The sequence below is a fragment of the Sinomonas mesophila genome, from assembly GCF_001999765.1.
GTDB lineage: Bacteria > Actinomycetota > Actinomycetes > Actinomycetales > Micrococcaceae > Sinomonas > Sinomonas mesophila.
In genome coordinates this window covers 1-46036 of the sequence record NZ_MTIC01000032.1, presented here as the reverse complement: position 1 = coordinate 46036, position 46036 = coordinate 1, and the positions used below count along the sequence as shown (strand labels likewise).

Here is a 46036-nt window from a genome sequence, read left to right as displayed (position 1 = left end):
CTCCGATGCCGGGGCGCTGGCGGCCACGTTGCCGCAGGCACTCAGGGCCAGGATCGCGGCCAGACCCACTGCAGCGGTGTGAACCTTGTTGATCTTCTTCACGGTGCTTCCCTTCGAATGGCTTCAGCACATGACGTGTGACGGGTATCGTGTGATGGCGCCGCACCATCGGACGGGTACCTCAGCAGCCGTCTCCGTCGAGGGCTCGCATGAGGAAACCAAGCCTGAGAGCTCAACGAGAACCCAGACCTGCCGCGAGAGTTGATGTGATGTGCATCGCGTCGCGCTGTGTCTGATGCAATAGAACCCTTTGAGCGGGCTGGTTGTCAACAATCCACGTTTAATACCGTTGACAATCTACAATTATGGTCCTAGAGTCCAACTCTCAGCTGGCCACGTCAGGAACCGAGAAAGCCATGACATCTAGGACGTCACTCTCCTCGAGGAGCAAGGGCGTGCGGAGTCCGAGCAGAAGCAGGTTTGAAAGGGATTCTCTCGGAGTCCGGGAGATCCCGTCCGACGTGTATTGGGGCATTCACACCCTTCGTGCGCTCGAGGGCTTCCCGATCACCTGCACCCAGATCTCCTCACACCCAGAGCTGGTCACAGCTCTCGCACAGATCAAGCGGGCATCCTCGCTGGCGCGCTTCGACCCTGGCCTGATGGACGAGGCGAAGAAGACGGCGATCGTGCAGGCATGCAGGGAAATCGAACAGGGCAGGCTGCTGGACCAGTTCGTCGTAGACGTCCTCCAGTGTGGTGCCGCCGCATCGGCGAATGCCAACGCGAATGAGGTCATCGCCAACCGCGCCCTCGAAATCCTGGGGCACGATCGAGGCGCGTACTCGGTCATTCACCCCCACCACGACCTCGACACGGGACTGTCTGCGAAGGACGTCCATTCGACCGCCATCAGGCTCGCGGCCATCCGACGCACGGACGAACTCCTTTCGGCCATGGCGGACCTCCGACAGGGATTGGCGAGCAAGGCCCTGGAGGCGAAAGAATGCCGCATCCGCGGAGCCCTCGGCGACCTCTGCAGGATCCGGCCCGCCACCACGTGCGACGGGGGCACCGCCTCCCACCCGGGCTGGGCAGCGGCGTACCACGCCCACCTCCAGCGCATCACGGGACTGCCGCTCACGGCAGAGGATGACCCCGCGGAGAAGACATCTGACTGCGGCGGGCTCGTGCTCCTCTCGGGCGCAATCACGCACGCAGCAGCCGGGCTTTCGAGCATTGTTGCGGGCCTCGTCGAACCCGCCGTGGCCGAGGTGGTGGACCAAGTGGCCTTCGAGGTCCTGGGCAACGACCTGACCATCAGGTTGGCGGCCGAGGCCGGACGGCGGACTGCCTTCGAGCCCGTCATCGCCGAGGCCCTGTTCAGGAGCCTGAGCCGCCTCACGTCCGCCTGCATGGCAGTCGCCGAACAGACGCCCTCCCCCGCACTCAAGACCGTGCCACTTCTGACAAGGAACTGACGATGCCCTCTCTCGCTCAGGCGTACATCGCCCACTCGGCGGAATCCCCGCTCCAGCCCGGCGTCATCGAGCGCCGCGATCCCGGGCCATTCGAGGTGCGGATCGGCATCCGATTCACGGGAATCTGCCATTCCGACATCCACACCGCCCGAGGTGACTGGTCGAGCGTCCGGTATCCCGTCGTCGTCGGCCACGAGATCGCCGGAACCGTGGAAGCCGTCGGAACACAGGTCACGCGTTACGCCGTCGGCGACCGGGTCGGCGTCGGCTGTTTTGTGGACTCCTGCCGCGAATGCGACAACTGCCTCGCCGGTGAAGAGCAGTACTGCCTCGAGGGATCGACCAGCACCTACAATTCGGTGGGCCGCGACGGGCTCCCCACCGCGGGTGGCTACAGCACGAGCATCGTCGTGGACGAGAAGTATGTCCTGCGGATCCCAGACGGGCTCTCGCTGGAGTCAGCAGCGCCCCTCCTGTGCGCAGGAATCACGATGTATTCACCCCTCGTGCAATGGGGGGCGGGGCCGGGGCGCCGGGTTGCCATCATCGGCATGGGCGGGCTCGGCCACATGGGCGTCAAGATCGCGGCCGCACTCGGCGCAGAGGTCTCGGTCCTCAGCCAGACCCTCAGAAAGGGGGAGGACGCGCGCCGGCTGGGCGCCAGCCATTACTACGCCACGTCAGATCCCTCGACCTTCGAGGTCCTCAAAGGCCGCTTCGACCTGATCATCAACACCGTCTCCGCCCCTCTCGACCTCGACGACTACCTCTCCCTCCTCGCCTTGGACGGGACCCTGGTCCTCGTCGGGCTGCCCACGGAGCCTCTGCAGCAGCGCGCATGGTCCTTGGCCGGCATGCGGAGGAACCTTGCCGGCTCGAAAATGGGCGGCATCCGGAAGACGCAGGAAATGCTCGACTTCTGCGCCGCTGAGGGCTTCGGCGCGGAGGTGGAAGTCATCGCGGCCCACCAGATCAACGAGGCGTTCGAGAGGGTCCTGGCCAGCGACGTGCGCTACCGGTTCGTCATCGACGCGAACACCTACTGACGGAACCTCCCGAGGCTGTCGGGATCCGGCCAGGGGACTCAGACGTAGCGCGTCGGCGCCACGCCCGAACGGGCCATCGCGGCCGAATCCTCGTCGCGGCGGGCTCGGAACCGAGCGTCGGACTGGGCGCCGTCCCGCACGCGTCCCACGAGCAGCTTCCCCAGCCTCCGCAGTCCCCGCCGAAGGGCCGAGAAGTCCGGCAGGCCCAGAAGGTCCCCGGCCACGTCGGGCACGACGGTCGCCGGCACGAGCGGCCGTATCGAGGCATTGGCCCGGCTGCCCACGGTCGCCTCCTCGAGCCCAAAGCGGGGAGACGACGGCGCGGGACTGGCCGGCGTCGTCCGCGGACCGACGCCCGTGCCGGCCTCGAGAAGGAGGTGCGGGTCGCGGAGGGCTCGGCGCGATGCCGGCCGGGCCGGGTGCGGGGCCCGTTCGTCGGCGGGATGGATCGTGTGCTCGGTGCGGGTGGTGGTTGCCATGTCCACGAGTCTGCGCCGCCCCAGAGCCCCCCCGAAACGATTCGGTGTGCGCCGAATCCTCGCCGCCGGCCGCCGTCGTCCCTACGCTGAATCCATGTTCATCACGCTCACGAGCGAGGACCTCACGCGGGTCCGGTTCGAGGCCTCGCCGCTGTGGGAGACGGTCACGAGCCTGCGCGCGCTCCAGTCCGGGACCCCGATGCACCGGCCGTGGATCACCGAGGCCCGCCGCCGGATCACGGCGAGCGGGGAGCCGCTCGCGCGCGAGCACCTGCGCATCCTCACGACCCTCGTCGCACCCCAGGGCTTCATCGCGGACTCGCTCACGCCCACGCCCGAGCGGCAGGATTCGTTCACGGAGGCGCTCGACGCGGTCGCGGCCGTCCCGGGCGAGCTGTGGCTGCGGGACTTCGACTGCCTCGAGCGGCGCAAGCCCTCGGGGCACGTGCTCGCAACCCTCGAGGAGCTGCGCGCCGACGTCGACGCCGCCGTCCCCCGCATCGTCGCGGCTCTGCGCTGGTACTGGGCGACCGCCGTCGAGCCCTACTGGCCGCGGCTGCGCTCGGTGCTGCTCGCGGACATCGACTCGCGGCTGGAGGAGCTCGCGCACCACGGCATCCAGGAGGTTTTCAAGACGCTCCACCCGAGCGTGCGGCCCACCGCGACGGGCCTCGAGATCATGCGCGACTGCGAGGCGACCGACCTGCCCAAGCCCGGCCGCGGGCTGATCCTCGTGCCCAACGCCTTCGTGTGGCCCAGTACGCTCGTGCTCAACATCGCGCCGTTCGTCCCGACCCTCACCTACGCGCCGCGCGGCGTCGGCCGGCTGTGGGAGGCGACGCGCGAGACCCGCGAGTCCCCCGTCTCGCGCCTGCTCGGCCGCACGCGCGCGCAGATCCTCGCCCAGCTGGACGTGCCGATGACGACGACGCAGCTCGCCTGTGCGCTCGACCTCGCCGCCGGGACGGTCAGCGAGCACCTCAAGGTTCTCTCCGAGTCGGGGCTCGCAGAGGCCCTGCGCTCGGGCCGCGAGGTGTTCTACCAGCGGGGCCGGGTCGGGGAGGAGCTCCTGGCCCGCGCCTGACGCGGGGTCACCTCCCTGCGATGCAGGGTCACCTCCCTGCGATGCAGGGTCAATGAACTGACATTGACCCCGCAACGTTGAGAGGTGACCCCGCAACCTTGAGAGGTGACCCCGGATCTTGCCGTTGCCTTTTGCACAGAAGCCGACCCGCCACCGTCGTGCTTAAGCACAGTGATGTGACGTGCGCAACGATGGATGATGGTGTCATGACTACCACCGCCAGCAACCCGAGCACTCGCGACGAGCCCGGCTACCGCGTCCTCAACCCCGCGACCGGCGAGATTGTCGAGACCTTCCCCACCGCGACCGACGCCGAGATCGAGTCCGCGCTCGCCGCCGCCCAGGCCGCCTTCGAGTCGTGGCGCGAGACGCCGATCGAGACGCGAGCCAAGGTCGTCGCACGCATCGGGGAGCTCTTCACCGAGCGCGCCGACGAACTCGCGGCGATCATCACCGAGGAGATGGGCAAGCCGCTCGGCCAGGCCAAGGACGAGGCGGCGTTCTGCACCGACATCTTCGCCTACTTCGCCACGGAGGGTCCGGCCCTCGCCGCGGACCAGGAGATCAAGACCTTCGCCGGAGGGCGGGCGTTCGTCCAGAAGCTCCCCATCGGCCCGCTCCTGGGCATCATGCCGTGGAACTACCCGTACTACCAGGTGGCGAGGTTCGCCGCGCCGAACCTCATGCTCGGCAACACGATCCTCCTCAAGCACGCCGAGTCGTGCCCGAAGTCTGCCCTTGCGATCCAGCGGATCATGGACGACGCGGGCCTGCCCCAGGGCGCGTACGTCAACGTCTTCGCCTCGCACGCGCAGATCGCCGATATCATCGCCGACCCGCGCCTCCAGGGCGTCTCCCTCACCGGCTCCGAGCGCGCCGGCGCGATCATCGGCGAGCTCGCCGGCAAGAACCTCAAGAAGGCCGTCCTCGAGCTCGGCGGATCGGACCCCTTCGTGGTCCTCGACGCCGCTGACCCGAAGGCCCTCGCCGACACCGCGTGGGACACGCGCATGGAGAACACCGGCCAGGCGTGCAACTCCAACAAGCGCATGATCGTCATGGAGGACGTCTTCGACGACTTCGTCGCGCAGCTCACGGCCCGCGCGGCCGCGCTCACGCCGGGCAACCCGGCCGACGACGCCGAGAACACCTTCGCTCCACTGTCCTCCCGGGCGGCCGCCGAGGGCATCGCCGCCCAGGTCCAGGACGCCGTCGAGAAGGGCGCCACCCTGCACGCGGGCGGAGAGCTCGCCGACGGCGATGCCGCGTACTTCTCCCCCGCCGTGCTCACCGGCGTGACCCCGGAGATGCGCGCGTACCACGAGGAGCTCTTCGGGCCGGTCGCCGTGGTCTACAAGGTCGGCAGCGACGAGGAGGCGCTGCGCCTCGCCAACGACACCCCGTACGGCCTCGGCGGTTGCGTCTTCTCAACCGACACGGCCAGGGCCGAGCGGGTCGCCCAGCGCCTCGAGGTCGGCATGGCGAACGTCAACCTGCCGTCCGCCGAGGGCGCGGAGGTGCCCTTCGGCGGCGTCAAGCGCTCGGGCTTCGGCCGCGAGCTCGGCCCGCTCGGCATGGACGAGTTCGTCAACAAGCGGATGTACTTCGTCGCGGACTGACGCCCGCTCGCAACGCTGCATCGCGACACGCTGGTATCAAGCCCGCACAACGGCGTGTTGCGATGCGGCGTTGTGGTCTGCCCGGCTCAGCCGCCGGCGGCGCGGGCGGCCTCGATGCCCTCGCGGGCCCAGGCCTGCTGGGCGGGCGTGCCGTAGCGCTCGGCGTACTGCTCAGCGAGCTGGAACTCGACGAGGGCCTGGTGGTGCTCCCCCGCCGCGGCGAGTCGCTGGCCGAGGTTCCCGTGGAGTTCTGCGCACCAGCGCCGGGCCCGGACGCTGTGCGCGCCGGCGGCGTATTCGACCCCGGAGCGGGTCCAGGACTCGGCGTGGGCCTCGTCGGCGAGGGCGAGCATGTGGAACGCGTCGGCGGCGAGGAACTCCTCGCCGAGGTGCTCGCCGAGCTCCGCGGCCTGCTCGAAAAGCGGCACGGCCATCTCGCGGTGCCCCGCAGAGATCAGGAGCCGGCCGCGCTCGAGGAGCACCCGGACGGCGATGGTGGGGTCCGGCGTGGCGTCGATGCTGTCCAGGAGCGCGTCCGCCTCCTCGATCCGGCCCTGGAGCCCGATCGCGCGGCCGAGCTGGGTCGCGAGTTCGGCGCGCTCGGCGGCGTCGTAGGCCGGGTCGTCGAGGGCCGCGCGGAACGCGGCCTCCGAGGCCGCGGGATGCTCGAAGTCCCAGAGGGAGTCGAGGGCGGACTGGTCCAGCAACGGGCCTCCTCGGGGCGGACGGCCGCGGACAGGCGCGGACTGACGGGGACGTTCGGTGGGACGAGGCCAATCTAGCAAGGCACCGAGGCCTCGGCTCACCGCGCGAGACGGCTCCAGCCGAGCGCCTCGCGCTGGGCCCTCGGCAGGGACGCGACGACGAGGTCGTAGGAGTCCTCGACGAGGTCCCGCACGTCGCCGTCCGTCAGCTCGCCGTCGAGCCGCACGTCGCTCCAGTGCTTCTTGTTCATGTGGTACGCGCCGGTGATCTCGGGGTGTGCGGCGCGCAGCTGCACGATGAGCGCGGGCTCGCCCTTGAGCGCGACGGTGAGGGGAACGGCGTCGAGCACCGAGAGGGCGAACATCTTGCCGGGCCGCTCCGCGCCGCCGGCGGGCGCGCGGACTTTGAACACCGAGGCGTCGGGACCGAACGGGAAGTCCTCGTAGGCCCCGGGGAAGCCGAGGCACAGGGAGCGCAGGCCGGCGGCGTCCATCAGGCGCCCGTCGTGCTGGTGGTGCGGATCTCGCGCTGCGGGCAGGCATCCATGACGACGTCGAGCCCGGCCGCCTTGGCCCGCTCGGCGGCCGCCTCGTCGATGACGCCGAGCTGCAGCCACACGGCCTTCGCCCCGACCTCGATCGCCTGGTCCACGACGGCGCCGACGTGCTGGGAGTTGACGAAGCAGTCGACGACGTCGATGGGGTGCAGCTCGGCGGGGATGTCCGCGAGCCGCGCGTAGCCGGTCTCGCCGTGGACGTCCTCAGCGCGGAGATTGACCGGGATGATGCGGTGGCCAAGCCGGTCGCGGAGGAACTCGGCGACGCCGTACGCCGCCCGCCACTCATTCCGGCTCAGCCCGACGACGGCCCACGTGCCGGGCGTCGAGATGAGGTTCTCGATGAGTTCGGGGTCGTTGACGTGCGCCATGGGGCCACTCTACGCCGGGCGTGCGGGGCGCCCGACGTGCCCGACGGCACCGGGGGCACGGTGTCTAGCGGCCTGAGCCCTTGCCCTCGGCCCGCGCGCCCGGGACCTCGCCGCGCGAGACACGGGCCAGCTCGCGCAGCTCCGTGATGGAATCCTCGGCCGCGGCCCCGCCCTGCCCGGATGCGGCGTCGGCGTCCGTCTCCCCGGGGTCGCCAGCACCCGAGCCGTCCTCCGGGGCTGCGTCCGCGGCTCCTGCGAACGTGTCGGGGGTCGTCGGCTCCGGGGCCCTGCCGCCGTCCGGCGCGCCGGAGACCGTGTCCGGCGCCGCGGCGCGCGGGTCGGCCGCGGCATCCTCCGCGTGCCCGCGTCCCAAGGCCGCCGCTCCGCCGAGGATGCCCTGCTGCTCCGCCTTGCCGGACGAGGCCTTCGTGGGCTGCGCCCGCTTCGCCCCGCCCGTCGCGGAGACGCCGGGCAGCCACGGCGGGGCGACGGCGTCGTCCGCTGCCCCGTCGGCGGCGCCACCGAGGGGCTCGACGGCGGGCGACGGCGTGCCCTCGGCTTGGGCGGCGGGAGGCTCGGCCACGACGGCCGGGGCGTCGGGAACGATCCAGCCGAACGGGTCCCCGCCCAGGGCGGCGACGCCGGTGGCGCCGAGCCCCATGGCGGCCACGACCACCGCGCTGATCATTGCGCCGCGGTGGCGCTTGACGGTGCGGGGGCGCATCGGCTGGACGACGGCGGCGGGCCGGGCGTGCGGGATGGCGGGCACGGTCGTCGACGCGTCGGCGAGCAGAGCGGCGAGCTCCCCGGTGGGCGCGGGCGCCGTTGCCGGGCGCAGCGCGCGGATTCCCTCGAGCGCGCGGGCGAGCGCGTCGTCGTGCGCGAGGCCCGCCTCCGCGAGAACCTCGCCAACGACGCCCTGGGGCTGCTGAGCGCTCATCGAACCCATTCCTCCTCCGACACATGATCACGGAGGGCCTTGAGGGCCCTGCGCTGCAGCTGCTTGACCGCGCCGGGACTCTTCCCGAGCACGTCAGCCACCTCTTCGATGCTCAGCTCCGCGACAATGCGGAGCATGATCACTTCCCGCTGATCGCCCCTGAGCCGGCCGATCAGCAGCTCGGCGTCCGTCTGCCCCGCGGCGACGAGGGCCTCGTGCTCGGCCGAGGAGACCCTGCGGTCGTCCTCCTCCGGGTCGTAGTCCACGGTCCGCGGCCTGCGCTCGGTGCGCCGGTAGTAGTCAACGGCGCGCGCATGCGCGACGGAGAATACGAAGGTGCGCAGCCCGGCGATTCCCCCCGTGACTCCGTCGAGGCGGGGCAGCACGCTCAGGAAGACGTCCTGGGCGAGCGCCTCGGGGTCGTCGACCCCGCGCCCCTTGAAGTATCCGAGCACCGCCGGGGCGAGGGCACGGTACACGAGGGTGAACAGCTCATGCTGCGTCCGGGCGCCGGGCCCGAGGTCTGATTCACTCAGTTCTTCCACGGTTTCCCCCATGGTCCTGCTGCTCTCGGCGAGGCCACCGGCGTTTCTGACCTGCCGCAGTCACAGTGTGCTCATCACAGCATATGAGAGAAGCCGGGCTGGAACATGATGGGGGACAGATTCCAGCCCGGCTTGCACTCTGGTAATCGTCCGGGGACGGCCCAGGGTTACGCGGTCCCAAGATTTTTTTCGGGCCGGCGATTCGGGCCAGCGATTCGGCTAGTCGATGAGGTCGCGGACCACGATCGTCTGGTCCCGGTCGGGGCCCACACCGATCGCCGAGAAGCGCGTCCCGGAGAGCTTCTCGAGGCTCTCGACGTAGTGCCGCGCGTTCGCCGGCAGGTCGTCGAGGCTCTTCGCCCCAGAGATGTCCTCGGTCCAGCCGTCGAAGTACTCGAAGATCGGCTTCGCGTGGTGGAACTCGGTCTGGGTCATGGGCATCTCGTCGTGCCGGACGCCGTCGACGTCGTACGCGACGCACACGGGGATCCGCTCGATGCCCGTGAGGACGTCGAGCTTGGTCACGAAGTAGTCCGTGAAGCCGTTCACGCGCGAGGCGTGGCGCGCCAGCACGGCGTCGTACCAGCCGCAGCGGCGCGGGCGGCCCGTGTTGACGCCGAACTCGCCGCCGGTCTTCTGCAGGTATTCGCCCATCTCGTCGAAGAGCTCGGTCGGGAAGGGGCCGGCGCCGACGCGGGTCGTGTAGGCCTTGATGATGCCGATCGAGCGCGAGATGCGGGTCGGGCCGATGCCCGAGCCCACCGAGGCGCCGCCCGCCGTCGGGTTCGACGACGTCACGAACGGGTACGTGCCGTGGTCGACGTCGAGGAAGGTGGCCTGGCCGCCCTCCATGAGCACGACCTTGCCCTCGTCGAGGGCCTGGTTGAGCACGTACGTCGAGTCGATGACGAGCGGGCGGAGCCGCTCGGCGAACGAGAGGAAGTACTGGACGATCTCCTCCTCGATGACCGCGCGGCGGTTGTACACCTTGACGAGGAGCTCGTTCTTCTGGCGCAGCGAGCCCTCCACCTTCTGGCGCAGGATCGACTCGTCGAAGACGTCCTGGACGCGGATGCCGAGGCGCGCGACCTTGTCCATGTAGGCGGGGCCGATGCCGCGGCCGGTCGTGCCGATGGCGCGCTTGCCGAGGAAGCGCTCGGTGACCTTGTCGAGGGTCTGGTGGAACGGCGCGACGAGGTGCGCGTTCGCCGAGACGCGCAGGCGGGACGTGTCGGCCCCGCGGGCCTCGAGCCCGTCGATCTCCTCGAAGAGCGCCTCGAGGTTCACGACGCAGCCGTTGCCGATGATCGGGACCGCGTTGGGGCTCAGGATGCCCGCGGGGAGGAGCTTGAGCTCGTACTTCTGGCCGCCGACGACGACGGTGTGCCCCGCGTTGTTGCCGCCGTTGGGCTTGACCACATAGTCCACGCGGCCGCCGAGCAGGTCTGTCGCCTTGCCTTTGCCCTCATCGCCCCACTGGGCTCCGACGATCACGATTGCTGGCACTGGGTCCCTCCCGGACTCCGCCGCGGCCGGATGGCCGGCGGCCTACATGGGAACGCCCCGGGTCTCGCCGCGACGACAGCGCTGCAAGAAAGGCCGGGGCTCTTGCCACCCAAGTCTACCGAAGCGGCACGCCGAGCCGCGAAAATGGGCGCAGGGACGCGTGAGGAGGCTCTCGATGGTCGGCGGAGGCCAGGCGGAGCGTGCAGGGGACGACACCGTACGTGCGGCCCGCTCGCCCGGAGGCCGGTTCCTCGCCCGCGGCGGATTCGTGTTCGTGGGGCTGCTCCACCTGATCGTGGCCTACCTCGCACTCCGCGTGGCCCTGGGCGGCCGGGCGGCGCTGGGCGGCGCCCAGCACGCTGACCAGAGCGGCGCCGTGGGCGCGATCGCGTCGGCGCCGGGCGGGCTCCTCGTCCTGTGGGCTGGGGCCGTGTGCTGCGCGGCGCTCGCGCTGTGGTGGGTCAGCGAGGCCATCCTCGATGCGCGCCGTCCCTCGAGCGGGACGTGGGACGTGCTCATGTCCGCGGGGAAGGCGACGCTGTTCCTCGCCGTCGGCGGCCTCTTCCTCTCCTACGCGCTCGGCGCGGGGCCCGACTCGCGCGAGAAGGCGCAGGAGATCACCGCGACGATCCTCGCGGCACCGGGCGGGCAGCTCGTGCTCTTCGCGATCGGCACCGTCCTCGTGGGCGCGGGCGTGTACTACGTGTGGCGCGGCGTGACGCGGGAGTTCCTCGGGCAAGAGGTGCATGCCCACGGCCGGGCCCGCAGGCCCGTGGCCGCCGTGGGCGTGTTCGGCTACGCGGCCAAGGGCGTCGCCCTCGCGATCGTGGGGATCCTGGTCGCCGTGGCAACGGCCCGGCATGACCCGTCCGAGTCGACGGGGCTCGACGGCGCCCTTCGCGGCCTCGCGGCCCAACCCTACGGGGCGTGGCTCCTCGGTGCGGTGGCTCTGGGCCTGGCCTGCTTCGGCATCTACTCGATGGCCAGAGCCAAATACGGCACCATCTGACCCCTTCCCTCTCGGGTACATATCTCGACGGCGGATTCTGTCTGTCAAGTGCAATCTGGTGGGGTCAGGCGGCGTCGGGCAGGAGGAGCTCGGTGAGTGCCTGGGCGGGGGTGCGGAGTCCGAGGGTGGGCCGGGGCCTCTTGTTGAGGAGGTCCTGGACCCGGCGGAGGTCTTCGGCGGTGTGGCCTGAGAGGTTGCTGCCCTTTTCGAACCAGAAGCGCAGGAGCCGGTTGGTGTTCTCGTTGGACCCGCGCTGCCAGGGCGAGTGGGGGTCGGCGAAGTAGACCGGGGCCTGGAGCTCGAGCATGATCCGGGCGTAGTCGGCCATCTCGCTGCCCCGGTCCCAGGTGATCGAGCGGCGCAGGTGCGCGGGCAGCTGGCCCATGGCCTCGATCATGGCGTCGGCGACGACGTCGGCGGTGTGCCGGCCGCCGGGCAGGTGCAGCAGGATCACGAAGCGGGTGCTCCGCTCGACCAGGGTTCCGATCGCGCTTGCCCCGTCGCCGCCGATGATCAGGTCCCCTTCCCAGTGCCCGGGCACGGCCCGGTCCTCGACGGTGGGCGGGCGCTGGCTGATGGTCAGGGCCTCCCCATAGGGGCGGTTGCGGTCTGCGGCCCTGCCCCGGGAGACCCGGTCGCGGCGCTTCAGGCTCAGGCGCTGGTGGAGGTCCTGGCGCAGGACGCCGCGGGACTGGACATAGAGGGCCTGGTAGACGGTCTCGTGGCTGACCTGCATGGTCCTATCATCCGGGTTGTCCTGCCTCAGGACCTGGGAGATCAGCTGCGGGCTCCAGCCCTGGTCGAGGTGCTCCTCGACAGCGGCGGCCAGCCGCGGGCAGGCGGCGAGCTTGCCCGGCCGGGGCCGGCGGCGCCGCTCGGCGGCGAGGAACTCGGCCGTGACGGCATCGTAGACACCATCGGCACGCCGGTTGCGCCCGATCTCGCGGCACAGCACCTGGGGCGAGCGTCCCAGCCGCCCGGCGATCCACCTCTGGGTCCGGCCCTCTTCCAGGAACGCCTGGATCAGGCAGCGCTCGTAGAACGAGACCCTGCCCGACCCGGTGCCGCCGCCGGGCGGCGCCGCGGCCTCCGGCTCGGGGGCCGGGATCGGCACGGTCGGCGGCAGCACGGGCAGGCCCCCACCGGGGCCGTGGAGCATCCTCACGCCGCCGATCCTCTTCCAGCGCTCGTACGCCGCGTGGCGCGACACTCCGACAGCTCTGGCCGAGGCCGTGAACGACCTCCCCGAGTTCAGGAACCCGTCGAACCGTTCCCAGACCTCATCCCCAATCCGCGGACGCCCGCCCACCAGCCCCACCCCACCCAATCCCCAAAAGATTGCACTTGATGGATTGAGCATGGCGACGCCCTTTCGGGCTTCCGGGTACATATCTCGACGCTCTTTTCGGCTTCCGGGTACGAGGCGCGGAGCCCTGGGCGGCCTTGGTGAGCCGGCGTAGGGCGCACGACGGCGGGCGGCGAGTGCCGCCGTCGTGCGCCACGAGCGCCTCGCCCAACATTGCGGCGGGATTGCGGCGGGATTGCGGCCGGGACACTCAGATCACTATTGAGGAAGGCACTCTGGGCCTAAGGGCCCCCGCGTCACGAGCCGCATACGTTTCGGCAGCAGTTCGCCCCGAGCCCAGTCAACCTCCCTCCGGCCGCTCCACAATGAGCTGACCTACACGGTTCGTCCTGAGAGCGAGAAGTGCGATGCACCGGTCACGTGCCTTCCGAGCAGCGATGTCAGCAGCGGTGTGCGCGGCAGGCCTTCTCGTTGCCTGCGGCCCGCCCGCTTCAGCACCCCCGGCCAGCCCGGACCAAATCTCCGCGCCCCCGACCACGCCGGCCCCGGCGGCTGCTTCCCCTGAAGCGCGGGCGGCCTGGACGAGCTACACCACGGCCGACGGCGACCTGACCTTCGACCTGCCCCGAACCTGGACGATCAAGGACCCGGCCGGAGAGCTGCCCGAGGGCGGCGGGGTCTTCGTGGAGGTCTCGAACGAGGCAGGCAAGCCGATGGCAACGCTGCGCACCAACATGGCGACTGGCTCGACCTGCACCGAGCGCTACCCGTACTCGGTGCTGCACTCCCAGCCGCTAGCGGCCCTGGCGCAGGGCGGAGAGACCCCGCGCTTCGTCTTCGAGACACGAGGCGACCCCTCCGCCGCCGAGCCGAGCCACACCACCGTCGCCGGCTACGGCATCGTGACCGCGCAGGAACCCACCGGCGACACGGCCTGCCCCCTCTTCCACTTCTTCCGGTGGCCTCCCAGCGCGGCCATGTTCGGGGCGTTCTACAACCCGGAGAGCAACGCAACCCCGGGCGATCCCTCGGCGCCCTACCTCGAGAAGGCCAAGCTGTACGCCGGCACGCAGGAATTCCAGGACATCCTGCGGATGATCACCTCGCTCCGGCCTGCCGGATAAGTCAGGGCTTGGGCGCGTCGGGCACTGCCTCAGCGTTCGAGCAGGTCTTTGAGGTTCCTGAGGACGAGCTGCCAGGTCTTCTCCGACTCCGCGGCCTCGTCCTCGCTACCGTTGTTGCCCTGGGTGATCGTCACCCGGCTGCGGCCGCCGTCGTCCTCGATCCGGTACTCGACCGTGTGGTAGTTCTCCGAGATGTCCGGCTTGCCGCTCAGCGGGCTGTAGTGCGTGATCCGCAGCAGCCCCGGCGGCTCGGATGCGAGGATCTCCCCGTGGTCCCTGTACTGCCTGCCCTTCCATTCGCCGCTGAACATGATCGGGCTGCCCACCTCCCACGTGGACTCGGCGTCGGTGCCGAGGAAATAGTCCTTGATCTGCTCTGGGCTGGTCAGCGCCTCCCAGACCCGCTCGCGGCTCGCCTCGATGGTCGTGGACGCAACGGCGTCCCTCGCGAAGTTGTTCATGGCAACCTCCCTTGGGCCCCAACGTACGCGCGCCGTCACGGAATCGTAAGGCGTGCACGACCCTGAGCCCGGCGCACGCGGGCACGATGGGTACGTGAGAGCTGTGAAGGATCTGGAGAGGGGCCGGCCCGGGACGAGCATCGCGATTGTGGGAGGGTCTGGCCTGTACCGCATCGATGGACGCGCGGAGGAGGTCGAGGTCCGAACCCCCTACGGCCCAACGTCGGGACCGATCTCCCTCGTCGCCGTTCGGGGCACCACGATCGCGTTTCTTCCGCGCCACGGCCGAGGCCACACGGTGGCCCCCCAGGCCGTCAACTACCGCGCCAATCTCTGGGCGCTCAAACACCTCGGCGTGTCCGCGGTGTTCGCGTCCGCCGCGTGCGGGGCCCTCGTCCCCGAGCTCGCGCCCGGGACGTTCGTGATCCCGGATCAGTTCATCGACCGGACGTGGGGTCGCAGGGACACGTTCTTCGACGGGCAGGGCCCGGGCGCCGCAGCCGGGGTCCAGCACCTCACTGCCGCTGATCCGTATTGTCCGACGCTGAGGGGAATCCTCTCGGACGCCGTGGACGAGGCCCGCATGCCCTGTGTCGCGTCGGCGACGATGGCGGTCATCAACGGCCCTCGTTTCTCGACCAGGGCCGAGTCTCGGTGGTTCGCTCAGGCCGGCGCCCACGTGGTCGGAATGACCCAGTACCCCGAGGCGGTTCTCGCCGCAGAGCTGGGGCTCGGCTACGCGACCCTCGCGTTCGTGACCGACTCCGATGCCGGCGTCGACGCCGCCGAGGCGGTGACTGCGGACGTGGTGTGGGACCGTCTCGCCGCGGCGGGCAAGGTCTTCGAGCGCGTCCTCACGGCCGCAGCGGAGCGCGTCCCAGCCGATTACGAGCCCAGGGCGCTCCTTCCCAAGGAAGCCGTCCACATCCTCATGGCCGCCAGCGTGCCGTCCGCGAACGTCCCGGCGGGGGTTGGAGGATGAGGCTCCTCGTCACTGGCGGCGCCGGATTCATCGGCTCGGCGGTCGTGCGCACTGCGCTCACGGCAGGCTGGGATGTCCGCGTGCTCGACGCGGCGGCCCGCCGGGAGGGGGCTGGCCCAACGGTCGACGGTGCAGACTATGTGCGCGGAGACGTCGCCACGCCGGAGGTGCTCGACGCGGTCCTGCCAGGCGCCGACGTCGTCTGCCATCTCGCAGCGAAGGTTGGCCTTGAGCAGGGCATCGCGGACGCGCCGTCGTACGCGAGCGCCAATGTCCTCGCCACTGCCGAGCTTGTGTCGGCGCTCGCCCGCCACCGGGTGCGGGGGCTCGTCCTGGCCTCGTCGATGGTCGTCTACGGCGACGGGTCGTACGTCCACCCCGGGTCGGGGCGGAGCGTTCGCCCCGCGCCGCGACGGGAGGCCGATCTCGCCGCGGGGCTTTTCGACCCCCGCGACCCGGACGACGGCGCCATCCTCCTCCCGGCGCGCACCTCCGAAGACGCTCCCACGGATCCGCGCAGCGTCTACGCACTGAGCAAGCTCGCGCAGGAACATCTCGCCGCGGCGTGGGCGCGCGGGACGGAGGGAACCGCCATCGCGCTCAGGTACCACAACGTGTACGGCCCGGGCATGCCGCGGAACACTCCCTATGCGGGGGTGGCTGCCCTGTTCGCGTCGGCCGTGGCGCGGGGCGAGGCGCCGCAGGTGTTCGAGGACGGCCGGCAGCGGCGGAGCTTCGTGCACGTTGAAGACGTCGCAGCGGCAACAGTGCTGGCGGCCGGAGCTGTCGCCGGGAAGGCCGGGGACAGCTCGAGTTCAGGGTCCTTCCGCACCTTTAACGTCGGCGGGCCCTCGGTGCAGACCATCCTCGACGTGGCCGAAGCCCTCGCCTGCCGGCCCGGCGCCCTGGCTCCGGTCGTCACCGGCCGATATCGTCCCGGGGACGTCCGCCACATCGTCGCCAGCTCGGCCGCGATCGCCGCCGAGCTCGGCTGGCGTCCGCACATCGCCTTCGACGATGGGATGCGCGGCCTCGCCGCGGGCCTCTGAGATCTGGGGACCGGCGTCGCCCGTCCCCTGGTCACCGCCGGCCTCGGCCGGGAAGGCGAGGGTGAAGCGGCAGCCGCCGTCGCAGTTCTCCACCGTGACGTGACCGTCATGGGCCCGGAGGATGCCCGCGACGACGCTGAGCCCCACGCCTGCACCGGCGTAGAGCGATGTGCCCGCCCCAGTCGTCGCTGATTTGCCCCGCGAGGCCGACTTGCGCCAGCCCGGGGTGAAGAGGTGTGGCAGGTCTTCGTCCGGAATGCCTCCGCAGGAGTCCTGGACCCACACACGGCTTTCCCCGAAGCCGACCGTGACCACGCCTCCCTCGACGCTGTACATGATGGCGTTGAGCACCACGTTCCGCAGGGCCCTGCTTACCGTCCGCGCATCGGCCAGGACCCGCGACCCCGACGACTCGCCGCCGGCCAGGGCGATTCCCCGCTGCGCCGCGAGCGGTGCGAGCTCGGCCATGACGTCGCTCGCGAGATCGTAGAGCTCGAGCGGTTCCGCCCGCAGCGTCAGGGTCCCGGCTTCGAGCGTTGACAGCTCGAGGAGGTCGTTGACCAGGAGGGCCATGTGGTCGGTCTCGGCGATCATGCGCCGGTGGTAGTCGGCGGCGTCGGTGGCCACGCCGTCCTCGAGGGCCTCCGCCATGGCCCGCACGGCCGCAAGCGGGGTCCGCAGGTCGTGGGAGATCCACGCGACGAGCTCGCGCCGGGCCGATTCTATGGCCGCCTCGCGGGCCCGCGACTCCTCGAGCCTGCGGCTCGTCCGGGCGAGTTCGTCCGCGAGGGCAGCGAGTTCGGCGCTTCCGACGGGACTCGCAGCCTGTGGCCCTCCTTCGGCGAGGACTTCGCCGCGGCCGATCCTTGCGGCGTCGGCGATGAGCCTCGACGTCGAGCGCGAGAGGCGAAGGCCGAGGAAAAGCGACATCGCGGTCGCCACGGCGCCCGCCGCGGAGAGGATCACCCACAGCGCCAGGAGGTCGCTTTCGGCGATCGCCATCGCCTCCAAGGCATTGACGATTCCGGCGACGAACACTGCGACCGTCGCCGCGACGACGATGACGAGCTGGATCCAGAAGGGCGCCCGCCGGGCGAGCCGCTGGAGCCCGATGCTCAGTGCGGTGATCCCGAGCGCCCAGACGAGCAGCCAGCCGAGGATGCCGAGGAGGGCCTGTGCCTGCATCAGGGGCGCCCTTCGAGTCCGTCGAAACGGTATCCCACACCCCACACGGTCGCGAGGAGTCGTGGATGCCTGGGATCCGCCTCGATCTTCTCGCGGAGCCTGCGGACGTGGACAGTCACGGTCGAGAGATCCCCGAAGGACCAGCCCCACACGGCCTTGATGAGCTCCTCGCGGCTGAATGCCTGGCCCGGATGCCGCAGGAAGAACGCGAGCAGATCGAACTCCCGGAGGGTGAGCGCGAGCGGCCGGCCCCGCAGCGTCGCTGTACGCGATCCGGGGTCAAGCCAGATCCCGCCGCCCTCAACGGACGGTTCGGGGTCGAAGTCCTTGAGGCTCCTCCGCAGCACGGACTCGACCCGGAGGACGAGCTCGCGCGGGGAAAAGGGCTTCGTGATGTAGTCGTCGGCGCCGGCCTCGAGCCCCGTGATCCGGTCCTCCTCGGTGCCCAAGGCGGTGAGCATGATGAGAGGGACATCCGTCGTGGCCCGCAGCCGTCGGCACACCTCGGCGCCGTCGAGGCCCGGGATCATGCGGTCCATGAGGATGAGGTCGGGCTCGCGCGTCGCGGCAAGATGGATCGCGGTGAAGGCGTCGTGGGCGACATCCACCTGGAATCCGGCCTGCACGAGGTACCCCCGCACGACGTCGCTCAAGGTCAGCTCGTCTTCGACGACGAGAACCCTCCGGTTGCCCAACGCCGGCGCCGGCGTGCGGAGTCGGTCTGCGCTCACCCTCGCAGAATAGGCCCTTCCCCGGGCCACGGCGCCTGGCTGGAGCCGTCTGCGGGCATCGTTCCGCGTTCCGTAAGGTTATCCGGGCGCACAGGGCGGACTTCGGTCCTAGCGTCATGGGTGTGGACTCGATCCGTGCCGATGTCGTCTTCCCGTGCTTGGACGAACGGGAGGCGCTTCCGTGGGTCCTGGGGCGTGTCCCCGCGGGATGGCGGGCGATCGTGGTCGACAACGGCTCGTCCGATGGGTCCGGGGAGGTCGCCGCGGAACTCGGCGCGACAGTTGTCGTCGAACCGCGCCGCGGTTTCGGCGCCGCGGTCCACGCGGGACTCGAGCGGGCCTCCGCCCCATTCGCCGCGGTGTGCGACGCGGACGGCTCCCTTGATCCGGCCGACCTCCCTCGCCTTCTGAGCGCGCTCGAGGACGGCGAGGCCGACCTCGTGCTCGGGGCCCGCCGGCCTGATCGCGGAGCGTGGCCCGTGCACGCGCGGCTCGCGAACGCGGCCTTGGCCGCTGTGGTGCGATCCGCGGCGCTGAGGCACGGATCCCGCGTGCCGCTGACCGACCTGGGCCCCTTGCGGGTGGCCCGCACCGACGCGCTCCGGGGCCTCGGTCTGCGCGATCGGCGCAGCGGCTACCCCCTCGAAATGGTGCTCAGGGCCGCCGAGGCGGGCTGGCTCATCGCCGAGGTCCCGGTCCGCTATGTGCCCCGCGTGGGCCGCTCCAAGGTCACGGGAACCGTGCGGGGCACCGTGACCGCCGTCCGAGACATGGCTGCGCTCCTCGCCGAACGCCGCCCGCGGCTCGGAAGGCCAGCGGACGACGGCGCGCCGCGGGCTGCCGCATCCGGGCTGACCATCGCCGTGGTCGCCAAAGAATGTGTCCCCGGACGCGTCAAGACCCGCCTGTGCCCGCCGTTCTCGCCCGAGGACGCCGCGCTCGTGGCGGCGTCGAGCCTCGAGGCGACCCTCGACGTCGTCCGCTCCCTGCAGGCCCGCCGCCGCGTCCTGTTCTTCGACGGAGATCCGCGCGCCGCCGCCTCCCGTTCTTCGACGGAGTTCGACGTCCTCGCCCAGCCCTCCGGCGGCCTCGACTCCCGGCTCGCCGCCCTCTGCGACGCCATCGACGGGCCCCTCCTCATCCTCGGCATGGACACGCCCCAGCTCACGCGGGCGCACCTTGCCCCGCTCTTCGACGAGTGGCAGGGGCGGGACGCATGGTTCGGCCCCGCGGACGACGGCGGCTTCTGGGCTCTCGCCCTCGCCCGCCCCGACGGTCGGCTCATCCGCGGTGTACCCATGTCCCGGCCCGACACCGGCCGGCGGCAGTTCAACCGCCTCCGCCGCGCGGGCCTCACCGTCGGAGAGCTCCCGACGCTGCGCGACGTCGACACGGCCACGGACGCCGAAGCCGTCGCCGCGGCCATCCCAGAGACCGACTTCGCGGCCGCCGTCGGCCGCGCTCTCAATGCGATGCCCCGCAGTGTGCCTGACCCGACGGAGGCATCATCGTGACCGTCACTGCGGCTCAGGCTGGCACTGCCGCCTCGTCGTTCGGGCGCGGCGGCAGCTCCCCGTACGCGCGGGCCCTGCGTCGCGGCCGCGGAACCCTCCACCTCGTGACGGACGGGCCCGGGCAGGGCACGGTCCAGGCCCGGTTCGACGTCGGCGCGTGGTTCCGCGTCACGGCGGGGGAGCGCTCGCTCGTGGCCGAGCTGCGGGGGCCCGTTCTGGACATCGGGTGCGGGCCCGGGCGGCTCGTGGCCACCGCACGTGCCCTCGGGCTCGACGCCGTGGGGATCGACGTCGATCCGGAGGCCGTGCGACTCACCCGGAAAGGCGGCGGCGAGGCCATCCACTGCTCCGTGTTCGACGCCGCGGCCTCGCTCCGCGCGAGCGGCCGCCCCGGCGAGGGATGGGGAAGCGCGCTCCTGTTCGACGGCAACATCGGGATCGGCGGCGAGCCCATGAGCCTGCTCCACAGGATCCGGGATCTCACAGCGCCGGGCGGACGGGCGTGGGTCGAGACCGCGGCGCAGCCGTGGACAAATCGGCGCTTCACGGCGCGCCTGCGCGATGCCTGGGGTCGCGAAAGCCGCGACTTCCCCTGGGCGTCAGTCGGGTGGGAGGTGCTGCCGGCCCTCGCCGACGCGTGCGGCTGGGACACCCTCGCCACGCGTGCCCTCGAGGGGCGCGTGTTCTGCCAGCTCAGGCGCCGCTGAGCGCCGCGTCAACGGGTCCTGCGGTGCGGCGTCCGCCGACCCCAGCTGCCGGCCCGCGCGGCCGCCGTGACCAGAGGCATCCACACGCCGTCGTGGAGGAGGACGGCGGCGGCCAGCCACGCTCCGAGTCCCAGGAGCTGCGGCGTGGTCAGCATGCCGGCCAGGAGGACGATGCCCACCCCTGTCAGGGCGGCCCCGACGGCGACGACGGCGATTCTCATCCCCGCCCTCCTGTGATCACGCGCAGCTCGGCGAGCCATTTGGTCTGGAGGACGCCGGGACGGCCCGGTGCGATGAGCCGCGCCGGGAAGCCGTGGTCGAGGCTCAGCGGCTCGCCTTCCAGGCGGAGGGCGACGAGCGTGAGCGGGTCCCACGCGAAGTGCTGGGGCAGGATGCTCATGCGGTAGTTCCCCGATCGCTCGAGGCTCTCGACGACGACGTCCCCCGCGCTGGCCCCGGCCGCCTCGAGGAGGGCGGTGAGGGGCACTCCGCCCCATCTGGCGTCCTGGACCCAGCCTTCGACGCAGGCGATGGGGAGCGAGTGCTCGGCCTGCGGCAGGGCGGCGAGGTCGGCGAGGCCGAACTCCGAGACCCGATCGCCGACGACGACGCGCAGCCGCCACTCCGGCGCGCCCGCTGGCACGGCGACCCCCGCCGCTTCCGCCGTGCGGTTCACCGCGAGGCCCTGCGTTCCGCGGCCGGGCCGTCGCGGAGTGAACACCGCAAGGTCCCGCACGGCCGGGACGTTCTGGCTCGCCGTGCCCACGAAGGCGGCCACGGCGCCGGCGGCGACAAGGGCCAGGACTCGCCGGCGCGATCGGCCGGCGTCGTGGGTGTCCTCGGGGGCGGGCCCGGCTGGGTCTGCGGTGCCCGCGGGCCGGCTCCGCCGCCAGTGCGCCGCGATCCTGGGGTACTTGACCGCGACGTGGATGAGGAGCGAGCCCAGGATCACCCACGCGAGGGCGAGGTGCGTCTCACGGAACGGGAACGGCCACGGGTACCACTCGAAGGTGTTGATGACCCCAGTCGCGACCTCGACGAGCGAGGCCGAGACGAGAACCGCAATGCTCGCCCGCTCGAGCGCATGCAGGATCGACGTGACCGGAGGCCATCGCAGGAGTTCCGGGTATACGGCCCACAGCTTCCCCAGCAGGAGCGGAATGCTGACCGTTCCCGCGACGATGTGCACCGTCTGCGTCAGGCCGTAGAGCCAGACCGGACGGGAGAACGTGACGCCGGCCCACGTCGAAGGGTCCTGGAGCAGATGCGAGTAGAAGCCCGTCACGAGGCACAGCGCGAACGTCAGAGCGAGCCACCGGCCGATCACGACCGAGAGCCTCGTTCCGCGGGCCGGGGAGTGCACCGCGTCAAGGAGCCTTGCTGACACGGCCGCGGCGATCCGACCGCCGGCTCGGCTGCTATCCCGATCCATGGTTCTAGGACAGCACCGTCGGTGTCCGGACCGGCTGCCCAGACCTTACGGAATGGGAACGGGCCGGGCTGGACAGGCCACGAGGGGTCCGCCGTGGGGCACAGTGGAACCGTGGCTTCCCCTGCGCTCGGGCGCGCCCTGCGACGGGCATTGGCTGCGCGCGCGCTCCGTCCCGGCGCCCTCGCCGTCGGGCTCGCTCTGGCTCTCGCGGTCTTCGCCGCCGCCGTCGCGTGGACGGTCGTCGAGCGCGACGGCGGGCGGGCGCACGTCCTCGCCGGAACGGCCGCGTGCTGGGCGGCCGCGGCGGGTGCCTGGCTCGTGCTCCGCCTCGCCGAACGGCGGGGGGCCTCGAAGCGCTGGGTGACTCTCGCCGTCGTCCTGGGCCTTCTCGGAGCCGGGGCCGCAGCCCTCGCTGCACCGCCGTCGACGAGCAACGACTCCGCCCGCTACGCCTGGGACGGCATCGTGCAGAAGGCCGGAATCTCGCCGTATCGGGACGTCCCGGCCGCTGACGCACTCGCGGACCTGCGTCCCTCCTGGCTGTTCGCAGCCGAGTGCGACGCTGGCTCGCCCCACTTTCCCACCGGCGACGTCGTGACCACCTCGGTGCCGAGCGGAACCCCGCTGTGCACAGCGATCAACCGCCCCCACGTCCCCACGGCGTATCCGCCGGTGGCGGAGGTGTACTTCCTGCTGGTCCGGCTCCCGCTGCCCTCGAGCGCGGCGTGGCTCGCCTTCCAGACGGCGGGGCTGGCCCTCGCCGTCGTCGTTGCCCTCATGCACCTTCAGGCGATGCGGCACGAAGGGAGGCCCCTGTCGTGGGCGGCGCTCTGGGCGTGGAACCCGCTCGTGCTGCTCGAGGCCGTCAACAACGCGCACGTCGACGTGCTCTCGGCCGCCCTCCTCCTCGGAGCCAGCATCCTGCTCGGAACCAGCATCCTGTCGGTGCGGAGGGCAGTCGCGTCAGGCGTGCTTTTCGGTCTCGCGGTGGCGACCAAGCTTATCCCCGTTGCTGCCCTGCCCGGCATGCTGCGCAACAGACCGTGGCATGTCATCGCGGGGGCCAGCCTTGCCGTCCTCGTCGCCTATGTCCCCTACGTTGCGGTGTCCGGGCCGGCCGTCATCGGATACCTGCCCGGCTATCTGTCGGAGGAAGGGTACACCTCCGGCGACGCGACCCGCTTTGCCCTCCCCGGGACGGTGCTGCCACCGCCCGCGGCGCTCGTCGTCGGCCTCGCCGCGGTCCTCGCCGTGTGGGTCTGGGTGTGGGTGCGCCGGAACACCATGTCGCCCGCCGCCGCGCAGACGATCGCCGTCGGCTGGACGCTCATCATCACGTGCCCGAGCTATGCGTGGTACTCACTCATGCTCATCCCGCTCGCGGTGCTGGGCCGCCGGCAGGAGTTCCTCATCGTGCCGCTCGCTCTCCAGGCGGTGACGGCAATAGCGGGAACGGATGCCGGTCCCGCAGTGAGCCGCGTCGCCATGGCAGTCGCTGCGGCCGTGATCCTGGCCACGGCAGTCCGTCGACGCCGCACCCGTCAGCTCGTTGAGCGCCTTGGGCCAGCTTCGTCGTAGCGAATCCGCGATTCCTCGATGCTCGGGTAGTTGGCGATGGCCCAGCTCGCCAGGGCCAGGGACGGCTCGATGAGGGTTTGGCCCACCTCCGTGAGCTCGTACTCCACCCGCGGGGGCACCTCTGCGTGGACGGTCCGTTCGATGAGCCCGTCCCGTTCGAGCTGCCGCAGCGTGAGGGTGAGCATCCGCTGGGAGATGCCCGGTATGTGGTGCTGCAGCTCGGTGAAGCGGAGCTTGCCGTCCATGAGCGTGCCGATCACGAGCAGTGACCACTTGTCGCCGATGCGGTCAAGGACTTCACGGATGGCCTTGCCATGGCTGTCATTGCCCTTGCACGAGCCTTCGTACGCGCTCTTCGGCGCCTCGGCCCTCAGCTCGGCGGTGCCCATGGATTGCTCCCGTCCTGATCCCGTCGTGATCCCGGTGTGCGCCACGCACACGGAGGTGCCTTTTGTAGACCTCTCCAAGATGACGCATCATGGCGTTACTTACTCATCGTAACAGTGCACACGATTTGTCTGTTACCTGTCGAAGGAGAAGCTGCCATGCTCGTCGCACTGTGGATCATCAATGGGCTCCTCGCCCTCGCCTTCCTCGCAGCCGGCGCCCTCAAGACGGTCCGGCCCAAGGAAGCCCTGGCCGGCGCGGGCATGCCCTGGGTCGAGGACTTCGGGTCCCGCACGATCAACCTCATCGGTCTCGCCGAAGTCCTCGCGGCGGTCGGACTCGTGCTTCCCCTGCTGCTGGGCGTTGCGCCGGTCCTGACGCCGCTGGCAGCGCTCGGCCTGCTCATCGTGATGATCGGCGCCGCCGTCGTCCACCTCCGCCGCCGGGAGAAGGCGGTCGTGCCCATGGTCCTTGCCGCCCTGGCCGCAGCCAGCACGTTCATCGGCTTCGCCGTCGTCCTCGGTTGATCCGGCGGATCGGGGATCGCGGTCGCGGCATTGAAGGCGCGTGCACAATGCCCGTGCGCTTCGTGCTCTGGCCCACCAAGGGGGCCACCGGTCAGCGGCTCTGCCCCTGCAAGCGAGCCAAGGGAAGGTGCTTCGCCTACAGCCGCTATGGAGATCGCTAGCGGGTTCTTGCCGAACGGTGTGAGGATGCCACCTGCCTCCGCGTGTCAGAACGGTGGTGGTTCTTGCCCGGGTGTGCTGGGCGGTGGGCTCTTGGATGGGCTGCCGAGTGGGCCGTAGGGAGGTCTTTCGGGCGGGCGGGGCGGGCCTGGTGACGTGATGTGGGTGCGGCCGAGGGGTGAGGTCCAGACGATCGTCCCGTCGCCCCGGGGCTGGCTCGCCGTCCAGTAGCCCAAGGTCTTGATCCGATGGTGCTCGGAGCAGAGGAGGGCGAGGTTGGTGGTGTCGGTAGTGCCGCCGCGGGACCATTCGTGGGTGTGGTCGGCTTCGGTGTGCGGGTGGGTGCGGTCGCAGGCGGGGAAGCGGCATCCGGTGTCCCGGGCGGCGAGGAAGCGCCGCAGCGCCGGGGGCGGGGTGTAGCGAGTGCGTCCGAGGGCGAGTGGGGCCCCGGTCTGCGGGTCGGTGAGGATCCGCAGCCAGGTGTCGGCCTGGGCGGCCAGGCGGCGCGCGGTGGCCGCGTCGATCGGTCCGTAGCCGAGGATCTCGCCGGGGGCGTCGCCGAAGGCCAGGCCCGCCGCGGCGAGTTCGGCGGCGGCGTCATGGGCAGGGCCGTCGGACGGGACGTCGGCATGGCTCTCGGCAGGGCCGTCGCCAGGGCCGTCGGCCGGGCACGCTACGGATTCGTCGTCCGGTTCCGAGTCCGCCCCCGCGTCCCTGGCCAAGCGCGGCCCACCGGCCCGGCGATCAGCTGGGGCCGGGAGCAGCTGGGGGACGAGTGTCGTGGCGGGGACGGTCACGACGATCTCCATGCGGACTCCGCCGCGGGCGGGGGAGCCGCCGGCCGGGGCGCCGCCGGTTGGGGCGAGGAGGATGTCGGTGAGGGCGTCGGCACGGCGCTGGGCTGTGGTGCGGGGGTCCTCCGGGGATGCCTGGGCTCGAGCGGCGGCCTGGAGGCGGGCGTCGATGGCGGCGCCGGCCTCGAGCGGGAGGTAGGCGTAGAGGTGGCACATGCCGTCGTCGCCGGGCTCGAGGTCGACCCGGCGCTGCTCCCGGGCCTGCCGTGCCCTGGTCGTGAGGGTCTGGGCGCTGTGCTCCTCGGCCATGCGCCGCAGCGCCCTCGAGAGGGCCGGCACGGACGGACGCTCCGGGCCTTGGGCTGCGTGCTGGGCCGGATCGCTGGCCGGGGCGGCCACCGCGACGGCGCGCTCGAGAAACTCCTCCACAGCGTCGGAAGGGATGGGGGCGGCGGCGCGAAGGATGGTCTGCGCGCGGGGCCGGTCGAGCCGGCCCTCCTGCAGCGCGGCCAGCACCGGCCTGGCCTCGGGCGCCGTCAGAGCCAGCGACTCGGCAACGAGCGCCCTCGCCGCCCTCGGGGGCAGGGAGCGTTCGGCGGCGATCTCGGCCGCCGTGAGCGACTGGGCCCGGGAGCGCTCGAGCACATCGGGCGCGTCCGCCCCAAGGAGGCTCGCGACCCCGCGGACCATGAGGACCCGCAGCGCGTGCAGCTCGGCCTCGGCGGCGTCGACGCCGGCCAGGCCCGCCATCAGTGCTTCGATGGAACGCTGTCGGTTGCGGTCGGCGACCGCGACGGGGTGGAGGATCACGGGGCCCCCGGCGTCGTCCTCGTCGGCCTCCCAGTCTCTGCACTCGTAGTCGGCGCGGCCCGGATCGGCGGCGGGGTCGTCGAGATAGGCGGGATAGTCCCTGCCGTCCCACGCCTCCGCTTCGTCGGGGAACAGCTCTGGATCCTCAAACCACGGCCCTGGGTCCTCGAATGCCAGCCCCGGATTCCCGAGCCATTGCTCGGGCTCCCCGATCGGCAGCGGGACGGGCCCGGGCGGCACGGACGACGGCTGCAACCCGCCGTCGTCCGCCACCCCCCGGAGCTCCTCCATGACCCCACTCCATCACAGGGCTCCGACAATTCTCGCCGCGGTTGCCGCGCGGTCGCCGCGCGGGACCCGCTCGCCGCGGCTGCGACGATGTGCACGCACCTGGCAAACTCTCGCCGCCGCCTGGCGACGGGGCCGCAGGGCGGCTGAGCGTCGCGGGCCGCCTCCACGCTCCGACGCGTGCATCACCGCCGTCCCCCCTGTCCTCTGGACGGCGCTGAGCCCTAGGCTGAGGGATGTCCACGATGGCCTCTTCCCTCCCAGACCTCAGCACCGTGGCCGAACTCGCCGCCCAGCTCCGGGTGGACTCCGTTCGCTCCAGCACGAGTGCGGGGTCCGGGCACCCGACCTCCTCCATGTCCGCGGCAGACCTGCTCGCCGTCCTGATCAGCAGGCACCTGCGCTATGCCTGGGACAACCCGGACGATCCGCGGAATGACCACCTCATCTTCTCGAAGGGGCACGCCTCTCCCCTGGCCTACTCGGCGTTCCGGGCCGTCGGGGCCATCCCCGAGGACGAGCTCCTCCACGGCTACCGCCGGTTCGGCCAGCGCCTCGAAGGGCATCCCACGCCCGCCGTGCCGTGGGTCGACGTCGCCACCGGCTCGCTCGGCCAAGGACTGCCCGACGGCGTCGGGGTCGCCTTGGCGGGCAAGTACCTCGACCGCCTCCCCTACCGCGTGTGGGTCCTCTGCGGCGACAGCGAGTTCGCCGAGGGCTCGATCTGGGAGGCGCTCGACAAGGCCTCCCACTACCGGCTCTCGAACCTCGTGGCGATCGTCGACGTCAACCGCCTCGGACAGCGCGGCGAGACCGAGCTGGGATGGGACACCGGGGCGTATGCGCGCCGGGTGGAAGCCTTCGGGACGCGCGCGTTGGTCATCGACGGCCACGATCTCTCGGCGATCGACGGGGCATTCGCCGCCGCCGCGGACCCGTCGGACGGCCGTCCCACGGTGGTCATCGCGAGGACCGTGAAGGGGAAGGGGTTCTCCGAGGTCGAGGACAAGCCGGACTGGCACGGCAAGCCGTTCCCCGAGGACATGGCCGAGCGGGCGGTCAAGGAGCTCGGCGGCCCGCGAGACCTCCGCGTCCGGGGCATCGCCCCAGAGGACGACGGCGAGCTGCCGCGGCGCGAGGAGGCGACGGCCCCGGAGCTGCCCGAGCACGAACCAGGCGAGAAGGTGGCCACGAGGAAGGCGTACGGCGAGGCGCTCGCCGCGCTGGGAGCTGCCGATCCCGCCGTCGTCGCCCTCGACGGCGAGGTGAGCAACTCGACGTACGCCAGCTCGTTCGCGGAGGCGCATCCCGACAGATTCTTCGAGATGTTCATCGCGGAGCAGCAGCTCATCGGGGCGGCAACGGGCCTCTCCGTCCGGGGATACAAGCCCTTCGCCTCGACGTTCGCGGCCTTCCTCACCCGCGCCCACGACTTCATCCGCATGGCCGCCGTCTCCCGGGCCGACCTGCGCCTCGTGGGCTCACACGCCGGAGTCGAGATCGGCGCCGACGGACCCTCGCAGATGGGCCTCGAAGACCTCGCCATGCTCCGCGCGGTCCACGGCTCCACGGTCCTGTACCCGAGCGACGCGACGAGCACCGCGGCCCTCGTCGAACAGATGGCCCGCACCTCCGGCATCAGCTACCTGCGCACGACGCGCGGCGCCTACCCGGTGCTGTACCGCTCGGGCGAGGATTTCCCCGTCGGAGGGTCGAAGACGCTCCGGGCGAGCGAGGACGACGACGTCGTCCTGATCGGCGCGGGCGTCACCGTCCATGCGTGCCTCGCCGCCGCGGACGAGCTTGAGGCCGAGGGCATCCACGCCCGCGTCATCGACTGCTATTCGATCAAGCCGATCGACGAGTCCACCCTCCGGGCGGCAGCCGGCGCGACCCGGGGGCGCCTGGTCATCGCGGAGGACCACCACCCCGAAGGTGGGCTCGGGTCGGCCGTGGTCGACTGCCTCCTCGCCCGCGGCCGGACCAGCTTCGACGTGCGGCGCCTCGCGGTGTCGGCGATGCCCGGCTCTGGCTCAGGAGAGGAGCTCCTCGCCTGGGCCGGCCTGGACGCGGCGTCGATCGCCGAGGCCGCCCGCGGCCTGGTCCGCGGAGGCTAGCGAATCAGGCGCGCTGCCGCGGAGGGTCTCGGGTACGCATCTGGACGCGGAAATCGGATTTCGGGTCCACGGACAGCGCGCGTCGCTGTACCCGAAATCCGCATTTGGCGACGAGATACGTACCCGAAACGGGGGCTAGGACGCCCCCAGCACGCGGTCCAGGAGCACGCGGTCCAGGAAGGCGTTGCGGAACGTCCCCTCCGGGTCCCGCTTGGCGGCGAGGTCGCCGAAGTCCCGCAGGCGCGGGTACACGGCGGCGAGCTGCCCGGCGTCGGCGGCGAAGAGCTTGCCCCAGTGCGGGCGGGCCCCGAACGGGGCCAGGGCCGCCTCGAGCCGGGGCAGCACCGCCTCGACCTCGGGCTGGCGCGGCTTCCACGTGAAGTGCAGCGCGACACTGTCCTGCCGATACGACGGGCTGAGCCAGAACTCGTCGCCGGCCGCGGTGCGCACCTCGGAGACGAACAGCAGCGGCAGGAGCGTCGGAGACAGGCGCCGCAGCTCCCGGAGCGCGTCGGCCGCGTACCGGCGCGGCAGCAGATACTCCGTCTGCAGCTCGTCCCCCTTGCTGGGCGTGAACTCGTGCCGGAAGTGCGGGAGCCGCTCCAGCCAGGGGCCGGGGACGTCGAGCTGCTCGGTGCAGTTCTCGGCGGACATCCCGGGCAGCGGGTGCCGCGAGCGCGTGGCGGGAACGGCGCCGTGGAAGGACGACGGCGGGGCCTCGCCCCCGCGGGCCGGCCCGGCGCCGTCGTGCGCGTCTGCACTGTCGACGCGAACCTTGCGCCACACCTGCGGGATCGTGTCCCCGGCGTAGTCGGTGAAGAGCGAGACGCTGTAGCCGTCCCCGGCGACCTCGTCGAAGGATTCGAGCGCGGTGTCCCAGGGCAGGCTCTCGAAGACCTGCTGGCGCACCCGGTAGGTGGGCTCGACAGCGAGCTCGAGCGCGGTGACGATGCCGAGGGCGCCGAGCCCGACGACGCTCGCGAGGAACTCCTCGCCGTCGGCCTCCTCGAGCCGCTCGACCTCGCCCGAGGCCCGGACGAGCTCGACGGCCTTCACGGCGGAGGCCAGCGCGGGGCTCGCGATCCCCGAGCCGTGCGTGCCCGTCTGCACGGCCCCGGCCACCGAGATGTGCGGGAGCGAGGCCATGTTGTGCAGGGCGAAGCCCCGCCGCTCGATCGACCGGGCGAGCTCGCCATAGCTCATGCCACCGGGCACGCGCACGAGGCGGCGGGCGGTGTCCAGCTCGGCCTCCCCCGGCAGCCGGTCCAGGAGGACCTGGACGCCGTCGGTGTCGGCGACGTCGTTGAAGCAGTGCCGTGAGCCGAGGGCTTTGACCCGCTCTCCCCTCTGCGACGCGCCGGCGACGAGCTCCGAGAGCTCCTCGATCGAGGCGGGACGCTCCACAGAGGCCGCCGCGTAATCCAGGTTTCCGGCCCAGTTCTTCATGCGTCCCGCTTTCGTCAGGTGGTCGAGGCCGCCGCTGCCACGCTGCGGTAGCGCTCGAGCACCTCGGGAGTGTGCTCGGCCGTGACCGTGGTGGTGGCAGCAGTCTGCCAGTCCGGGAACGCGCCGAGGAGGACGCCGGCGGCCTGCCGCGCGGCGCCGTCGGCCACGTACTCCCCCGGCTCGGGCACGACGACGGGCAGCCCGAAGATGCCCGCGGCGCTCTGCTGGAGGGCCGCCGAGCGGGCCCCGCCGCCCACGAGCACGATGCGCTCCGCCGCGACGCCGAGGTCCGTGAGGGCCTTGAGCCCATCGGCGAGGGAGCACACGATGCCCTCGACGGCGGCGCGGGCGAGGTTCGCGGGAGTGAAGTTGTGCAGGGTCAGGCCGTGCAGCGAGCCCGTAGCGTCCGGCAGGTTGGGCGTCCGCTCCCCCTCGAAGTACGGCACGAGCGTCAGGCCCTCGGCGCCCGCGGGGGCCGACAGCGCGAGCCCGGAAAGCTCCGGGAGGGTGACGCCGAGGATCGCCGCGGTCTTGTCCAGGACGCGAGACGCATTGAGGGTGCAGGCGAGCGGCAGGTAGTGGCCAGTGGCGTCGGCGAAGCCGGCAACGAGGCCGAAGGCGTCGGAGGTTGGCGTCTCAGACACTGCGAAGACGGTGCCGGAGGTGCCGACCGAGACGACGACGTCGCCGACGCCGGCCGCGACGCCGAGCCCCGCGCCCGCGTTGTCCCCGGCCCCGGGGGCGATGAGGGCCCCGCCCGGCGTCTTGAACTCAGCCGCCAGGGGCGCGAGGACTTGCGGCAGGACGGGCACGTGGCCGAGGGTCCGCTCGAGCACCTCGGGCAGGTACTCCCCCGTCCGCGGCGACCAGTAGCCGGTGCCGGAGGCGTCCGAACGGTCGGTGCGGAGGGCGGCGAGGCCCTCGGCGCCGCTGCCCGGGCCGAAGCCGGCCAGGCGCCAGCTCAGCCAGTCGTGCGGGAGGCAGACGGCGGCCGTGCGGGCGGCGTTCTCCGGCTCGTTCTCGGCGAGCCAGCGCAGCTTCGTCGCCGTGAGCGACGCGACCGGGACGGTGCCCGTCGTGTCGGCCCACCAGCGGGCGCCGCCGGCAGCGTCAGCCGAAACCGATGCTGCGCCCGCTTCTGCGATGAGAGCCGCGGCCGCGGGAGCCGAGCGCGTGTCGTTCCACAGCAGTGCTGGGCGGACGACGGCGCCGTCGGCGTCGAGGCACACCATGCCGTGCTGCTGCCCGGCGACGGCGATGGAGGCGACGCCGTCAAGCCCGCCGGCCGCCGCGATGGCGGACTGCAACGCCTCCCACCACGCGTCCGGATGGACCTCTGTGCCCTCGGGGTGCCGGGCGGAACCCTCGCGGACGAGGGCCCCGGTCTCGGCGTCCCGGATGACGACCTTGCAGGACTGCGTGGAGCTGTCGACTCCGGCGACGAGTGGCATGTGGATCATCCTCTGGGACAGCGCGGCTGGTAGGCGTGCACGGGCGGCGTCGCGGGCGACAGAGTTCAGCGGGCCCCGAGCAGGTGCTCGATCGCGAGCTGGTTGAGGCGGATGAAGGCGTACGAGCGCTCGGCGGCCCGGTCGGCGTCGAACGCCTCGAAGGCCGAGGCATCGGCGAGCAGGTCCGCCGTCGTCTCCCCCGCGGCGAGCGTCGGCTCGGCGAGCTCGCCCACGCCCGAGGCGGCGAGCGCCTCCTGGACCTCGGCGTCGGCGCGGAACGCGGCGGCGCGGTCCTTGAGCAAGAGGTACATGCGCATGTTGGCCCTCGCAGACTCCCACACGCCGTCGTACCCGTCTGTACGGGAGGGCTTGTAGTCGAAGTGGCGGGGGCCCTCGTAGCGCGGGCCGCCGTTCGGGAAGCCGTTCTCGAGGAGGTCCACGGTGAAGAAGGCGCTCGTGAGATCGCCGTGGCCGAACACGAGGTCCTGGTCGTACTTGATGCCGCGCTGGCCGTTGAGGTCGATGTGGAAGAGCTTGCCGGCCCACAGGGCCTGGGCAATGCCGTGGGTGAAGTTCAGGCCCGCCATCTGCTCGTGGCCCGTCTCGGGGTTGAGGCCCACGATGTCGCCGTGCTCGAGCTCGGCGATGAACGCGAGGCCGTGGCCCACGGTCGGCAGGAGGATGTCGCCGCGCGGCTCGTTGGGCTTGGGCTCGAGCGCGATGCGCAGGCCGTAGCCCTTCTCCTTGATGTACGCGGCGGCGGTGTCGACGCCCTCGCGGTAGCGGTCGAGCGCGGCGTTGAGGTCCTTCGAGCCGTCGTACTCGCTGCCCTCGCGCCCGCCCCACATGACGAACGTCTCGGCGCCGAGCTCGGCCGCGTGGTCGATGGTGCGCAGGACCTTGCTGAGGGCGAAGCGGCGCACCGAGCGGTCGTTCGAGGTGAAGCCGCCGTCCTTGAAGACTGGGTGGCTGAAGAGGTTGGTCGTGACCATCGGGACCTTGAGGCCCGTCTCCTCGAGGGCGGAGCGGAAGCGCTTGAGGATGAGCTCGCGCTCGTTGGCCGGGGTGCCGAAGGGCACGAGGTCGTTGTCGTGGAACGTGATGCCGTAGGCGCCGAACTCGGAGAGCCTGTGCACGGCCTCGACGGGGTCGAGGGCCGCGCGGGTCGGGACACCGAAGGGGTCGTTGCCGGTCCAGCCGACGGTCCAGAGGCCGAAGGTGAACTTGTCCGAGGAAGAAGGGGCCGAAGTGGGGGTCTGGGAAGTCATGTGCACCTCGTTGGGCTAGTGTTCCGGGCGGATCCAGAATTAGTATGGATTCTGAACTATATGAGGACTATAGGGGCCGTACTGTGATGTGGTCAACAGGCCTGAGGGAGGGACCGTGAACACTCGCACCGCTGAGGCGCCCGGGCGCGTGGGCGACGTGCGCCGGCGCAACCTCGCGCTCGTGCTCGGGAGACTCGGCCCCGAGGCCGTCGCGACCCGTGCGGACATCGCGGCAGCGACCGGCCTGACCAAGGCCTCCGTCTCGAGCCTCGTCGCGGACCTTCTCGAGACCGGCCTCGTCGAGGAGCTCGGGGTGACCCGGGCCGGCGAGCGCGGCCGGCCCGGCGTCGGCCTCTCGCTCAGCGCGCGGCGCGGGGCCCTGGGCGCGGAGGTCAATGTGGACTACCTCGCCGTCGGGGTCGTGGACCTGCATGGGGCGCTGCGCTTCCATGAGATCGCCGAGCGGCTCAACCACGGCCGCCCCACGCAGGAGGTGCTCGCCGAGCTGGCGGCGCTCACGGCCCGGGCCACGCAGGCCGCGGGCGCCGAGGGGATCGAGCTCCTGGGCGGCGGGCTCGCCGTCCCGGGGCTCGTGGACCCAGACCGGGGCAGGGTCCTGACCGCGCCGAACCTCGGCTGGCGCGGCGCCTCGCTCGGACAGGCGCTGGACGCGCTCGCCCCCGGCGCCCCGTACGGCGTCGTCCTGACGAACGAGGCCAACAGCGCCGCCCTCGCCGAGCTCTGGTACGGCCGCGGCGCCGAGCTCGGCGACTACCTCTACATCTCCGGCGAGGTCGGCGTGGGCGGCGGGCTCGTCATGGGCTCGGAGCTCTTCGCGGGGCCCGGCGGCAACGCGGGCGAGGTCGGGCACATGGTCGTCGCGCCCGGCGGCGAGCGCTGCAGCTGCGGCGGGCGCGGGTGCCTCGAGACGGTCGCCGGCCAGGACGCGATCCTCGCCGCGGCGGGCATCCCCGCCGACGCCGGCGAGTCGGCGGCGGCGCGGATCGCCGCGCTCGCTTCGGCGCTCGCCGCGGGAGACGCGCGGGCGCTCGACGCCGTCGGGCGCGCGGGCGGGGCGCTCGCGGTCGCCGTCGTGGGCGCCGCCCGGCTCGTGGACCTCTCCGCCGCGGTGCTGGGCGGGCACTTCGCCGCGCTGCGCGAGTGGATCGAGCCGGCGCTGGCCGCGGCCCTCGACGACCTCGCCCCGGGCCTCCTTGCCCCGGGCGCGATCGCCTTCTCGGATCTGGGCACGACGGCGGCCCTCCGCGGCGCGGCGGGCGCGGCCCTGCGCCGGGCGCTCGGGGCCCCGCACGTCCTCCTCCCATAAGGCCTGGCAGGCCCTCGGCGACATGACAGGCCTGTCCCGGCACAGCAGGCCCGCGGCAGCGCCTGCTGTGCCGCCGAGAGCCTGCTGTGCCGCCGAGAGCCTGCTGCGCAGCCGACGCGCGTCGACGTGCTGGACGGCCCCTTCGGCGAGGGCTGACACGGCGGCCCGAGAGGACGACAATCTCGCCATGGACGACGCACCCGCGCAGAACACAGCACCCGTCCTCGTCGTGGGGGGCACGGGCTTCCTCGGCAGCAAGGTCGCCGCTGAGCTGCTGGCGCGCGGCAAGACGGTCCGAGCGCTCGTGCGCCCGGGCTCGGATGCGGGCCGGCTCGAGGAGGCCGGCGCAGAGATCGCGCGGGGCGACATGTTGGACCCCGGCTCGCTCGACCGGGCGATGGCGGGCGTCGACAGCGTCGTCACCTCCGCCGCCGGCTACACGCGCCACCGCAAGGGAGACACCGCGGTGACGGACACCGTGGGCAACGCGAACCTCATCGACGCGGCGCACCGCGCCGGCATCCGGCGGTTCGTGCTGACGAGCATCCTCACGTGCGACAGGGTCCCGAAGGCCGCCCACTTCCGGCACAAGAAGGAGGCCGAGGACCGGCTCGAGCAGCTCGGCGTGCCCTTCGTGGCCCTGCGCCCCGGGGCGTTTCTGGACATGCTCGGGCAGTTCGGGGGCGACCCCTTCGCGAAGGGGCGGCTCGTCTGGGCCGGCTCCACGCGGGTTCCGCTGACCTACGTCCTCACGACGGACGTGGCCGCCTGCCTCGCCGCCGCCGTCGACGCAGCAGGCGTTGAGGGGCAGCGGATCGACATCGGCTGGGACCGACCCGTGAGCATGAGGGACGTCGCGGAGATCTCGGGGCGGCTGCTCGGCCGGCGGATACGCGTCCGCCATATCCCGCTCGCACCGCTGCGGGCGCTCGGGGCGCTCCCCACCCCGGCCAAGCCGATGGTCCGGGACCTCACCGCGATGCTCGACTGGTTCGAGACCGGCGGCTACGTCGCCGACACGGCACGGCAGCGCGAGGTCTTCGGCTCGGTGCCGCGGGCCGAAGACGCGATCGCCCGGATGCTCAGCGCCCTCGGCCACCCGCCGTCGTCGGGGTCCTCGTTCCAGGGCTAGGAGGTCGTCACCCCGGCCCGGGCGATCTCCGCCAGCCCGACGGCGGGCGGGCGCTCGGCCGTGCTCCGGACGGCCACGGCCTGCCCACTGTGCGCGGAGTCGAGCAGGGACTCCATGACCTCGAGCACGTGATAGGCAAGCGCGCCGCCGGCCCTTGGCTCCTCCCCAGGTGCTGTCCGCGCGAGGTCGGCGATCCCGAAGCCGCGGCCGGCGTCGACGTACCCCGCGGAGACCGGGAGCGTCTCCCACTCCTCGGCGCCGAGCGCGAAGACCCGCACATCGCCGTCGAAGTGGTTCGGGTCCGGCACGGCCAGGGTGCCGCGCTCGCCGTGGACCTCGATGTTCGCCGAGGTCGTCTTGGCGGCGTCGAAGCTCATGACGAGCGTGGAGAGCGCTCCCGATGCGTGCACGAGGACACCTGTGACATGGGTGTCCGTCGTGACCGGGATCGGCTCCCCCTGACGCGGCCCGGAGCCGATGGTCCGCTCGGCACGGGTGTGGCTCGCCGCCCCGATGACCGAGACCACCGGCCCGAGAAGCGTCACGAGGGCCGTGACGTAGTACGGCCCCATGTCCAGCAGCGGCCCGCCGCCGGGGACGTAGTAGAAGTCCGGGTTGGGGTGCCAGCGCTCGTGCCCGGGGGTGACCATGGTCGCCGTCGCGGCGATCGGCGCGCCGATGAGGCCGTCGTCGATCGCCTTGCGCGCGGTCTGGATGCCCGTCCCGAGCACGGTGTCCGGGGCACAGCCGACGACGACGCCCGCCGCACGCGCGGCGTCGAGCACCTCCCGCGCCTCGGCGGCAGTGGCGGCGAGCGGCTTCTCGCCGTAGACGTGCTTGCCGGCCGCGATGGCCCTGAGGGCGACCTCGGCGTGCGCGGCGGGGATGGTCAGGTTCAGCACGAGGTCGACGTCGTCCGCGGCGAGCAGCTCGGCGACGGCGAGCGCGCGCACGCCGTCGCCCTCGCCGTCGTTCCAGCCCTCCGCGACCGCGAGCGCCCGGGCCGGATCGAGGTCCGCGACGGCGACCAGCTCGACGTCGTCCAGACGGCGGAAGCTCGCGAGGTACTGCGCGACGATCGCGCCGCAGCCGACGATGCCGACGCGCACGGGCTTCTGGTTCTCTAGCGGCTGGCCCACAGCAGGCCCCTTTCGATGATGGTGCGGACGTTCGGGTCCTCGAGGACCTCGACCCGGTGGCCGGGCGTGCAGACGAAGATGCGGCCCCTGCCCCACTGCCGCGTCCAGATGGCCGGCGAGGTGACCTCGCGGTGCCATGGGTCCCACTCCCGGACCTTCTGAGTGGTGGTGGCGAGGACGTCGATGTAGTCGTCGGCGAGCACCCAGTACTGCTCGGTGACGAGGTCGAAGTCCGAGATCCCCCGCGTGATCGGGTGCTCTGCCGCGGCGGGGAGCATCGTGACGGTGTACGGAACGTAGTTGTCCGACTGCTCGCCGATCCGCTCGTCGGGGTGCTTGCCCGGGTGGCACGCGAACTGCCCGCCGATGAGGTGCAGGTAGTCCGAGGTATTCCGGTACGAGTCGGCGATGCCGCCGTGCCAGCCGGCCAGCCCGGTGCCATTCTCGACGGCGGTGCGGAGCCCGGCGAACTCGTCCTTCTCGATCGTGGACATCGTCACGCACTGCATGATGAGGTCCACCCCGGCCATGTACTCGGCGTCGGCATAGATCTTCGGGGACTCCTCCACGCGGACCTCGTAGCCGTTGGCTTCGAGGTGCGGGATGAAGAGCTCGGTGGCCTCGACGGGCTGGTGCCCGTCCCAGCCGCCGCGCACCACGAGCGCGTTCTTGGTTGTTGTCACTGGTGTCCTTTGCTGGTTCTCAAGTACGACGGCGGTCGCGCGGCTCGCGCGCGTCACTCACCGGTTGCTGAACGCGGCGTCGAACGCCGCGGCGGGCGGGGCGATGGCGGCGAGGTCCTTCACGAGGGCGAGTGCCTGGGGCGCACCGACGAGGCGGTCCATGCCGGCGTCCTCCCACTCGATGCTCGTGGGCCCCTCGTAGCCGATCGCGTTCAGGGTGCGGAAGATCGGCTCCCATTCAACGTGGCCGTGCCCGGCGGTGACGAAGTCCCAGCCGCGGCGCGGGTCGGCCCAGGCCAGGTGCGAGCCGAGCCGCCCGTTGCGCCCGTTGAGCTGGCGCACGGACTCCTTGACGTGGACGTGGAAGATCCTGTCCGCGAAGTCCTGCAGGAACATCACCGGGTCCAGGTCCTGCCAGATGAAGTGCGAGGGGTCGAAGTTGAGCCCGAACGCCTCGCGGTGCCCGATCGCCTCGAGCGTGCGCTTCGCGGTCCAGTAGTCGTAGGCGATCTCGGAGGGGTGCACCTCGAGGGCGAACCGGACCCCGACGTCGTCGAAGACGTCCAGGATCGGGTTCCACCGCTCGGCGAACTCCCGGTAGCCGGCGTCGATCATGCCCTCGGGGACCGGCGGGAACATCGCGACGGCCTTCCAGATCGAGGAGCCGGTGAATCCGGTGACGGTGTCCACGCCGAGGCGGGCCGCGGCGCGGGCGGTCGCCTTCATGACCTCGGCGGCGCGGGTGCGGACCCCCTCGGGGTCGCCGTCGCCCCACACGTCCGCCGAGACGATGCCCCGGTGCCGCTCGTCGATCGGGTCGTCGCACACGGCCTGGCCCGTGAGGTGGTTCGCGATCGCGTAGACCTTCAGCCGGTGCTTGTCGAGGATGTCGAGCCGGGTCTGCAGGTAGGCGTCGTCCTCCGCGGCCCGGACCGGGTCGAGGTGGTCGCCCCAGCAGGCGATCTCGAGGCCGTCGAAGCCCCACTCGCCGGCGAGCCGGGCCACCTCCTCGAACGGCAGGTCGGCCCACTGGCCGGTAAAGAGGGTAATAGGTCGCCGTGTCATGGTCAGGCTCCCCCGACTTTCGTCCATCGCGAATCGTCGGCGGCGCTCGCCTCGACGGCCGCGAGCACCCTCTGCACCCGCAGCGCGTCGGCGAACGACGGCGCGGGCTGCTCCCCGCGGGCGATCGCGCCGACGAGGTCCACGACCTGGTGGGTGAAGGCGTGCTCGTAGCCGAGTCCGTGGCCCACCGGCCACCAGTTGCCGGTGTACGGGTGCTCGGCCTCGGTCACCTGGATCTTGCGGAAGCCTGCGTTCGGCTCGTCCGCGGCGTCGTAGAACCACAGCGAGTTCATGTCCTCGACATCGAACGCGAGCGAGCCCTTCGAGCCGTTGAGCTCGAGCCGCATCGCGTTCTTCCGGCCGAGGGCGAAGCGGGTCGCCTCGAACACGCCGACGGCGGTCGAAGAACCAGTGCCGCCGTCGAAGCGCACGGAGAAGACCGCGGCGTCGTCGACCGTCACCGGGCCGCGCGGCGCATCAGCGCCGCCGCGCCCGCCCAAGCCGACAAAGTCCCCGCCCACGGGGCGCTCCCTGACGAAGGTCTCGAGGAGGGCCGAGACGCCTGTGATGGCCTGCCCCGTGACCCACTGCGCGGCGTCGATCGAGTGCGCGCCGATGTCCCCGAGCGAGCCGGAGCCGGACTTCGACTTGTCGAGCCGCCACGTTAGGGGGGCGTCGGCGTCGGAGAGCCAGTCTTGGAGGTACTGGGCCCGCACGTGGCGGATCTCCCCGAGCGCGCCCTCGGCCACGAGCCGCTTCGCCAGCGCGAGCGCCGGGGTCCGCCGGTAGGAGAACCCGCACATCGAGAACACGCCGCGCGCCGCCGCGGCGTCCGCCGCCGCCGTCATCCGCTCGGCCTCCTCGACCGAGTTCGCGAGCGGCTTCTCGCACAGCACGTGCTTGCCCGCCTCGAGGGCGGCGATCGCGATCTCGGCGTGCGTGTCGCCGGGGGTGCAGATGTCGATGAGGTCGATGTCGTCGCGGTCGATCAGCCGCCTCCAGTCAGTTTCGGCGGAGTCCCAGCCGAGCTTCGCGGCGGCCGCCGCGACCCGCTCGGGGTCCCGGCCCGCGACGGCGGTGAGCTGCGGCGCGAGCGGAAGGTCGAAGAAGCGCGGGGCGGTGCGCCAGGCGTGCGAGTGGGCGGCGCCCATGAAGGCGTAGCCCACCATGCCGACGCGCAGCGGCTTCGGCTCGGTCATGGATGGATGTCCTTTCACTTGCTGAAGCCCGCGGTGAGGCCGCTGAGCAGCTGGCGGCGGGCGACGACGTAGATCACCAGGAGCGGCAGGGTCGCCAGCACGACGGAGGCCAGCACCGCCGGGATGTTGGCGGTGAACTCGCCCTGGAAGGTCCACAGGGACAGCGGGAGCACCCTGGTGGACGGGCTCTGCGTGAGGATGAGCGGGAACAGGAAGCCGTTCCACACGTGCAGGGCGTTGTAGATGCCCACCGTCACGACCGCCGGCCGCACGAGCGGGAGCGCGAGCCGCCACATCATCGTCCAGTCGCTGCATCCGTCGAGCCGCATCGACTCGAACAGCTCGTTCGGCACGTCCCGGAGGAAGTTGCTGAGGATCAGCACCGAGATCGGGATGGCGAAGGCGATCGAGGGCAGGATGAGCGCGAGCAGCGTGTCGTACAGGTGCGCCCGGGTGATCATCCAGTAGATCGGGATGATCGTCGCGTGCAGCGGGATGGCCAGGCCCAGCAGGAACAGCTTGTTCGTGAAGGACAGGAACCGCCCCCTGCCGCGCACGATCGCGTAGGCGGCCATGAACGACACCAGGAGGGTCGGGACCACGCTGCCCACCGTGACGATGAGGCTGTTCGCGAAGTACAGGGCGAAGTTGTTCTCGAGCACGAGCTGGTAGTTCGCGAGCGTCGGCTCGGCGGGCGGGGCCATCGGGTTCGTCGTGAAGAACCCGGCCTGGTCCTTGAGGCTCGTGATGACGACGTAGTAGATCGGCAGGACGATGATCGCGAGCCAGATCCAGCCGCCGAGCCCGCCGAGGAGGTTGGGGCGGGCCCGGCCCGGGCCCTTGGCCTGGGGAACCGCGGGCGCACGACGGCGAGGGGGCGCCACCGGGGTTGCAGGGGCTTGCGTCGTGGACACCATCAGGCACCTTCCAGTTGGCTCGCGCTGGCATTCCTGCCGCCGAGGCGCTGCAGGAGCAGTGCCAGGACGAGGCCGATGACGACGAGGATCACGCCGAGGGCGCTCGCCGCGCCCATGTCGTTGGCCTTGAAGCCCGTGAGGTACATGTGCAGCGGCAGGAGGCGGGTCGAGTAGCCCGGACCGCCGGCGGTGAGGACGAAGACGAGGTCGAAGTACGCCAGGGAGCCGACGACCATGAGCGTCGAGGACGTGATGATCGTGTACTTGAGCTGAGGCAGCGTGATGTGCAGGAACTGCTTGACCCTGCCCGCGCCGTCGATCTGCGCCGCCTCATAGAACGAGGCCGGGATCTGCCGGACGCCGCCCTGGTAGATGAGCGTGTGGAACGGCACGAACTGCCATGCGATGACGAAGACGACGACGAACAGCACGAGGTCCGAGTTGCCGAGCCAGTCCTGTGCGAGCGCGGGGACGCCGAAGCCGGGGCCGACGCCGAAGTTCGGGTCGAGGAGGGCCTTGTAGGCGATCGCGACGGCGGCCGAGGAGAGCAGGAGGGGCACGAAGTACAGGACGGCCAGGGCGGCGCGGTACTTCTGGCCGCCTGCGGTGAAGACGCCGAGCAGGAGGCTGATGGGCGCCTGGACGATGAAGGAGAAGATCATGATCTTCGCGGTCACGACGAGCGCGTTGAGCGTGAGCTCGTCGGTGAGGACGCGCGCCCAGGAGGCCACGCCGTCGAGAGTGATCTCGCTCAGCCCGTCCCAGCGGGTGAAGCTCAGGGCGAGGACGCCGAGGAGCGGGATGATCGCGAAGACCACGAAGAACACGAGGGCCGGGGCGGCCAGCCACCCCGACGGGCCTGCTGCACGGGCCCGCCGGGAGGCGGTTGAGGTAAGAGCCATGGCAGGCGCCTACTTGCCGATCGTCGCGTTCATCGCCGAGACGAACTGCTCGGGGGTGATCTTCTTGAGGAAGATCTGGTCCAGATTCGAGAGCATCGTGTCGCCCTGGGCCGGGCTCAGCGCCTGGTCCCACGAGAGAGTGAAGCTCGGGGCGTCCTTGGCCATGCCGTAGACGAAGGTCAGGAAGTCCTTGTCCGGGGAGGCCTCGAGCTTGGCCTCGATGCCCTTGACCACCGGAACGGCGCCCGAGGCGATGAGGTCCTGGGTGTTCTCCTCCGTGAACATGCCGTCCTTGATGTAGTCCAGGGCGGCCTTCTTCTGGGCATCCGTGGCCTTGGAGGAGACCGACCAGAAGTTGGAGGGGTTGCCCACGATGTTCTTCGGGTCCCCCACGCCGCCCTCGACGGTCGGGAAGGTCGTGAAGCCGAGCTTGCCGCTGTCGACGAAATGCGCGGCGTCCTTCTTCATGCCCTGGTAGATCCAGCCGCCCTGCAGGATCATGGCGGCCTTGCCCGTGTAGAGGAGGGCCTGGTCGGCGCTGCTGTCCGCGGCGATGGAGGAGAAGCCGTTGACGAAGCCTCCCGCGTCCACGAGCTCCTGGATCTTCGTCAGGGACTCGGCGACGGCGGGGTGAGACCACGCTCCCGGCTTGTTCGCCGCGATGTCCGCGAAGACCTGCGGCCCGCCGATCCGCTCGACGAGGTACTCGAGCCACATGAGGTTGGGCCACTTCGACTGGCCGCCGAGGGAGAACGGCGCGATGCCGGCGGCCTTGAACGTCGGCACGAGGGCCATGAGCTCGTCCCAGGTCGTCGGCGGCTGGGCGCCGACCTTCTCGAAGACCTCCTTGTTGTAGTAGAGGACGATCGGCTGGGCGTTGTTGTTCGGCAGCGCGTAGGTTGTGCCGTCGATCTCGCCGTTCTTGAGCACCGAGGGCAGGTAGCGGTCCTTGACCTCCGGGTTGTCCTTGAGGAACGTGCTGAGATCCTCGACCTGGCCGGCGTCGACATAGGATTTGAGCACGCCGCCGCCCCAGCCGTAGATGAAGGTGGGGCCCTGGCCGGCGCCGACGGCGGTGCGGACCTTGGTCTTGTAGGCGTCGTTGGCGAAGAACTCGAGCTTGATGCCCTGGTCGCTGTGCGCCTTGTTCCAGGAGTCCACAGACTTCTGCAGGGCGGGCTGGTTGCCGCCCGTCAGCCCCCACATGGTGGCCGAATCGGCGCTCACGGCTCCGCCCGGACCGGCGCTGCCGCAGGCGGCGAGGGTGAGGGCCAGGGCACCAGCGGCGGCGGCCGTGGCGGCCGCGCGCAGTTTCCGAATGTTCATGGTCTTCCGTTCATCCTCGGGGGTCATCAGTGACCGCAAGGCTCCGAAATCTTTCGAATAGCTTTCGGCGTGTAGTGCAACGGTAGCCGGTGACTCAGATCACGGTCAACGGGTTTGCGACGAAAAGTTCAGGCCATGAACCAAAGCCGATTGACCGCGGGCCCCCGAGTCCGGACACTTGAGGGAACCGAAAGATTTCGAAAGATGGAGGGCCATGGCCGCTACGGAAGCCCGGGCGAAACCCACGCTCGCGGACATCGCGCGCATCACGGGCGTCTCCGCGCCCACCGTCTCGAAGGTCGTCAACGGCCGCCACGACGTTGCCCCCGAGACCCGGGCCAAGGTCCTCGCAGTGCTCGAGCAGACCGGATACTCCTCCCCCGTCCAGCGCCGCTCCGCCTCCCCCGGCCCGGACATGGTGGAGGTCGTCTTCGACGCCTTCACCTCGGCCTACAACACCGACGTCCTCACGGGCATCCTCGAGTCCGCCGCCGTCCAGGGCGTCGAGATCGTGCTCAGCGTGACCGGCGGCGGTCAGCCCGGGGCGGGAAGTCCCGAGCGGCGCGCGCAGCGTCTCCTCGACGAGGGCCGCGCGGGGCTCATCGTCGTCACCTCCGCGTTCAGCGAGCCGCAGCTTTCGGCCTTCCGACGCCGGAAGATCCCCGTCGTCGTCATCGACCCCCTCAACCCGCCGCCACCGGACCTCGTGAGCGTCGGTGCGACGAACTGGGCCGGCGGCAAGGCGGCCGCCGAGCACCTGCTCGACCTCGGCCACCGCCGGATCGCCTACCTCGGCGGGCCGGAGGACGCGGAGTGCAACCAGGCCCGCCTGCACGGCTATCTCTCCGCGCTCATGTCCAGGGGCGTGCCGGTCGAGCAGGACTGGATCGTCCACGGGCAGTTCCGCACCGAGCACGGCGTCGAGGGGCTCAGGGAGCTGCTCAAGCGCAAGGAGCGGCCGACGGCCATCTTCGCCGCGAGCGACAGCATCGCCGTCGGCGTCCTCCGCGAGGCCCGCCGCCAGGGCGTCCGCGTCCCCGACGAGCTGAGCCTCGTCGGGTTCGACGGCACAGCCCAGGCCGAGGACGCCGTGCCGGCCCTGACCTCGGTCTCGCAGCCCCTGCAGGAGATGGGCCGCGCGGCGCTGCGCGCCGTCCTGCGCCAGGCACGGGGCGAGGAACTCGACTCGCACCGGGTCGAGCTCGCGACCCAGCTCGTCGTGCGCGAGTCGACCTCGGCGCCGCCTACCCCTTGACCACGCCCAGCGGGACGAGGCGGGCAACCTTGCGTGCCAGGCCCGCCTGGTCGCTCGCGTCCACGACGGCGTCGATGTCCTTGTACGCCTGGGGCTTCTCCTCGGCGAGGCCCAGCCCTGAGCTGCCTCGGACCAGGATGCCCTGGGCCTCGAGTTGGTCCCGCAGCAGCCTTCCGCTCGTCCCCCGCGCCGCTTGGTGCCGGCTCACCACCCGACCAGCCCCGTGCGCCGTCGACGAGAAGGCGGGGTTTCCCTCGACCCCCACGAGGACATACGACGCCGTCCCCATCGTCCCCGGGATCAGGACCGGCTGGCCGACGCCCGCCAGGTCGCCCGGGAGGTCCGGGTGACGGCGCGGCAGCGACCGTGTCGCGCCCTTGCGGTGCACGCACAGCCTCCGGGCGCTCCCCCCAACCTGATGGATCTCGATCTTGGCGAGGTTGTGCGAGACGTCGTAGACCAGGTCCAGCGTGGCGCCCAGCCGCTTCGCGAAGACCTGCCGGACCGCCTCACCCAGCACTTGGCGGTTCGCCCGCCCGTAGTTCGCGGCCGCCGCCATGGCCGCCAGATAGGCCTGGCCCTCCGGCGAGCCGACCGGCGCGCAGGCCAGCTGCCGGTCCGGCACACTGATCCCGTATCGGCTCATGGCCCTGTCCATGACTTGGACGTGGTCAGTGCAGATCTGGTGGCCAAGGCCACGGGAGCCGCAGTGGATCATCACGCACACCGACCCCGTGTGCAACCCCATCCGTTCCGCCGCGTCGCGGTCGAAGACCTCGTCGACGGCCTGCACCTCGAGGAAGTGGTTGCCCGAGCCCAGGCTGCCCATCTGCGCCAGGCCGCGCTCGATCGCCCGCTCGCTCACCGCGGCCCAGTCCGCGCCCTCGAGCACGCCACGGTCCTCGCAGCGCTCCGCATCCCGTGGCACACCGCGACCCTGCTCCAGTGCGTAGCGAACACCACCCTCGAGCACCCGGCGCATCATCGCCCGGTCCTGCAGCCGCCACACGCCCCTGCCGCCTGCACCCCGCGGAATGGCCCGGCCGAGATCGTCCATCACCTCAGGCAGCCGGGGCACCAGCCCGGCCCGGTCAAGGTCGGCGGCCGCCAGCAGCCGCACCCCGCAGGAGATGTCGAATCCCACCCCTCCCGGCGAGACCACCCCGTCGGCATCGACATCAGTGGCCGCCACGCCGCCGATCGGAAAGCCGTACCCCCAGTGCACGTCTGGCATCGCGTACGAGGCAGCCACGATTCCCGGGAGCGTCGCCACGTTCGCGACCTGCCCCAGCGCCTTGTCCCCCTGTTCGCGCGGCAGCAATACCCTCGAGGCAAACACGATCCCCGGCACCCGCATCGCGCCCTCCTGCTCGATGCGGAAGCGGTACGGCGTCTCCTGGACGATCCTCATGACGTCACACTCCGGTTGCCCCTCACCCATCATCCCGTGCCGGGCCTCTGGAAGATAAGGCCCCGCACGTGCTGTGCTAGCCGTGGGCTAGCCGTGGGAAGGAGGGAACCCCTCATGATCTCGTCGGGGCATCGCAGCGTGCCGCACACCGCTGACCTGCGCATCGAGGCGTGGGCTCCCACGCGCGAGGAGTGCATCGCACAAGCGGTGTTCGGAACCGTCGAGAGCTTCCTCGACACCTCCACCGCCGCCCGCCACCGCACACGACGCGGCCGGCTGATCGCAGCCAGCGACGCAGACCTGCTCGTGGCCGTGCTCGAGGAGGTCATCTACCTCCTCGACACCGAAGGGTACGTGCCCGTGGACGTCCACATGGAGCCGGTCGAAGGCGGCGTCGACGTCGTGTTCGCGATGGCTGAGGTGAACCGGCTGACCCAGATCGGAGCGGTCCCCAAGGCAGTCTCACTCCACGAGCTCTCCCTCGTGGGCGACAAGGACCGATGGCGATGCTCAGTCACCCTCGACGTCTGAGGCTGCGTGGAACGGCGGCGGCAGCCACGATCGCGGTCGGCCTGCTCGTGGCATCGTGCGGCAGCGGCACGCAGCCCACAACGCCGCCCACCACCACCCCGCCCACCGGGACGGCGTACGGCTATGTCACGGCTGGACCGACCTGTCCGGTCGAGAGGCCAGGCCAGCCGTGTCCCCCGCACCCGGTCTCGGCAGCCATCGACGCCCACGATTCGTCAGGCAACACCGTGGCGTCGACCCGCAGCGATTCGTCTGGGCGCTACGCTCTCAGCCTCCCGCCGGGCAGCTACGTCCTAGTAGTCGTCATCCCGTCGGTGCTGCCGCACTGCCCCGACACAGCAGTCACCGTGCGGCCCAGCTCCACCACCCGTGCAGACATCCACTGCGACACCGGCATCCGCTGAGAGATCGTCTCGGGTACGCATGGGGCGGTGTAAATCAAGCTGTCTGTGACGGCTTGGGTGTGTTGATGCCTGCGGTTGTTGGTGCCGG

43 protein-coding genes and 1 pseudogene are annotated in these 46036 nt (G+C 71.3%); 18 read left to right on the top strand and 26 right to left on the bottom strand.

The features are described from left to right. Positions 1-455: 455 nt before the first annotated feature. Together BV907_RS17385 and BV907_RS17380 are read left to right on the top strand one after the other, a co-directional pair. Positions 456-1481 (top strand): lyase family protein, encoded by a 1026-nt coding sequence (locus tag BV907_RS17385; protein ID WP_175637511.1) that lies wholly within the window; start codon positions 456-458, stop codon positions 1479-1481. Between the two features lie 2 nt (positions 1482-1483). Continuing rightward, entirely contained in the window at positions 1484-2527 is a 1044-nt protein-coding gene (locus BV907_RS17380; RefSeq protein WP_077491008.1) for an NAD(P)-dependent alcohol dehydrogenase, read from the top strand. 38 nt (positions 2528-2565) lie between these two features. Here the strand turns inward: BV907_RS17380 and BV907_RS17375 are convergent, their stop codons facing one another. Beyond that, complete coding sequence (locus BV907_RS17375) at positions 2566-3006, bottom strand: hypothetical protein (protein ID WP_077491007.1); 441 nt, start codon at positions 3004-3006, stop codon at positions 2566-2568. 94 nt (positions 3007-3100) lie between these two features. Between BV907_RS17375 and BV907_RS17370 the strand changes: the two genes are divergently transcribed. After that, positions 3101-4090 carry an ArsR/SmtB family transcription factor gene (locus tag BV907_RS17370; protein WP_077491006.1) on the top strand — a complete coding sequence of 330 codons (990 nt, stop codon included), beginning with the start codon at positions 3101-3103 and terminating at the stop codon, positions 4088-4090. Between the two features lie 206 nt (positions 4091-4296). Then, positions 4297-5709 carry an NAD-dependent succinate-semialdehyde dehydrogenase gene (locus BV907_RS17365; protein ID WP_077491005.1) on the top strand — a complete coding sequence of 471 codons (1413 nt, stop codon included), beginning with the start codon at positions 4297-4299 and terminating at the stop codon, positions 5707-5709. 86 nt (positions 5710-5795) lie between these two features. On the opposite strand, the gene BV907_RS17360 is transcribed toward BV907_RS17365, so the two are convergent. From BV907_RS17360 to BV907_RS17335, 6 genes are all read right to left on the bottom strand, one after another. Then, positions 5796-6416 carry a hypothetical protein gene (locus BV907_RS17360; protein ID WP_077491004.1) on the bottom strand — a complete coding sequence of 207 codons (621 nt, stop codon included), beginning with the start codon at positions 6414-6416 and terminating at the stop codon, positions 5796-5798. A 95-nt stretch (positions 6417-6511) separates the two neighbouring features. Continuing rightward, on the bottom strand, positions 6512-6907 hold the full coding sequence (locus BV907_RS17355) for an MmcQ/YjbR family DNA-binding protein (protein WP_077491003.1): 396 nt from the start codon (positions 6905-6907) through the stop codon (positions 6512-6514). Then, a complete protein-coding gene (locus tag BV907_RS17350; protein WP_077491002.1) occupies positions 6907-7341 on the bottom strand; it encodes a CoA-binding protein in 435 nt (144 codons plus the stop codon). The genes BV907_RS17355 and BV907_RS17350 overlap by 1 nt, the downstream gene beginning before the upstream one ends. A gap of 64 nt (positions 7342-7405) precedes the next feature. After that, positions 7406-8281 carry a hypothetical protein gene (locus BV907_RS17345; RefSeq protein ID WP_077491001.1) on the bottom strand — a complete coding sequence of 292 codons (876 nt, stop codon included), beginning with the start codon at positions 8279-8281 and terminating at the stop codon, positions 7406-7408. Further along, the gene (locus tag BV907_RS17340; protein WP_245828058.1) at positions 8278-8826 is read right to left on the bottom strand and encodes an RNA polymerase sigma factor; all 549 of its coding nucleotides are present in this window, start codon (positions 8824-8826) and stop codon (positions 8278-8280) included. Before BV907_RS17340 ends, BV907_RS17345 begins: the two co-directional genes overlap by 4 nt. Positions 8827-9045: 219 nt before the next feature. Then, positions 9046-10332 carry an adenylosuccinate synthase gene (locus BV907_RS17335; protein WP_077490999.1) on the bottom strand — a complete coding sequence of 429 codons (1287 nt, stop codon included), beginning with the start codon at positions 10330-10332 and terminating at the stop codon, positions 9046-9048. Between the two features lie 175 nt (positions 10333-10507). Here BV907_RS17335 and BV907_RS17330 point away from each other — a divergent pair, with 175 nt between their 5' ends. Beyond that, positions 10508-11341, top strand: a complete 834-nt coding sequence (locus tag BV907_RS17330; RefSeq protein ID WP_077490998.1) for a DUF1206 domain-containing protein — start codon at positions 10508-10510, stop codon at positions 11339-11341. 64 nt (positions 11342-11405) lie between these two features. On the opposite strand, the gene BV907_RS17325 is transcribed toward BV907_RS17330, so the two are convergent. Beyond that, positions 11406-12701, bottom strand: a complete 1296-nt coding sequence (locus BV907_RS17325; protein WP_425441656.1) for an IS30 family transposase — start codon at positions 12699-12701, stop codon at positions 11406-11408. A gap of 383 nt (positions 12702-13084) precedes the next feature. Between BV907_RS17325 and BV907_RS17320 the strand changes: the two genes are divergently transcribed. Next, positions 13085-13771 (top strand): hypothetical protein, encoded by a 687-nt coding sequence (locus BV907_RS17320; RefSeq protein WP_077490997.1) that lies wholly within the window; start codon positions 13085-13087, stop codon positions 13769-13771. 29 nt (positions 13772-13800) lie between these two features. On the opposite strand, the gene BV907_RS17315 is transcribed toward BV907_RS17320, so the two are convergent. After that, positions 13801-14232 (bottom strand): SRPBCC domain-containing protein, encoded by a 432-nt coding sequence (locus BV907_RS17315; protein ID WP_077490996.1) that lies wholly within the window; start codon positions 14230-14232, stop codon positions 13801-13803. 94 nt (positions 14233-14326) lie between these two features. Here BV907_RS17315 and BV907_RS17310 point away from each other — a divergent pair, with 94 nt between their 5' ends. Together BV907_RS17310 and BV907_RS19470 are read left to right on the top strand one after the other, a co-directional pair. Then, the gene (locus BV907_RS17310) at positions 14327-15214 is read left to right on the top strand and encodes an MTAP family purine nucleoside phosphorylase (RefSeq protein ID WP_245828057.1); all 888 of its coding nucleotides are present in this window, start codon (positions 14327-14329) and stop codon (positions 15212-15214) included. Continuing rightward, the gene (locus BV907_RS19470; protein ID WP_077490995.1) at positions 15211-16263 is read left to right on the top strand and encodes an NAD-dependent epimerase/dehydratase family protein; all 1053 of its coding nucleotides are present in this window, start codon (positions 15211-15213) and stop codon (positions 16261-16263) included. The genes BV907_RS17310 and BV907_RS19470 overlap by 4 nt, the downstream gene beginning before the upstream one ends. Before the next feature lie 54 nt (positions 16264-16317). On the opposite strand, the pseudogene BV907_RS19465 reads toward BV907_RS19470, so the two are convergent. Together BV907_RS19465 and BV907_RS17295 are read right to left on the bottom strand one after the other, a co-directional pair. Then, positions 16318-17193: pseudogene (locus tag BV907_RS19465) on the bottom strand (sensor histidine kinase); the annotation flags it as partial. Positions 17194-17447: 254 nt separating this feature from the next. Then, entirely contained in the window at positions 17448-18179 is a 732-nt protein-coding gene (locus BV907_RS17295; RefSeq protein ID WP_077490993.1) for a response regulator transcription factor, read from the bottom strand. A gap of 122 nt (positions 18180-18301) precedes the next feature. On the opposite strand from BV907_RS17295, the gene BV907_RS19715 reads away from it, so the two are divergent. Next, positions 18302-19693, top strand: coding sequence for a DUF2064 domain-containing protein (locus BV907_RS19715; protein WP_342745577.1), 1392 nt, complete (start codon positions 18302-18304; stop codon positions 19691-19693). After that, positions 19690-20400 carry a class I SAM-dependent methyltransferase gene (locus BV907_RS17285; protein ID WP_077490991.1) on the top strand — a complete coding sequence of 237 codons (711 nt, stop codon included), beginning with the start codon at positions 19690-19692 and terminating at the stop codon, positions 20398-20400. Before BV907_RS19715 ends, BV907_RS17285 begins: the two co-directional genes overlap by 4 nt. An 8-nt stretch (positions 20401-20408) precedes the next feature. On the opposite strand, the gene BV907_RS17280 is transcribed toward BV907_RS17285, so the two are convergent. Together BV907_RS17280 and BV907_RS17275 are read right to left on the bottom strand one after the other, a co-directional pair. Then, positions 20409-20621, bottom strand: coding sequence for a hypothetical protein (locus BV907_RS17280; protein ID WP_077490990.1), 213 nt, complete (start codon positions 20619-20621; stop codon positions 20409-20411). Continuing rightward, on the bottom strand, positions 20618-21832 hold the full coding sequence (locus tag BV907_RS17275; RefSeq protein ID WP_077490989.1) for a molybdopterin-dependent oxidoreductase: 1215 nt from the start codon (positions 21830-21832) through the stop codon (positions 20618-20620). The genes BV907_RS17280 and BV907_RS17275 overlap by 4 nt, the downstream gene beginning before the upstream one ends. Before the next feature lie 111 nt (positions 21833-21943). Here BV907_RS17275 and BV907_RS17270 point away from each other — a divergent pair, with 111 nt between their 5' ends. Continuing rightward, positions 21944-23410, top strand: coding sequence for a glycosyltransferase family 87 protein (locus tag BV907_RS17270; protein WP_175637510.1), 1467 nt, complete (start codon positions 21944-21946; stop codon positions 23408-23410). On the opposite strand, the gene BV907_RS17265 is transcribed toward BV907_RS17270, so the two are convergent. Beyond that, positions 23374-23799: a winged helix-turn-helix transcriptional regulator gene (locus tag BV907_RS17265; protein WP_077490987.1), complete on the bottom strand. Its 426-nt coding sequence runs from the start codon at positions 23797-23799 to the stop codon at positions 23374-23376. The genes BV907_RS17270 and BV907_RS17265 overlap by 37 nt on opposite strands. A gap of 156 nt (positions 23800-23955) precedes the next feature. Here BV907_RS17265 and BV907_RS17260 point away from each other — a divergent pair, with 156 nt between their 5' ends. Further along, complete coding sequence (locus BV907_RS17260; protein WP_077490986.1) at positions 23956-24324, top strand: DoxX family protein; 369 nt, start codon at positions 23956-23958, stop codon at positions 24322-24324. Positions 24325-24530: 206 nt separating this feature from the next. On the opposite strand, the gene BV907_RS17255 is transcribed toward BV907_RS17260, so the two are convergent. Continuing rightward, the gene (locus BV907_RS17255) at positions 24531-26378 is read right to left on the bottom strand and encodes an HNH endonuclease (protein ID WP_077490985.1); all 1848 of its coding nucleotides are present in this window, start codon (positions 26376-26378) and stop codon (positions 24531-24533) included. A 242-nt stretch (positions 26379-26620) separates the two neighbouring features. On the opposite strand from BV907_RS17255, the gene BV907_RS17250 reads away from it, so the two are divergent. After that, positions 26621-28492: a transketolase gene (locus BV907_RS17250; protein ID WP_245828056.1), complete on the top strand. Its 1872-nt coding sequence runs from the start codon at positions 26621-26623 to the stop codon at positions 28490-28492. A 135-nt stretch (positions 28493-28627) separates the two neighbouring features. On the opposite strand, the gene BV907_RS17245 is transcribed toward BV907_RS17250, so the two are convergent. The 3 genes from BV907_RS17245 to xylA form a co-directional block, all read right to left on the bottom strand. Continuing rightward, positions 28628-29938, bottom strand: a complete 1311-nt coding sequence (locus BV907_RS17245; RefSeq protein ID WP_077490983.1) for a D-arabinono-1,4-lactone oxidase — start codon at positions 29936-29938, stop codon at positions 28628-28630. A 14-nt stretch (positions 29939-29952) separates the two neighbouring features. After that, positions 29953-31389 (bottom strand): xylulokinase, encoded by a 1437-nt coding sequence (locus BV907_RS17240; RefSeq protein WP_077490982.1) that lies wholly within the window; start codon positions 31387-31389, stop codon positions 29953-29955. Positions 31390-31454: 65 nt separating this feature from the next. Next, positions 31455-32657, bottom strand: coding sequence for a xylose isomerase (gene xylA, locus BV907_RS17235; protein WP_077490981.1), 1203 nt, complete (start codon positions 32655-32657; stop codon positions 31455-31457). Positions 32658-32772: 115 nt separating this feature from the next. Between xylA and BV907_RS17230 the strand changes: the two genes are divergently transcribed. Continuing rightward, entirely contained in the window at positions 32773-33984 is a 1212-nt protein-coding gene (locus BV907_RS17230) for an ROK family transcriptional regulator (RefSeq protein WP_245828055.1), read from the top strand. Between the two features lie 187 nt (positions 33985-34171). After that, a complete protein-coding gene (locus BV907_RS17225) occupies positions 34172-35116 on the top strand; it encodes an SDR family oxidoreductase (protein ID WP_077490980.1) in 945 nt (314 codons plus the stop codon). Here the strand turns inward: BV907_RS17225 and BV907_RS17220 are convergent. From BV907_RS17220 to BV907_RS17190, 7 genes are read right to left on the bottom strand one after another with little or no spacing between them, the layout of a single operon-like run. After that, positions 35113-36255: a Gfo/Idh/MocA family protein gene (locus tag BV907_RS17220; RefSeq protein WP_077490979.1), complete on the bottom strand. Its 1143-nt coding sequence runs from the start codon at positions 36253-36255 to the stop codon at positions 35113-35115. The two genes, BV907_RS17225 and BV907_RS17220, sit on opposite strands and share 4 nt — an antisense overlap. Then, complete coding sequence (locus tag BV907_RS17215) at positions 36240-36938, bottom strand: ThuA domain-containing protein (RefSeq protein WP_077490978.1); 699 nt, start codon at positions 36936-36938, stop codon at positions 36240-36242. Before BV907_RS17215 ends, BV907_RS17220 begins: the two co-directional genes overlap by 16 nt. A 57-nt stretch (positions 36939-36995) precedes the next feature. Then, positions 36996-38003 (bottom strand): sugar phosphate isomerase/epimerase family protein, encoded by a 1008-nt coding sequence (locus BV907_RS17210; protein WP_077490977.1) that lies wholly within the window; start codon positions 38001-38003, stop codon positions 36996-36998. 2 nt (positions 38004-38005) lie between these two features. Beyond that, positions 38006-39202: a Gfo/Idh/MocA family protein gene (locus BV907_RS17205; protein WP_077490976.1), complete on the bottom strand. Its 1197-nt coding sequence runs from the start codon at positions 39200-39202 to the stop codon at positions 38006-38008. 14 nt (positions 39203-39216) lie between these two features. After that, positions 39217-40119 (bottom strand): carbohydrate ABC transporter permease, encoded by a 903-nt coding sequence (locus BV907_RS17200; protein WP_077490975.1) that lies wholly within the window; start codon positions 40117-40119, stop codon positions 39217-39219. Beyond that, entirely contained in the window at positions 40119-41021 is a 903-nt protein-coding gene (locus BV907_RS17195) for a carbohydrate ABC transporter permease (protein WP_077490974.1), read from the bottom strand. Before BV907_RS17195 ends, BV907_RS17200 begins: the two co-directional genes overlap by 1 nt. Before the next feature lie 9 nt (positions 41022-41030). Then, entirely contained in the window at positions 41031-42347 is a 1317-nt protein-coding gene (locus BV907_RS17190; protein ID WP_077490973.1) for an extracellular solute-binding protein, read from the bottom strand. A 214-nt stretch (positions 42348-42561) separates the two neighbouring features. Between BV907_RS17190 and BV907_RS17185 the strand changes: the two genes are divergently transcribed. Further along, complete coding sequence (locus BV907_RS17185) at positions 42562-43602, top strand: LacI family DNA-binding transcriptional regulator (protein WP_077490972.1); 1041 nt, start codon at positions 42562-42564, stop codon at positions 43600-43602. Here BV907_RS17185 and BV907_RS17180 read toward each other — a convergent pair. Next, positions 43592-45013 carry an RtcB family protein gene (locus tag BV907_RS17180; protein WP_077491010.1) on the bottom strand — a complete coding sequence of 474 codons (1422 nt, stop codon included), beginning with the start codon at positions 45011-45013 and terminating at the stop codon, positions 43592-43594. The genes BV907_RS17185 and BV907_RS17180 overlap by 11 nt on opposite strands. Positions 45014-45127: 114 nt before the next feature. On the opposite strand from BV907_RS17180, the gene BV907_RS17175 reads away from it, so the two are divergent. Both BV907_RS17175 and BV907_RS19850 read left to right on the top strand, forming a co-directional pair. Continuing rightward, on the top strand, positions 45128-45544 hold the full coding sequence (locus BV907_RS17175) for an archease (protein ID WP_077490971.1): 417 nt from the start codon (positions 45128-45130) through the stop codon (positions 45542-45544). After that, positions 45514-45948, top strand: coding sequence for a carboxypeptidase-like regulatory domain-containing protein (locus BV907_RS19850; protein ID WP_077490970.1), 435 nt, complete (start codon positions 45514-45516; stop codon positions 45946-45948). Before BV907_RS17175 ends, BV907_RS19850 begins: the two co-directional genes overlap by 31 nt. Positions 45949-46036: the final 88 nt, after the last annotated feature.

What these genes read in the sequence shown, in the direction of transcription:
- BV907_RS17380 (WP_077491008.1), top strand. Translation starts at nt 1,484, where the DNA reads ATGCCCTCTCTCGCTCAGGCGTACATCGCCCACTCGGCGGAATCCCCG.
- BV907_RS17375 (WP_077491007.1), bottom strand. Translation starts at nt 3,006, where the DNA reads ATGGCAACCACCACCCGCACCGAGCACACGATCCATCCCGCCGACGAA.
- BV907_RS17370 (WP_077491006.1), top strand. Translation starts at nt 3,101, where the DNA reads ATGTTCATCACGCTCACGAGCGAGGACCTCACGCGGGTCCGGTTCGAG.
- BV907_RS17365 (WP_077491005.1), top strand. Translation starts at nt 4,297, where the DNA reads ATGACTACCACCGCCAGCAACCCGAGCACTCGCGACGAGCCCGGCTAC.
- BV907_RS17355 (WP_077491003.1), bottom strand. Translation starts at nt 6,907, where the DNA reads ATGGACGCCGCCGGCCTGCGCTCCCTGTGCCTCGGCTTCCCCGGGGCC.
- BV907_RS17350 (WP_077491002.1), bottom strand. Translation starts at nt 7,341, where the DNA reads ATGGCGCACGTCAACGACCCCGAACTCATCGAGAACCTCATCTCGACG.
- BV907_RS17345 (WP_077491001.1), bottom strand. Translation starts at nt 8,281, where the DNA reads ATGAGCGCTCAGCAGCCCCAGGGCGTCGTTGGCGAGGTTCTCGCGGAG.
- BV907_RS17330 (WP_077490998.1), top strand. Translation starts at nt 10,508, where the DNA reads ATGGTCGGCGGAGGCCAGGCGGAGCGTGCAGGGGACGACACCGTACGT.
- BV907_RS17325 (WP_425441656.1), bottom strand. Translation starts at nt 12,701, where the DNA reads ATGCTCAATCCATCAAGTGCAATCTTTTGGGGATTGGGTGGGGTGGGG.
- BV907_RS17320 (WP_077490997.1), top strand. Translation starts at nt 13,085, where the DNA reads ATGTCAGCAGCGGTGTGCGCGGCAGGCCTTCTCGTTGCCTGCGGCCCG.
- BV907_RS17315 (WP_077490996.1), bottom strand. Translation starts at nt 14,232, where the DNA reads ATGAACAACTTCGCGAGGGACGCCGTTGCGTCCACGACCATCGAGGCG.
- BV907_RS19470 (WP_077490995.1), top strand. Translation starts at nt 15,211, where the DNA reads ATGAGGCTCCTCGTCACTGGCGGCGCCGGATTCATCGGCTCGGCGGTC.
- BV907_RS17280 (WP_077490990.1), bottom strand. Translation starts at nt 20,621, where the DNA reads ATGAGAATCGCCGTCGTCGCCGTCGGGGCCGCCCTGACAGGGGTGGGC.
- BV907_RS17275 (WP_077490989.1), bottom strand. Translation starts at nt 21,832, where the DNA reads ATGGATCGGGATAGCAGCCGAGCCGGCGGTCGGATCGCCGCGGCCGTG.
- BV907_RS17265 (WP_077490987.1), bottom strand. Translation starts at nt 23,799, where the DNA reads ATGGGCACCGCCGAGCTGAGGGCCGAGGCGCCGAAGAGCGCGTACGAA.
- BV907_RS17260 (WP_077490986.1), top strand. Translation starts at nt 23,956, where the DNA reads ATGCTCGTCGCACTGTGGATCATCAATGGGCTCCTCGCCCTCGCCTTC.
- BV907_RS17255 (WP_077490985.1), bottom strand. Translation starts at nt 26,378, where the DNA reads ATGGAGGAGCTCCGGGGGGTGGCGGACGACGGCGGGTTGCAGCCGTCG.
- BV907_RS17250 (WP_245828056.1), top strand. Translation starts at nt 26,621, where the DNA reads ATGGCCTCTTCCCTCCCAGACCTCAGCACCGTGGCCGAACTCGCCGCC.
- BV907_RS17245 (WP_077490983.1), bottom strand. Translation starts at nt 29,938, where the DNA reads ATGAAGAACTGGGCCGGAAACCTGGATTACGCGGCGGCCTCTGTGGAG.
- BV907_RS17240 (WP_077490982.1), bottom strand. Translation starts at nt 31,389, where the DNA reads ATGCCACTCGTCGCCGGAGTCGACAGCTCCACGCAGTCCTGCAAGGTC.
- xylA (WP_077490981.1), bottom strand. Translation starts at nt 32,657, where the DNA reads ATGACTTCCCAGACCCCCACTTCGGCCCCTTCTTCCTCGGACAAGTTC.
- BV907_RS17225 (WP_077490980.1), top strand. Translation starts at nt 34,172, where the DNA reads ATGGACGACGCACCCGCGCAGAACACAGCACCCGTCCTCGTCGTGGGG.
- BV907_RS17210 (WP_077490977.1), bottom strand. Translation starts at nt 38,003, where the DNA reads ATGACACGGCGACCTATTACCCTCTTTACCGGCCAGTGGGCCGACCTG.
- BV907_RS17205 (WP_077490976.1), bottom strand. Translation starts at nt 39,202, where the DNA reads ATGACCGAGCCGAAGCCGCTGCGCGTCGGCATGGTGGGCTACGCCTTC.
- BV907_RS17200 (WP_077490975.1), bottom strand. Translation starts at nt 40,119, where the DNA reads ATGGTGTCCACGACGCAAGCCCCTGCAACCCCGGTGGCGCCCCCTCGC.
- BV907_RS17195 (WP_077490974.1), bottom strand. Translation starts at nt 41,021, where the DNA reads ATGGCTCTTACCTCAACCGCCTCCCGGCGGGCCCGTGCAGCAGGCCCG.
- BV907_RS17190 (WP_077490973.1), bottom strand. Translation starts at nt 42,347, where the DNA reads ATGAACATTCGGAAACTGCGCGCGGCCGCCACGGCCGCCGCCGCTGGT.
- BV907_RS17185 (WP_077490972.1), top strand. Translation starts at nt 42,562, where the DNA reads ATGGCCGCTACGGAAGCCCGGGCGAAACCCACGCTCGCGGACATCGCG.
- BV907_RS17180 (WP_077491010.1), bottom strand. Translation starts at nt 45,013, where the DNA reads ATGAGGATCGTCCAGGAGACGCCGTACCGCTTCCGCATCGAGCAGGAG.
- BV907_RS17175 (WP_077490971.1), top strand. Translation starts at nt 45,128, where the DNA reads ATGATCTCGTCGGGGCATCGCAGCGTGCCGCACACCGCTGACCTGCGC.
- BV907_RS19850 (WP_077490970.1), top strand. Translation starts at nt 45,514, where the DNA reads ATGGCGATGCTCAGTCACCCTCGACGTCTGAGGCTGCGTGGAACGGCG.